The organism is Pseudomonas sp. R45(2017), from assembly GCF_002112305.1.
GTDB classification, from domain to species: domain Bacteria; phylum Pseudomonadota; class Gammaproteobacteria; order Pseudomonadales; family Pseudomonadaceae; genus Aquipseudomonas; species Aquipseudomonas paraglycinae.
This window is the reverse complement of sequence record NZ_NEHH01000007.1, coordinates 112,003-169,673: the sequence shown is the minus strand read 5'-3', so window position 1 is coordinate 169,673 and position 57,671 is coordinate 112,003. Positions and strand designations below refer to the sequence as shown.

Genomic DNA, 57,671 nt, shown 5'->3' with positions numbered 1-57,671 from the left:
CCTACACCTACAACGGTGACCAGACCCAGATCAACCTGGGCATTGGCGACGGCCTGTCGGTGGCCACCAACACCACTGGTTGGGATGCGTTCCAGCAGACCATCAACACCAGCCGCACCCAGACCACAATGACGGCTCCGGCCGTCGATGACGGTCGCGTGGTGCTGACCAACGGTACGGTCGGCACCGCCGCCACCTACAACGCCAAGTTTGCGGCCGGTCAGCCTTACACCGTGGACTTCATCAGCAGCACTCAGCTGAAGATCACCGATGCCCTGGGCAACGACGTGACTTCCGAGGCCAGCCAGAACGGTCTGATCAGCAACAGCAACGGCGCCAACCAGACCGTCAGCTTCCGTGGCGTCGACATGAAGTTGAACATCAACCTCAAGGCTGGCGATACCAACCCGGACGCGGTCATTGCCGGTCATAGCTTCCAGCTGTCGGCTTCGCCGGACTCGTTCACCGCTTCGCGCAGCCCGGGCAACCCGTCGACCGCGGTCATCACCGGTTCCAGCGTGACCAACCAGGCAGCCTACGACGCGGCTTTCCCGTCGGGTGGCGGCGCAGTCCTGAAGTTCACCAGCGCCACCGCGTTCGACCTGTACGCGGCGCCTGTCACTGCCGACAGCAAGCCGATCTCGTCGGGTACCGTGGCCGGCGGCAACGCCACGGCAGCGGGCGTGACCTTCGCCCTCGGTGGTACGCCGGCGGCCGGTGACCAGTTCTCGATCCAGTCCAACAACCACCAGACCCAGAACGTGCTCGACACCCTGGGCCAGATGGTCACGGCGCTGAACACCCCGATCGACGGTGATCCGGTGGCCAAGCAGAAATTCCAGGGTGCCATGGAAGCCGGCCTCGGCAACATCGACAGCGCCGCCAATCAGATCGGCAGCGCGGTGACGTCCATCGGTGCCCGTGGGTTGTCGCTGGATGACCAGAACACCACTAACGAGAGCCTGCAGCTGGCGAACTCCACCACTCAGGGCACGATCCGTGATTCGGATCCGGCCGAAGTGATGACCCGCCTGACCTTGCAGCAGACCATGCTGCAGGCCTCGCAACTGGCGTTCAGCAAAATCTCTCAGTTGGGTCTGTTCAACAAGATCTGAAGCCTGAGCGGGCGCGCAAGCGCCCGCTTGCTCTGACCGCTCTGTATCAATCGTCTTTTTTTGCGGTTTCAAAGGGCTCGCTGTTCCGGGCGGGTTCCCGCCGCTTGCGAGTCCGCCGTGAATTCACTCCCCCTTGTCAGCCTCGTCATCCCTGCCTTCAATCCGCGTTTTTTCGAACGGGCCTTGAACAGTGCCGTGAGCCAGAATTACGGCAATCTCGAAATCATTGTGTGCGATGACAATCGCGGCAACGAGATCCAGGACATCACAGCGTCAGTCAGCGAGCAGACAGGCGTGGCCGTACGCTACGTGCGCAATCCACGGACGCTGGGGCTGGTCGACAACCTCAAGGTCTGTCTTGAGCAGGCACAGGGCGAATTCATCAAGTTCCTGTGCGATGACGATTTGCTCTATTCGGCTTGCATCGAGCAGCAGGTCCATGAAATGCGGCATGCCGAAGTCAGCCTGGTGGTGGCTCAGCGGCTGCTCTGGGATGCCAACGACATCATTCTGCCGGCGCGTATTGAAAACACCCCGTTGTCGCCAGTCAGCGCACTGCTCAAGGGCGACGATGTCCTGGGCATTTTTGAAAAATTCCCGGTCAATGTTCTCGGTGGATTCAGCAGTGCGCTGATGCGCCGCGCCGACGTTGTCGAGCTTTTGCCGGCGTTGACCGAGGAGGGTGCCTGCTTCGTCGCGACGCTGGATTTTGCCCTGTATGTCTGTCTGCTGCGGCGTGGCAACCTGGCGGTTTCCAATAACGTACTCAGCGCCGAACGTCTCTACCCGGAGCGTTTGAGTGCGCAACAACCGATGAAGGATGCGGCAGAAGTCGAGCGCGAATGGATTTCGCAAATGCTCAAGGCGCGCAGTGGTGAGTCGGCGCCTGCACCGGGGTGGGTGCGTTATGTTCCGTTGACCCGTGTCGAAGAGTCGCCACGGGTGTGGCAAGAGCTGCCCCTGAGCCGAACCCTTGGCTCCAAACAGAGCCGTCAGGAGTGGGGCGTAGGCGTCAACAGCTTCAGCTTCGGCGAACTCTACGCACAGTGGCTGGCATGCCGGGTGCTCACCGAGCAGCAGCGCCACTGGTTGCCGGAAACGCTCGCCAGCTGGCCGCAGCAGCCGCGAATCGTGCCGATCATCATTGACCGGCAGGGCAGTCGCGATGGTCTGGAGCGCACACTGGAGGCGCTCGCTGCCCAGGATTACCCGCCAGAGCTGATCCTGGTGCTGTCCGTTCTGTGCAACGAGGCGACCCTCGATGGGCGCGTGTTTCACATGCCGTTGCAGGATGACGGGCTGGAACAGATCAACACACTGCTGCCGCAGCTCGAAGGCGCCGACTGGTTCTATCTATTGCAGCCAGGTGATTGCCTCGTTGCGCCGGCGTTGTTGGTCATGGCCGACCGGATCGCGCACAGCCAGACCCTGACCTGTCTTTACAGCGACGAGGGTAGCCTGCGCACCGGCGAATCGGCGGAGCCTGCGTTCAAGCCGGACTTCAATCTGGATCTCATGCGCAGTTATCCCTACGTCGGGCGCGCCCTGGCGTTCAAGCGCGAGCGCTTTCTGGCGCTCGGCGGCTTTGCACCGGCGTTTGCCGAGCTGGCCCCCCATGATGTGCTGTGGCGGATGGTCGAGAGCGACGGCCTGAACGTTGTGGGACACATTGCTGAAGTGCTGCTGGAGTCCAAATTCGATCTTTCCCAATGGCTCACCGAACCGGGGGTCGTGGCGCAAAGTCCACGAATTCTCGAAGCGCATCTGCAACGGCTGGGGATTGTCCATGAAATCCGTCGTGGTGGCAGCGAGCTGCTGAATCGCGTGGATTATCACCACGCCCGACGCCCGCTGGTGTCGGTGGTCATTGTCACTCAGGACCAGACTACTGCCGTGCAGCGCTGTGTGGAAACGCTGCTGGAAAAGACCGCTTATACCGAGTACGAATTGCTGCTGGTCGACAACGGCAGCGAAAGCGCTGAAGCGCGGGTATGGCTGGACGGCATGGCGCAACTGGGCAGCGACCGGATCCGCGTGCTGAGCTATCCGCAACAGGGCAATGCCGCCGCTGTGCACAACTTTGTGATCAGCCAGGCGCGTGGCGAGTATGTGTTGCTGCTCAACGCCTTTGCGGTGATTACCCAGGCCGACTGGCTCGATGAACTGCTCAACCATGCGCAGCGCCCGGAAGTCGGGGTGGTCGGTGCCAAGCTGTTCAATCCCGACGGCGGGGTGCTGCATGCTGGCCTGATTCTCGGTTTGAACGGGCCGGTCGGGCTGCCGTTCTATGGCCAGCCCATGCAGTCGGACGGGTACATGTTCCGCCTGCAGGCGGTCCATAACCTGAGTGCTGTCGGCGGCGATTGCCTGATGATTCGCAAGTCGGTTTTCGACGCTGCGGGTGGGCTCGACGAGCAGGACCTGAAGCAGTCGCTGAATGTCGTGGATCTGTGCTTGCGGGTTGGCCGCGAAGGCTACCTGGTGGTGATGAGTCCCCATGCCGTGCTGGCGGTGGGCGCGCGCCCAAGCGCTGCGGCGACGGCGGAAGACGAAGCGCTGCTCGCCGAGGAAAGGGACACGTTCTACCAGCGCTGGTTGCCGACCATTGCACGCGACCCGGCCTACAACACCAACCTGACGCTGCAGGGTGTGGGTGCCACCAACTTCAGTCTGGAACCTGGCTTGCGTACTGGGTGGAGTGCCTTTTCCAGGGCGCAGTTGCCGAATGTGCTGGTGGTGCCGATCAACGCCTCTGCCATCGGGCACTACCGCATGAGTCAGCCGATGATCGAGCTGCAGGCGGCCAACCGGGTCGAGGGGCGCATTTGCTACGGCTTGCCGTCGATCATCGATATCGAGCGTCAGTCGCCCGATGTGATCGTGTTGCAAGGGCGCTATTCGGAACACGCCATCGATGAAATCCCTCCGCTGAAAAAGTATTTCAATGCGCGGCGCATCTTCGAGCTCGATGACTATGTCATCGACGTTCCCCATCGCAATGCGCATATCCGCAACATGCCGAGCAAGCAGGACATGGAGCGTATGGTGCGACGCGCCATTGGTCTGTGTGATCGAGTGGTCGTGTCGACCCAGCCATTGGCTAACGTGCTGTCGGACATGCATCACGACATTCGTGTCGTACCAAACATGCTGTCCAAGGACTTGTGGAGTCACTTGCGCAGTCAGCGCCGTACCTCGAAAAAACCGCGGGTCGGTTGGGGTGGCGGCACCAGTCACCACGGCGATCTGGCCGTCATCGCCGATGTGGTGCGCGAGCTGGCCGACGAAGTCGACTGGGTATTCTTCGGCATGTGCCCGGACGATCTGCTTCCGTACATGCATGAATTCCACGGTGTGATCGATCTGGAAATCTATCCGGCGAAACTGGCCAGCCTGAACCTTGACCTGGCCCTGGCGCCGCTGGAATTCCACGTATTCAACGACTGCAAGAGCAACCTGCGGCTGTTGGAATACGGTGCCTGCGGTTATCCGGTGATCTGCACGGACACCGAAGCGTATCGCGGTTATCTGCCGTGCACCCGGATCAAGACCAACAGCACGGACGAGTGGCTGCAGGCGATCCGCATGCACCTGGCCGACCCGGATGCCAGCTACCGAATGGGTGACGAGTTGCGCGAGGTCGTCCTGCGTGACTACGTGCTGCGCGGCGATAACCTGCGGTATTGGGAATATGGCTGGCTGGCGGACTGAGCCGCGCTCGACAACCGAAAAAAGGCGACCTGAAGGTCGCTTTTTTTTTCGGCCGTGAAATGCGTATTTACATTAAATGCCGACGAATTTGTGCGCGGATTAAAGCTTTGGTTTTTCCCTGTCGATATCAACGTATTCCGCGATTTATCAGTGTGCTGTGGCGGGGTGTGATCGCCACGCACGCAGGGACAGATTCATAACAAGGCAAGGAAGAAGCAAATGGCAGTCGTAAATGGAACGAGTGAAGCGGATGTCCTGATTGGCACCCAGGACAATGACGAACTCTATGGAATGGAGTCGGATGATCAGCTGTTGGCCAGCGGGGGATCGGACGTGCTGGACGGCGGTGAAGGGTTTGATACGGCGACCTATTACGGCATGAGTTCGGGAGTCGGTGTCGAGGTTGGTGCTGGCGCCGTTACGGTCACAGGGCCCGATGGCAAGGTCGACACGCTGGTGTCGGTGGAGAAGGTGGTCGGCAGTTTCTACAACGACACCTTTACCGCTTCCGTGGGTGGCGTGACGCTGGACGGCAGTGTGGGTGATGACGTGTACAACGTCACCGCCGAAGGCGTGACCCTGATTGAAGAAAACAACGGTGGCTACGACGAACTGCGCACCAGCCTGAACACCGTCAAGATGGACCCGTTCATCGAGAAGCTCACCTTCACCGGTACCGGCGATTTCAAGGGTTACGGCAATGCCAGTGACAACGAGATCATCGGCGGCGCAGGTAACGACTGGCTGTGGGGTGGCGCCGGCGCTGATCACTTCGTGGGTGGCGAAGGCTTCGATACTGTCAGCTATTCCGACAGCCTCGAGGGTGTGAGAGTCCAGGATTTCGAGAACTACGATGCATTGACCATCGCTGCTGGCGACACCTTCACCGGCATCGAGGCGATTCAGGGATCGAATTTCGATGACGTGGTGTATCTGCTCGATAACGCCATGATCGTGGATGGCGCCGATGGCTACGACACCGTGAGCTACCGCCACTCCTTTGATGGCGTCAGTATCGGCATTGGTCAGCAAGCAGGTGCGGATGTCACGTTGCTGAACGTTGAGAAAGTCATCGGTACTTCGTTCGATGACCGATTCACCGCCAACGTCGCGGGCGTGACGCTGGAAGGCGGAAGAGGCGACGATGTGTACATCATCAACAGCGCCGGTGTGAGCATCGTCGAGACGGACCTCTTTGGTGGTACCGACCACGTGTACACCAGCCTGTCGTCGATGCACATGGATCCGTTCATTGAAAAAATGACGTATACCGGCACCGCAGACTTCACGGGCTACGGTAATGACGGGGACAACGTCATCGTGTCGGGCGCCGGCAATGACGTCCTGTACGGCGGCGCGGGTGCCGATCGCTTCGAAGGCGGAGCCGGTGTCGACACCGTCAGCTACGAAGACAGCACTGAGGGTTTGAGCGTCTCCCTCGGCTGGGGCCCGCAGAGCGGTATCGCCCTCTACGACACGTACATCGACATCGAAAACCTGCGTGGCAGCGATTTCAATGACGTGCTGCAAGGTGATTGGGGCGACAACATTCTGGAAGGCGGAGCTGGCGACGATTTCATTCAGGGTGGCGGGGGTGCGGACATTCTTTATGGCGGCCTGGCATCCGGTCTGGATGGCGAGGCGCCGCAGAACGATACGCTGATTGGTGGCGATGGCGATGACACCTATGTGGTGAATGCCCCCGGCCTGGTATCCATTCAGGATATGGCCAGCAGCTACAACGACACCCTGATCATGAACACCATTGCCAACCTCAGCCAGTTGAGCGTCACGCGTGTCGGCGACGATGCCTACCTGCACGGCGCCAATGACGGCAGCAGCGGTGTGCCGGCCAATGGCGTGAAACTGGTGGACTGGTATGTGGGTGGGTACAACAACATCGAGCATCTGCAGACCGCTGACGGTCAGGTCTACGACCTGCCGGCCACGATCGATGGATTCGCGATGTTTGGCTGATCCGTCTGATTGATTGAAGCTGCTCGATGAAAGGGATGAGTCCGGCAACGGATTCATCCCTTTTTTCATGCCTGCATTTCCTCGCCGACACAGGGTCGGCGGAGCTGGCGCGTTTCCTGCAAGTCCCCCTCAAATCGCCATAAAACGAGCGCTCGCGGTCATTCACCTGCGCCCGGACTGGCAAAGGTTCAGCCGCAAAGGCCTGCAACAGCGAGGCCAAGCCCTGTGACGTAGAAGAGGGGAGACGATGAAGGCAGTTATTTTGGCGGGTGGCCTCGGCACGCGCATCAGTGAAGAGTCGCACCTCAAGCCCAAGCCAATGATCGAGATCGGCGGCAAGCCAATTCTCTGGCACATCATGAAGCAGTATTCCGCCCACGGAATCCACGACTTCGTGATCTGCCTCGGCTACAAGGGCTACGCGATCAAGGACTTCTTCGCCAACTACTTCCTGCACACCTCCGACGTCACGTTCGACATGCGCAACAACCGCATGGACGTGCACCAGAACTACAGCGAGCCGTGGAGCGTCACCCTGATCGACACCGGCGAGGAAACCATGACCGGTGGCCGTCTGCTGCGGGCCGGCCGTTACCTCAAGGATGAAGAGGCGTTCTGCTTCACCTACGGCGACGGCGTCTCCGACATCAACATTGCGCAGCTGGTCGACTACCACAAGGGCCACGGCCGTCTGGCGACCGTCACCGCCGTGCAGCCGCCGGGCCGCTACGGCGCCCTCGAACGGCATGGCGATCAGGTCCTCGGCTTCACCGAAAAACCGCGCGGCGACGGCGGCTGGATCAATGGCGGCTTCTTCGTGCTGTCGCCAAAAGTGCTGTCGTATATCGCTGGCGACGAAACTACCTGGGAAGCGGAGCCATTGGCTCGCCTGGCCCAGGACGAACAACTGAAAGCCTTCGAGCACGAAGGCTTCTGGCATCCGATGGACACCCTGCGCGACAAGAACCACCTCGAAGCGCTGTGGCAGAGCGGGGAGGCCCCATGGAAACAATGGGCCTGAGTCCTGAGTTCTGGCGCGGCAAGCGGGTTCTGGTCACCGGCCACACCGGTTTCAAGGGCAGCTGGCTGACCCTGTGGCTGCAAAGCCTCGGCGCGCAAGTCAGCGGTTTTTCCCTCGACCCGTCGACCGAGCCGAGCCTGTTTGAACTGGCGCGCGTGAGCGAAGGCATCAACGATCAGCGCGGCGACCTGCGTGATCTGGGCGCCTTGCTCGAGATCATCGCCGACACCGAGCCGGAGATCGTCCTGCATCTGGCGGCCCAGCCGCTGGTGCGTGAGGGTTATCGTGATCCGCTCGGCACTTATTCGAGCAACGTCATGGGCACCCTCAACCTGCTCGAAGCGATTCGCCAGGTCGGTTGCGTGCGGGCCTGCGTGCTGGTGACCACCGACAAGGTCTACGCCAACAAGGAATGGCTGTGGCCGTACCGCGAGGACGAAGCTCTCGGTGGCCATGATCCTTACAGCAGCAGCAAGGCCTGCTGCGAGTTGCTGGCGCAGTCTTACGCGGCATCGTTCTTCCCGGCCGACAAGTACGCCGAGCACGGTCTGGCCCTGGCCACCGCGCGCGCCGGCAACGTGTTGGGCGGCGGTGATTTCGCCCCTGAACGGCTGATACCCGATGTACTGAAAGCCTGGTCGGCCGACGAGCCGGTGACCCTGCGTTACCCGCAAGCCGTGCGCCCGTGGCAGCACGCGCTGGAGCCGCTGGCCGGCTACCTGCAATTGGCCGCCGGCCTCTATGAAGACGGCCCGGAATATGCTGGCGCGTGGAACTTCGGCCCGGGTGAGGCGGACATGTGCAGCGTCGGCGAAGTGGTCGAACTGCTCGCCAACCGCTGGCCTCAGGCCCGTGGCCTGCGCCTCGAAAAGAGTGACCTGCACGAAGCCGGTCTGCTGCGCCTGGACAGCAGCCGCGCCCGTCAGGTGCTGGGCTGGCAACCGCGCTGGACGTTGCAGCAATGCCTGACCCAGACCCTCGACTGGCATCTGGCGTGGCAGAACGGCGACGACATGCGCACCGTGACCCTCGGCCAACTGAATCTTTACCGGGGCGCGCTGTGAGCGAGTTTTCCTTGAAACCGTTGCCGCTGGCCGGGTTGTTCAGCGTCCAGCACAAACGCTTCGAAGATCAGCGCGGTCACTTCGCCCGACTGTTCTGCGAAGGCAGTCTGAAGGCGTTCGGCAGTGAATTTCACATTCGTCAGATCAACCATTCCTGCACACGCGAGAAGGGCAGCGTGCGCGGTCTGCATTACCAGAACGCCAATGCGCCGGAAGCCAAACTGATCACCTGCCTGCGCGGTGAAGTGTGGGACGTGGCGGTGGACCTGCGCCCGGACTCGGAAACCTTCCTGCACTGGCACGCCGAGCACCTGAAGGCCGGTGACGGACGCAGCCTGCTGATTCCGGCCGGTTTCGCTCACGGTTTCCAGACCCTCACCGAAGACGCCGAACTGCTTTATCTGCACAGCGCCGATTACGCGCCGGAGCACGAGGGCGGCCTGTCGGTGAACGATCCACGGCTGGCGATTGCCTGGCCGTTGCCTGTCAATAATTTGTCAGCGCGTGATTCCAGCCATCCCGCGCTCGATCAACATTTTGCTGGAGTGCGTCTATGAACTGCCGTGGGTGCGCCGCACCGCTGAGCCTGCCGCTGATCGACCTCGGCACCTCGCCACCGTCCAACGCCTATGTGCATGCCGATCGGCTGGAGCAGGCCGAACAATGGGTGCCGCTGAAGGTCGCCGTGTGCCAGCAATGCTGGCTGGTCCAGACCGAGGATTACACCTCCGCCGACAGCCTGTTCGATGCCGAGTACGCCTACTTCAGTTCGTTCTCCAGCACCTGGCTGGCCCACGCCGAGCGTTATGTGGCCGAGATGGTCGAGCGTTTCGGCCTGACCGCCGACAGCCGCGTGGTGGAAGTCGCGGCCAACGACGGCTACCTGCTGCAATACGTGGCCGGTCGCGGCATCCAGTGCCTGGGCGTGGAGCCGACCCGCAGCACCGCGCAGGCAGCACGGGAAAAAGGCCTGGAGATTCGTGAACTGTTCTTCGGTCGCGACACCGCCGCACAGCTGAAAAGCGAAGGCTGGGCCGCCGACCTGATGGCCGCCAACAACGTGCTCGCTCACGTGCCGGACATCAATGATTTCCTCGGCGGTTTCGCCACGCTGCTCAAGCCGACCGGCGTCGCCACCTTCGAATTCCCGCAACTGCTGACGCTGATGGCCGGCGCGCAGTTCGACACGCTCTATCACGAACACTATTCCTACCTGTCCCTGACTGCCGTGCAGACGCTGTGTGAACGCAATGGCCTGGAAGTGTTCGACGTCAGCCAGCTGACCACCCATGGCGGATCGCTGCGGGTGTTCGTCCAGCGCAAGGACGGCGAACGCCGCGCCGTGCAGCCGGCCGTGCAACAGCAGTTGCAGGCCGAACTCGACGCCGGGGTGAAAACCACCGGGTACTACGCGACGCTGGTGCCGGCTGCCGAACGTATCAAGCATGATCTGCTGCGTTTTCTGTTGCAGGCCAAGGCCGACGGCAAGCGTGTGGTCGGCTACGGCGCCGCTGCCAAGGGCAACACCTTGCTCAACTACGCCGGGGTCAAACCGGATCTGTTGGCCTGGGTCGCCGATGCAAATCCGCACAAGCAGGGCAAGTACCTGCCGGGCAGCCGCATCCCGATTGTCGCGCCGGCGCAGATCGATATCGAGAAGCCGGATTACGTGCTGGTGCTGCCGTGGAACCTGCTGCACGAAGTCAGTCAGCAACTGGCCCAGGTGCGTCAGTGGGACGGTCGCTTCGTGATCGCCGTGCCTGAGTTGAGCGTGCTGTGAAGGTTCTGGTCACCGGAGCCACGGGCTTCGTCGGTCGTCATCTGGTCGCAGCGTTGCTGGCCCGTGGCTGCACGGTGCGGGCGGTTGCGCGCGACGCGCAGAAAACCGCGGACATGCCCTGGATCAATGACGTCGAGTTCGTGAGCGCGGATATTCACGCGACGGATCTGGATGTCGCGGCGCTGACCGAGGGCGTCGATGCACTCGTGCACCTGGCCTGGCCGGGGTTGCCGAACTATCGGGCGCTGTTTCATTTCGAGCACAACCTGATGGCCGACTATCGCTTCATCAAAGGCGCGGTAGAGGCGGGCGCGAAGCAGGTGCTGGTGACCGGCACCTGCTTCGAATACGGCATGCAGAGCGGCCCGTTGAGCGAACAGAACGACGCGCAGCCGGCCAATCCTTACGGTCTGGCCAAACACACGCTGCACCTGTTTTTGCAACGTCTGCAGCAGGAGCATCCGTTCACCCTGCAATGGGCACGGCTGTTCTACCTGCACGGCGCCGGACAGAACCCCAACAGTCTGTTGGCGGCGCTGGACCGGGCAATCGATGCCGGCGATGCGACGTTCAACATGTCGGCCGGTGAACAGCTGCGCGATTTTCTGGCAATTGAAACCGCTGCCGCTCATCTCGCCGCGATCCTGCACCAACGCGATTTCGACGGCACGATCAACTGCGCCAGCGGCCAGCCGGTTTCGGTGCGGGCGCTGGTCGAGCAACGCGTGAGTGAACGCGGCGCAACCATCGGCCTGAACCTCGGCCATTACCCGTATCCGACCCACGAACCGCTGGCGTTCTGGGCGGTGACCGAGCGCTTGCAACAGTTATTGGGAGAGCCGCAATGAGGCACGAGTTGTATCGGGTCACCGACCTGCCGGTGCTGCAGAACCGCACCTTTGCCGATCCCGAATCGGCGAAGGCATCGGCCCGCGCCGACATGTTGCTGGTGCAGGATGAGCGCAGCGGTCTGATCTTCAATGCGGCGTTCGACGCCGACAAGCTCAGCTACGACGCCGACTACCAGAACGAGCAGGCGCATTCCGGCCAGTTCCAGAAGCACTTGAGCGATGTCGAAGGCATCATTGCCCGGCACTTCAAGGGTCAGGAACTGATCGAAGTCGGCTGCGGAAAAGGCTATTTCCTCGAGTTGCTCAAAGGTTTGGGCTACCGCATCACCGGCATCGACCCGGCCTACGAAGGCGAGAACGCCGACGTGATCAAGGCCCCGTTCACCCGAGGCCTGGGCCTGGAGGCGGACGCCATCGTGCTGCGTCATGTGCTGGAGCACATTCAAGATCCGCTGGGTTTTCTGGCGGTGATCGCCGAAGCCAATCAGGGCGGCGGGCAGATCTACATCGAAGTGCCGTGCTTCGACTGGATCCTCGAACACCGCGCCTGGTTCGACCTGTTCTACGAGCACGTCAATTACTTCCGCCTCGATGATCTGCGCCGGATGTTCGGCACTGTGCACGAGGCCGGTCACCTGTTTGGTGGCCAATACCTGTACATCGTCGCTGACCTCGCCACGTTGCGCCTGACCCCGGAACAACCGGTGCCACGCCTGGCCTTGCCGGACGATTTCACCGCCAGCCTCGAGCGCGCGGTGCAGATCATCCAGGGCGCGCCCGAGCAGGGTTCGGCGATCTGGGGCGCCTCGTCCAAAGGCGTGATCTATTCGCTGTTCCTGCAACGCGCCGGCGTGGCGGTGGATCGCGTGGTCGATATCAACCCGGCCAAGCAGGGGCGTTACCTGCCCCTGAGCGGCGCCCGGGTGTCCTCGCCGCAAGAGGCGATGGACGCCTTGCCCGAGGGCGCCAACCTGTTTGTGATGAATTCCAATTACCTCGAAGAGATCAAGCGGATGACCGGTGGACGTTACGTCTATCACGCCGTCGACAGCGCTTCGTTCCAGTGACCCTTGAGATTTTGAAAATGACCGACAACAGCATCAACAAAGCTTTCGAAGCCGAATGCCGCGAGCAGATCGCCCAGCAGGGTGACGACCAGAAACTGACGGGCCTGGCCCGCGATTTCTTCAACGAATCGGCCAAACACAAGTACAGCTACCACTTCTCGTGGATGGGCCGTCCGATCATCCAGCTGCCGCAAGACATGATGGCCATGCAGGAAATCATCTGGCAGGTGAAGCCGGATCTGGTCATCGAGTGCGGCATCGCCCACGGCGGTTCGATCATCTACTACGCCTCCCTGCTGGAACTGCAAGGTCACGGTGAAGTGCTGGGCATCGATCTGGACATCCGTCCGCACAATCGCGAAGCCATCGAAAGCCATCCGATGAGCAAGCGCATCAAGATGATCGAAGGTTCGAGCATCGACCCGGCCATCGCTGCCCAGGTGCGCGCGGCTGCCGAAGGCAAGAAAGTCATTCTGGTGCTCGATTCCAACCACACCCACGACCACGTGCTCGAAGAGCTGCGCCTCTACGCGCCACTGGTTTCGGTCGACAGCTACTGCGTGGTGATGGACACCGTGGTTGAAGACATGCCGGCCGATTTCTTCCCGGATCGTCCATGGGGCCCGGGCGACAACCCGAAGACCGCCGTGTGGAAATACCTGGAAGAGAACAAGGATTTCGAGATCGATGTGCAGCTGCAGAACAAGCTGCTGATCACTGTGGCGCCGGACGGCTATCTGCGTCGCGTTCGTTAATTCGCAACATCACCAAAGCGTTGTCTCGGCGAGTCGCCGGTTGTGGAGAGAAGTTATGCAAGGCAAGTTCGGTTCTGAATTGACGCTACCGCTCAACGAGCTGTTGACCGTGGTGCTGATTACGCACAATCGTCCGGCGTTCCTGCGTCGGGCGGTGAAGTATTACAGCAGCTTGCCCTGCAAAATCATGGTGCTGGACTCCACGATCGAGCGGCCCGAGGGGGATTTTTCCGCCGTTGATTATCACCACGTGCCGCAGTTTGCCTACTGGGGCATGCAGGCCAAGCTGGCTTACGGTGTCGAGCGACTGACCACGCCGTACATGGTGCTGGCAGCCGATGACGACTTCATCCTGCACGATTCGCTGGCCGAGTCCGTGAGCTTCCTGCACGCGAACCAGGACTATGGCATGTGCCACGGCTATTGCCTGATGTACCTGACGCTGACCAACGGCGTGAACTACTACCGTCGGGACAAGAAGGTTCAGGAAGACTACGCGTCGGAGCGGGCTCAGGATCGGGTTATCGATTACATGAGTCAGTACATCCCGCCGTTCTATGCGGTGACGCGTACCGACCTGATGAAAACCTGGCACTCGGCATTGCCGGCCGGCACCAATTTTCAATGGCAGGAAATCGGCCACGTGTATTTCCTGCTGGCCAGTGCCAAGGCACGGATTCTGCCGATTCCCTATGTGGTCCGCGAGATCAACTACGGCGTCTCCGAGCACAACACCGATGTGTTCCATTCGCTGACCTACGTCGATAGCAAATCGGTCGCCGAGCGAGAGGCCTTTGCCGAGTTCCTCACCTCGTTGCCTTGCGCTATCGAAGGCCTGGACGCCATGCAGGCCAAAGCGTTTGCGCTGGAAAGTTTCGACGCGATGGCCGAGAGCCTGCGCAGCGGTCGTGCACTGACCGCGGAACTGATTTTCGAATCGGTCTGGAGTCAGGAAAAGAAGGTGCCGGATCGTCGTTTCGGGCCGCTGCAGTACGTCGAAATGCCTTTCTACAACCAGGCGTTTTTCGACCGTCTGGAACAGTTCGAATTCATGCTTCACGCCATGCCGGCCGGTCGCATTCAGCTGGAAGGGCTGGAGGGCGTATGGACGCGTCAGGCGCACTTGCTGCAGGCGCGCAATAACGACACGGCAGAAAGCGTGACTGACCGGTTGTGGCAGGCGCACGACCTCAATGCGTTCAACCAGACGGTCGTCAAACGCCTGTCGACGCAACTGCAGGCGTCGGATGAGGACGAAGCGGCGCATGCCCTGAACGACTGGATCGCTCGCCTCGAGGCGTTTGCGGACGATGACCAGCAGGCCATGTTCGACAAAACGAAGTCCGGTCGCCTGCTCAAGTGGCTGGCTGCCCGCGAGCCGTCCGCCGAACAATCGCAGGCGATTGCCCGTCACCTGGCGGTCAACGGCGGCGGCCCGCAGTTCGGTATTTTCCTGCTGGACCTGGATAACGACATCGACAAGTTGCAGGTCTCGCTCGACAGCCTGCTTGAGGGCCACTGCAAAGCGTTCAGGATTGTCGTGTTCACCACCGGTGAAGCGCCGAGCGCGACCACCGCGCAGAACACCCTGCACTTTGTCCGCGTGACCCAGAGCAACTTTGTCGACAAGCTCAATCAGAGTGCCCAGCAGTCGCCTTGCGACTGGCTGCTGCTGGCACAGGCCGGCGATCAGTTCACCGCCAGCGGCTTGTTGCGCGCCAGCCTGGAACTGATGGACGCGGCCCCGATACGTGCAGTCGCCACCGACGAGATCCAGCGCCAGGAGAGCGGCGCGCTGGTTGACGTGTTCCGCCCGGGTATCAATCTTGATCTGCTGCAAAGCGTGCCGTCGCTGATGGCGCGTCACTGGCTGGTCCGTCGCGACGTCCTGCTGGATGCGGGTGGCTATCAGGCCGACTTCAACAAGGCGCTGGAACTGGACTTGCTGCTGCGCATCATCGAGCAGGGTGGTCTGGACGGTTTGGCACACCTTGACGAACCCTTGCTGATCACTCAGGCAGTGGCCCCGGAAGAGAATGCCCACGAGCGTCAGGCCTTGCTGCGCCATCTGGGTAATCGTGGCTACAAGGCCAAGGTCAACTCGACCCTGCCGGGTACCTGGCAGATTGATTATCGTCATGCCGAGCAGCCGCTGGTGTCGATCATTGTGCCGGTCATCGATGATGTGCGTGCGTTGCAGCGCTGCCTGGAAAGCGTGGTGCTCAAGACCCGCTACAGCCGCTTTGAGGTCCTGGTGGCGGCCAATCCGAATACGTCCGCCGAGGTCAACGATTGGCTGGGCTCCCTGCAGCACGCCAAGGTGCGCGTGCTGCGTGCCGATCAGCCGTTGTGTGACTCAGCGCTGTGCAACGCCGCCAGCGAGCAGGCGCAAGGCGATTATCTGGTGCTGTTGGCGGCGGACAGTGAGGTGGTCAACCCGAACTGGATCGACTTGCTGCTCAACCACGCACTGCGGCCGGAAGTGGGCATCGTCGGTGGCAAACTGGTGAGCCGCGACGGCAAGGTTGCTCAGGCCGGCTTGATCCTCGGTCTCAACGATGGCGTCGGTTCGCCGTTCATCGGCGAGAAGCACAGCGCCGAGGGTTACATGCAGCGCCTGGCCGTCGAGCAGAATTACTCGGCCGTGTCCAAGGTCTGCCTGATGATCGGCAAAGAGCTGTTCAATGCGCTGGGCGGTCTCGATGAAGTGACGTTCGCTGACGGCTTCAGCGATGTCGACCTGTGCCTGAAGGCGGGTCAGGCCGGCTATCTCAATGTGTGGACGCCACTGGTGCAGGTGCTGCACACCGGCGAGCTGCCGCAGGCACCGCAAGCCCTGGCGGCCTTGCGTGAAAAATGGAGCACGGCCTTTGCCCAGGATCCGGCCTACAACGCCAACCTGGCGCTGAACGGCAAAGGCTTTACCCTGGGCGAAAATACCTCGATCAATTGGGCACAGTTGCTCGCTTGAGCCTGCCGGGCAGGGAACAGGAATCAGAACATGTTCAACGGTAAGTCGATTTTCATCTCCGGCGGCACCGGCTCGTTCGGGCGCAAGTTCATCGCGCGCCTGCTCGAGCAATACCAGCCCAAGCGCGTGGTGGTGTTCTCCCGGGATGAGCTCAAGCAATACGAAATGCAGCAGACGTTCAACGCGCCGTGCATGCGTTACTTCCTCGGTGACGTGCGCGACGCCGATCGTCTGCGCCAGGCCATGCGTGGCATCGATTACGTGGTGCATGCCGCGGCGTTGAAGCAGGTGCCGGCGGCGGAATACAACCCGACCGAATGCATCCGCACCAACGTCAACGGCGCGGAAAACATCATCGCCGCTGCCATCGACAACGGCGTGAAGAAAGTCGTCGCGCTGTCCACCGACAAGGCCGCGAGCCCGATCAACCTGTACGGTGCCACCAAGTTGCTGTCGGACAAGTTGTTCGTCGCGGCCAACAATATCGCCGGTGAACAGCAGACGCGTTTCGCCGTGGTGCGCTACGGCAACGTGGCGGGTTCGCGCGGGTCAGTGGTGCCGTTCTTCAGCAAGCTCATCGCCGACGGCGCGACAGAGCTGCCGATCACCGATGAGCGCATGACCCGGTTCTGGATCACCCTCGATCACGGTGTGCAATTTGTGCTCGACAGCTTTGCGCGGATGCACGGCGGTGAAGTGTTCGTGCCGAAGATTCCGTCGATTCGCGTGGTCGATCTGGCGCGTGGCATGGCCGAGCATCTGCCGTACAAGAACGTCGGCATTCGTCCGGGCGAGAAGCTGCACGAGTTGATGGTGCCGCTGGACGATGCGCGGATGACCCTGGAGTTCGCCGATCACTACACCATCCAGCCGTCGATTCGCTTCACCAGCGTCGATGTGGATTTTGCCGAGGACAAACTCGGTGAGCGTGGCGTACCGGTTGGCGAAGACTTCGAGTACCGCTCCGACACCAACCCGCACTTCCTCTCGGTAGGACAGATCGCCGACCTGCACGCGAAGCTGTCGGTATGATCCCCTACGGTCGGCAAAGCCTCGACCAGGCGGACATCGACGCGGTCGTCGAGGTGTTGCAGTCCGACTGGTTGACCCAGGGCCCGACTATCGAGCGCTTCGAGCAGGCGATGGCCGAGCGTTGTCAGGCCGACTTCGCCGTGGCGGTGTGCAACGCCACGGCGGCGCTGCACATTGCCTGTCTCGCGGCGGGGCTCGGCGCGGGCGACCGCTTGTGGACCACGCCGAACACCTTTCTCGCGTCGGCCAATTGCGGCCGTTACTGCGGCGCCGACGTTGATTTCGTGGACATCGATCCGCTGACCTGGAACCTCGATGCCGAAGTCCTGGCGAGCAAACTCGATGCTGCCGAACGGGACGGCACGCTGCCCAAAGTGCTGGTGGCGGTGGCGTTCTCCGGGCAGAGCTGCGACATGCGGCGGATTGCCGAACTGGCCGAGCGCTACAACTTCACGGTGATCGAAGACGCTTCCCACGCGGTCGGCGCAAGCTATGCCGGGCGTCCGGTGGGCTGCGGTGAATTTGCCGCGATGACCGTGTTCAGCTTCCACCCGGTGAAGATCATCACCAGCGGCGAAGGCGGCATGGTGCTGACCAATCGCCCGGAAATGGCCGAGCGCCTGCAACGCCTGCGCAGCCACGGCATGACCCGCGATCCGCAGCAGATGACCGAGCCCAGCCACGGCCCGTGGTACTACCAGCAGGTCGAGCTGGGGTTCAATTACCGGATCACCGATCTGCAAGCCGCGCTGGGCCTGTCGCAATTGAGCAAGCTGGACGAATTCATTGCCCGTCGACGGGAGCTGGCCGCGCGTTACGACCGCTTGCTGGCGTACTTGCCGGTGACTGTGCCGAGCCTCCAGCCGGAGGCCGAATCGGCCTGGCATCTTTATGTGGTGCGTTTGCAGACCGAGCGCATCAGCCTCAGTCACCGTCAGGTGTTCGAAGGCTTGCGTGCCGCCGGCATCGGCGTGAACCTGCACTACATTCCGGTGCATCTGCAGCCGTACTATCGTGACCTGGGTTTTGCCGAAGGTGACTTCCCCGAAGCCGAGCGTTATTACGCCGAAGCGATCAGCCTGCCGCTGTTTCCGTTGCTGAGCGATCAGCAGCAGGACTATGTGGTCGAGCAATTGCGTCGGTTGACTGAATGATTGCCGCTGCGGCGGTGGATGGAAACGGTAATGCGTGATCTGAGCGAGCAGGAACAATTCTGGCAAGGCGAATTCGGCAACCAGTACGTCGATCGCAACGTCGGCCAGCCACTGATGGCGGCCAATCTGGCGTTGTTCGCCAAGGCGCTGACCCGGGCCGGACGGATCGACAGTTTGCTGGAACTGGGCACCAACGCCGGCAACAACTTGCAGGCGCTGCGTCAGCTGCTGCCGCGTTGCGAGCTGTTCGGGGTCGAAATCAATGCCAGTGCCTGTGCCCAGGCGCGTGCGCTGGAAATTGCGAATATCTGGCACGGTTCGCTGTTCGATTTTCCCCGTGAACGCCAATACGACCTGACCCTGAGCAAAGGCGTGCTGATCCATCTGGCGCCGGAGCTGTTGGCGACGGCGTATGCGCAGTTGTATGCGTTGAGTTCGCGCTACATCCTGATCGCCGAGTACTACAATCCGTCGCCGGTGGAAGTGTCCTATCGCGGCAACAGTGGAAAACTGTTCAAACGCGATTTTGCCGGGGAAATGCTTGACCGTTATCCTGATCTGCAACTGCTGGATTACGGCTTCGGGTATCGCCGCGACCCGCAATTCCCGGTCGACGACATCACTTGGTTCCTGCTGGAAAAACGTCCTTGAACAACGTCGCAATCATCCCGGCCCGTGGGGGCAGCAAGCGCATCCCGCGCAAGAATCTCAAGCCGTTCGACGGTGTGCCGATGATTGTCCGTTCGATACGCACGGCCCTCGATTCAGGGTTGTTCGAGCAGGTGATGGTCAGCACCGACGACGCAGAGATCGCAGACGTGGCGCGGGCCAACGGTGCTCACGTGCCGTTCATGCGTCCGGCGGAACTGGCCGATGATTTCACCGGCACTGCGGCAGTGATCGTGCATGCCTTGCAGCAACTGCCGGCCTTCGAATACGCCTGCTGTGTGTATGCCACGGCGCCGCTGTTGCAGGCGCGGTTTCTGCGTCAGGGCCTGGAGTTGCTGGCGCAGCATCCGGACAAGTCCTTTGCTTTTTCAGTCACTGATTTCGGCTTTCCGGTGCAGCGCGCCCTGACCCTGGACGGGCAGGGCGCACTGACGGCGTTGTACCCCGAGTTTCGCAATACCCGTTCGCAGGATCTGCCGGCTGCCTTTCAGGATGCCGGCCAGTTCTATTGGGGCCGCAGCGAGGCGTGGCTGGCTGGCGAAGTGCTGTATTCGCCGGCCAGTCTGCCGGTGATCCTGCCCCGGCATCTGGTGCAGGACATCGATACCGCCGAAGACTGGAAGCGTGCCGAGTACCTCTACGCCGCCCTCAAGGCTGGCGGAGAGTTGCAATGAGAGTGCTGATCCGCGCCGACGCCTCGCCGACCATTGGCAGCGGCCACATCGCCCGGTGCCTGACGCTGGCGCGAGTGCTGCGCACCCAAGGCAGTCATGTCGCGTTTGCCTGCCGTCGTTTGCCGGGGCATCGGCTTGATGCGTTGCGGAGCGAAGGCTTCGAGACCTTCGCGTTGCCGGAGCGCTACGCCGGTGAAGACCCGGAGCAGGCCATCGAATCGATGCTGCCGTGGCAGGCGGATATCGATGCACTGGCGACGCAACTGGAAGGGCAGCCTGAGTTTGACTGGGTCATCGCCGATCACTACGGCCTCGACCATCACTGGCAGACCGCAGCTCGTCGCTTCGCACCACGGATCGCCGCCGTCGACGATCTGGCGACCCGGCGCTACAGCGTGGATCTGCTGCTCAATCAGAACCTCTCGGGGCTCAGCGAAAACTATCAGCCGCTGCTGCCGACCGGTTGTCGAACGCTGCTCGGTCCACGCTTCGCCATGCTGCGCGAAGAATTCAGTGGCCCAGCCATCGAGATCAAACCGGTGGCGCGCCGGGTGCTGGTGAATTTCGGCGGCTTCGATGCGGCGCGCCAGACCCATCACGCGATGCTGGCGCTGACGGATTTTTCGGCGCTTGAAGTGGATTTCGTCGCCGGTGCCGACAACCCGGCCTGGGCAGAGATGCAGGCGTTGGCCGAAACGCGGCCGCACTGGCGGCTGCACAGTTTTGTCAGCGATTTTCATCGGCGCATGACCGAGGCCGACCTGTTTATCGGTGCCGGCGGCGGCACCAGTTGGGAACGCGCGGCCCTGGGCCTGCCGACGATTTGCATTGCGGTGTCGAACAACCAGCAGGCCAACGGCGAGGTGATGGCGGCGGCCGGCGCGCATGTGTTCATGGGCGCGCGGGAGCAGGTCGGCGTCGAGCAACTGCGCGATGCGATTGGCTTTGTCGTGGGCAATTTTTATCTGCGCCAGAGCCTGTCCGAGCGTTCGCGGCATCTGGTCGACGGGCGCGGCGCGTTGCGGGTCGCAGCGGCACTGGCCGGTGCGGTGCTCAAGTTGCGTCTGGCGACGCCGGATGACGCGCAGTTGCTGTTCGAGGGGCGCAATGCAGAGGCGGTGCGCCGCTGGTCACTGGACAGCGGGGCGATTGACTGGACGCAACATGTGAACTGGCTGGGCGCGAGCCTGCGCAATCCTCAGCGGTTGCTGCTGGTGGCCGAGGCGGATGACGGCCCGGTCGGTGTCCTGCGCTACGATCTGCGCGGCTTTGAGGCAGAGGTCTCGCTGTATCTGTTCGAAGGGCGTCTGGGGCTCGGCTGGGGCAGGGCGCTGCTGGCGCAGGGGGAGACTTTTGTGGCTGCGCACTGGCCGCAGATGACCGCCATCACCGCCCAGGTATTGCCGGCCAATCAGCCCTCGATGAATGTTTTTCGTGACGCCGGGTTTACCCAGAGTGCCTGCGCGTTCACCAAGGTTTTGAAGGAATTCCGTCAATGAGCAGTTTCAATATTGGCAACCGCCGGATCGGTGCCGATGCGCCGCCGTTCATCATCGCGGAAATGAGCGGCAACCATAACCAGTCGCTGGACGTAGCCCTGCAGATTGTCGAAGCGGCGGCAAAGGCCGGTGCCCATGCCTTGAAGCTGCAAACCTACACCGCCGAAACCATGACTCTGGATCTGGCGCAAGGCGAGTTCTTCATCAAGGATCCGAACAGTCTGTGGGCCGGTACTTCGCTCTACGACCTGTATGAAAAGGCCCACACACCCTGGGAATGGCATGCGCCGATCTTCGCCCGGGCCAAAGAGCTGGGCATGCTCGCGTTTTCGACGCCGTTCGATGACAGCGCCGTGGACTTTCTCGAAAGCCTCGATGTGCCGGCCTACAAGATCGCCAGTTTCGAGAACACCGACCTGCCGCTGATCCGTCGTGTCGCGGCGACCGGCAAACCGCTGATCATTTCCACCGGCATGGCCAGCATCGCCGAACTCGACGAAACCGTGCGCGCCGCCCGTGAGGCGGGATGCAAGGATCTGGTGCTGCTCAAGTGCACCAGCACCTACCCGGCGACCCCGACCAACAGCAACGTGCGCACGATCCCGCATCTGCGTGAGTTGTTCGGTTGTGAGGTTGGGCTGTCAGACCATTCGATGGGTGTTGGCGTATCGGTGGCGGCGGTGGCGCTGGGTGCGACCGTGGTGGAAAAACACTTCACCCTCGACCGTGCGGCCGGTGGCGTGGACGCCAGTTTCTCGCTGGAACCGGCGGAACTGGCCAGTCTGGTGGTCGAGACCGAGCGCGCCTGGCAGGCCATGGGGCAGGTGCATTACGGGGTGACCGAGGCTGAGCAAAAGTCGCTGGTTTACCGCCGGTCGCTGTATGTCACGGCCGATATGGCGGCCGGTGAACTCTTCACTGTGGCTAATGTGCGCGCCATTCGTCCCGGTCTCGGCTTGCCGCCCAAGCACGCCGAAGCCGTCCTCGGGCGCCGTGCGCGCCAGCCGATCAAACGCGGTACGCCGCTGGACTGGTCATTGGTCGAATGACCCGATCTGTCACCGATTCGGCAAAATAGCGTGACCTGCGAGTCATAACGCGCATCTTCACTGTATTGTAATGACCGGGGAGATGGCGCCTGGCCCGTTTTCGGTTCCAGTGATAGCCCTTTGCGCTCCCCGTGGCTGCCCGTTGTGGCGGCCGTTTTCTGTTTGTCGGCGCCCCTCGAATCCTTGCGAGCGGTGGTATTGGGCTGTTTATTATTGGGAAGCCGTAATGATTGGCATAAAAAGCATTGCGAGCTACGTTCCTGTAGCCGGCGTGGACAATTACGCACAAGGTGCAAAATTCGAGAAGGATGAAGAATTCATCCTCGGCAAGATCGGTTCGGCCTTCCTCCCACGCAAAGACGCGGAACAGGAAACCTCCGATCTGTGCGTTGAAGCGGCCAATGCGCTGTTTGCCAACAACCCTGAACTGAAACGTGAATCCATCGATGCGCTGATCGTCGTCACCCAGAACGGTGACGAGGAAGGCCTGCCGCACACCGCGGCCATCGTCCAGGACAAACTCGGCCTGCCGACCAATGTCGCGGCGTTCGATATTTCCCTGGGCTGCTCCGGTTACGTCTACGGCATCTATGCGATCAAAGGCTTCATGGAAGCCGCCGGCCTGAAGAACGGCCTGCTGATCACAGCCGACCCGTATTCGAAGATCGTTGACCCGGAAGATCGCAACACCACCATGCTGTTCGGCGATGCTGCTACCGCCACCTGGATGGGTGAAGATCCGGTCTGGGCGCTGGGCAAGGCCAAGTTCGGCACCGACGGTTCCGGCGCACCGCACCTGAAAGTCACCGATGGTGTGTTTTTCATGAACGGCCGCCAAGTGTTCAACTTCGCGCTGCTCAAGGTGCCGGCGCACCTGCATGAACTGCTCGACGATTCCGGCCTGAAGGCCGATGACATCGATGCCTTCTGCATCCACCAGGGCAGTGCGGCGATTGTCGACGCCGTGGCGCGGCGCTTCGAAGGCGAGCCGGAGAAGTTCATCAAGGACATGGTCGAGACCGGCAACACCGTGTCGTCCAGTGTGCCGCTTCTGCTGGAAAAACACGTGATGGATTCCGACTGGAACCGCATCGCGATCAGTGGTTTCGGTGTCGGTCTGTCGTGGGGTTCGGCGATTATTTATCGTCCTTGAATCCGCTAAGAACGACGGATACAAAAATAGCGTTCAAGGGTTAACCTTGAACGCTATTTTTTTGCCTGAAGGGAGCGCGAGGCGCCATGAGTGAGTTTTTCCAGGCCAATGCTGAAGTCGTCGAGCGACGCTGGCCGGCGCTGTTCGCACGATTGCTGAACGAAGACAGTTCGGCGATTGAGGCCGAACTGACGCAAGGGCTGGGCTCGACGCTGAGCATTGGCGGCATTCAGCTCACCAGCCGGCATGATCGTGTCCGCGAGGCGCAGATTCAGGCCGCCAGCCTACCGGCGGACAAGCCGCAACTGCATGTCTACGGCACCGGCCTCGGGGATTTGCCCGCGGTGCTGCTGGAGCGCGCCGGGCTTGAGCGCTTGTATGTGCACATCCTCAATGGCGCGCTGTTTGCCCTGGTGCTGCAACTGCTCGATCAGCGTGAGTGGCTGCAGGAGCCGCGAGTTGAATTGCTCTACGCCGGCGACCTGCCCGACATCTGCACGCCATTCTTTGCATTGCCTGCCGAAATGCTGCTGGCCGATGACTTCAACGCGAAGATTCGTGATCGACTGGTCAGCGAAGTGCACTTGAGCTTCAACAACCGTGAGTTCGATCCGCAGTCACCGTTCATTCAACAGCGTCTGCAGGACTGCTTGCCGGTATTGCTTGCCGACGATGATGTGGCGACGCTGTTCGGCACCTGCACCGGTCGGGAGATCTATGTGATCGGCACCGGGCCGACGCTGGAACAGCATTTCGAACGTCTGGCCGCGATCCGCGAGCGGGCCGAGCGTCCGTTGTTCATTTGCGTCGATACCGCCTACCGGCCGCTGCGCGAGCACGGGATCGTGCCCGACTATGTGGTGAGCATCGATCAGCGCATCAGCTTCCGGCATTTGCCTTTCGAGGACTCCGACGGCATCCCGCTGGTGTACCTGCCCATGAGTGATCCCGAGGTGCTGAGGGCCTGGAAGGGCAAGCGTTACGGCGGCTACTCGGCCAGTCCGGTCTATGCGGCATTGCGTGAACAGCACCCGAGGGCGCTGCTGCATGTGGGTGGCAGTGTGATTCACCCGGCCGTGGACCTGGCGGTGAAGATGGGCGCTGCACGCATCACGCTGTTCGGTGCCGATTTTGCTTTCCCGATGAACAAGACCCATGCCGGCTGGAATGACGGTGACCTGGGGCCGTCGGTGAATCAGGCGCGGCACTGGGTGCGTGACGGGTATGGCCAGCGCGTCAGTACCCAGCTCAATTTTCGCGGTTATCTGTGCGTGCTGGAGCGATACATCGCCAGTCAGCCGCAGGTGGCATTTTTCAACAGCAGCCGGGCGGGTGCGCAGATTGCCGGAACAGCGTTCAATCAGGAGTTTGTGCAATGACTGCACTGCAAAGCTGGGTAGACGAATGCCATCAGTGCGCCGGGTTGTTCCGCCTGGGACGTGATGTCGAGGCGGCGTTGACCATGGTCGATGTGTTCGAGGGCGCGCAGCAGTCATTGCTGTCGGCCGGCACGCAGACGCAGCAAGTCTGGGCGCAATTGCTCGCACAAATGCTCGAGTGCCAGGAGCGTCAGGACTGGCTGGGACTTGCCGATTTCATGGAGTACGAGTTGATTCAATTGCTGGAAGAATCGTCCGCCTGAAGAGGAGCGAAGGCGCTGGCCCGCCGGTTTGCGCCACGGACGGTTTTATGACGTCATTTTTTCGAAGGTGAAGTGCTGCTAAGTCTTTGTTTTCTAGGGGGTGGCAGGGTGATGGCAAATTTTTTCAAAAAAGCCCTCAAGCAACCTGCAAACCCGACGATAACTATTACGAAGGTTCTCTAGGCCATACCCGGCGGTTGCCAGGGCCGGAAGCCGCAGTACCCAACCAACGAGGAATTCGTCATGGCTTTAACAGTAAACACCAACACCACGTCGTTGAACGTTCAGAAAAACCTGAACCGCGCTTCCGACGCTCTGTCGACTTCGATGCAGCGCCTGTCTTCCGGCCTGAAAATCAACAGCGCTAAAGACGACGCCGCTGGCCTGCAGATCTCCAACCGTATGTCTTCCCAGATCCGCGGTAACACCCAGGCAATCCAGAACGCCAACGACGGTATCTCCGTTGCCCAGACCGCTGAAGGCGCTCTGCAAGCTACTACCGACATTCTGCAGCGTATGCGTGAACTGGCTGTTAAAGCACGTAACGGTACCAACGGCACTGCTGACCAGACCGCTACCAACGCTGAATTCGCTCAGATGTCCGACGAGATCACCCGTATCTCGGCTTCGACCAACCTGAACGGCAAAAACCTGCTGGACGGTTCGGCTGGTACTGTAACCCTGCAAGTGGGTGCAAACACCGGTTCGGCTAACCACATCGACCTGGTACTGAGCTCCAAGTTCGACGCCGTCAGCCTGTCGGTTGGTAGCGGTACTCTGTCCCTGACCGGTGCTACCGTAACTGGCGCTTCGCAGAACATCGACAACGCGATCACTGCAATCGACGCCGCTATCGCTGCAATCGGTGCAACTCGTGCCAGCCTGGGTGCTTCGCAAAACCGTCTGACCAGCACCATTCAGAACTTGCAGAACATCACCGAGAACACCACTGCTGCACAAGGTCGCGTACAAGATACCGACTTCGCCGCAGAGACTGCTAACCTGACCAAGCAGCAAACCCTGCAACAGGCTTCGACCTCTGTTCTGGCTCAAGCCAACCAACTGCCTTCCGCTGTACTGAAGCTGCTTCAGTAATTTCGGAATGAGTTTTAGCGGGGGAGTGCGCTTGCGTGCTCTCTCGCTTTTTACGTTATGAGGTGATGAGCATGGACATGAGCGTCAAGCTTAACGTGTCTTATCCGGCTCCCAAGCCAGCCAGTACCGTTACCGACAAGCCGTCGGAAACCAAGCCTCAGACCGTTGATGCTGTTCCTGCCTCGAAAAAGAGCCAGGAAGCAGATGAAACCAAGCTGAAGCTGGCGGTGCAGGAGATCGAGAAGTTCGTTCAGTCGATCAAGCGCAATCTGGAATTTTCGATCGACGAGCATTCCGGCAAGGTCATCGTCAAGGTGATCGCAAGCGAGACGGGCGAGGTCGTACGACAGATCCCCTCCGCAGAAGCCCTGAAGCTGGCAGACAGCCTCGCCAACGCAAGTCACGTGTTGTTCGACGCCAAAGTCTGATAGCTGGCATGAATAGTGTTTGAAGTTCTTTAGGCGCAGGTATTGGTCAAAAGACTGGCAACAACCCAAGGGAGATGCACATGGCAAGTCCAATTTTACCGGGTTCGGGCCTGGGTTCCGGCCTGGACATCGGTGCGATCGTTACTGCGCTGGTCAACGCTGACAAATCGCCGAAGCAGACGCAGATCGATAACCAGACCAAAACCAACACGCTGAAAATTTCCGGTGTGGGTGCTCTGAAGAGCGCGCTGACCACCTTTCAGGCGGCATTGGCCACTCTGGGCAGCAAGACCAATCCCGCATTCGCCGGCTACACGGCGACATCGAGCGTGCCTGGAACGCTGACTGTAACTTCCGATAACACTGCGGTTTCGGGCTCTTACAGCGTTGTCGTGAAAGAACTGGCTACCGGTTCGAAGGTCGCCTCTGCAGCCTTTGCCGGCGGTGCATCCAGTGCCATTCCGAGTGGTACCCTGAAAATCAGTCAGAATGGCACTGATTACAATGTCACCATCCCGGCCAATGCGACCTTGCAGAGCACGCGTGATGCGATCAACAAGGCTCAGGGCAGTAATGGTATTTCCGCCAACATCGTGACCGACGCCACTGGCGCCTCTCGTCTGGTGATTGGTTCGAACAAGACCGGTGCGGGTTCCGATCTCTCTGTCAGCGGTATCGCCGGCCTGGAAATCGATGGCACCAAGGTCATGTCGGCTACGCCGGCGGCAGGTGATTCCGGTTCCGTGGGCGCGCTCGCCAAGGATGCGTCCCTGACCATCGATGGCCTGGCAGTCACCAGCAAGAGCAACACGGTTACCGGTGCGATCAGTGGCATGACCCTGAATCTGGTCGCTGCCAGCGCGACGCCGTCCACGGTTACCGTTGATACCAATACCAAAGGGCTGCAGACGTCGCTTCAGCAGTTCGTCGATGCCTACAATTCGCTCAAGACCACCGTTGACAGCCTGTCCAAAGCCACGCCGGATGAAGACGGCAAGCTGACCGTGCAGGCGGCGTTCACTGGCGATTCCTTGCCGCGTTCGTTGATTGCGAGCATTCGCGCCGAGTTTACCGGCGCGGGCGCGGGTGGCTCGATGGCCTATCTGTCGGAAGTGGGCATCATGACCGACTCCATTACCGGTAACCTGAAGCTCGACACCACTGCCTTCAACAAGGCCATGGCGGCTCCGGGGGCAACGGGTCAGGTACAGCAGTTGTTCAGTGGTACCAATGACACCAACGGTCTGCTGGCGCGCATGAGCAAGGCGGTTGACCCGTATCTCAAGACATCGGCCGACGGCAAGACTCAAGGTCTGCTGGATCAGCGACTGACGATCCTGAATGCCAATAGCCGGACGATTACCGATCAGCAAAAAGCCCTGGATGTCCGTGTGGCCAACCTGACCAAGACGTTGACTGCCAAGTACAACGCCATGGACTTGCTGGTAGGGCAGATGAAGGCGACGGCGAGCAACATTACGTCGTTCTTCAGCTCGCTGAACGCTCAGCAATCCGCGAAGTAACATGCAAAAACGACAAAAACCCGGCTACGCTTTCGAGCGTGCGCCGGGTTTTTGTCTTATGGTCTAAAGTTTTTCGACTCGCTGGCGATACACTGTTCATACGAGTCATTGTGGCAAATGAGGTAGAACATGAATCCGATGTTAGCCCTTCGGCAATACCAGAAAGTAGGTGCGCACGCTCAGACCTCTGAAGCGAGCCCTCATCGCCTGGTGCAAATGCTGATGGAAGGCGGTCTGGACCGTATCGCCCAGGCCAAAGGTGCGATCGAGCGCAAGGACATTCCTGCCAAGTGCACGTCGATCAGCAAGGCCATCGGCATCGTCAGCGGGCTGCGTGAAGGACTGGATCTGGAAAATTCCGCGGATACGCTGGCTGATCTGGACGGTCTTTACATCTACATGATGAAGCGTCTCGCCGAGGCGAACATCAGTAGCGATCCGCGTATTCTTGATGAGGTTGCCGGCTTGCTGAGCACCGTCAAAGAAGGCTGGGATGCGATCGCGCCTGCGCCCGCTCCGCAGTTCTGAGGAGATCACCATGAGTCTTGTATTGCAGCGAATCGAAGAAACCCGGGCAGCGTTGGTCGGAGCACTGGCCGAGCGCAACTGGGAGGCCATCGGTCAACTGGATCTCGATTGCCGTTCCTGCATGGAAGATGTCTTGAGTGAGGCTTCGGTGGACGAGGTCGCATTGCGCGACAACCTCGAGGAGTTGCTGCATGTCTACAAGCAGCTGCTTGAAGTCGCCATGGGTGAGCGTCAGGCGATAGTCGACGAGATGTCGCAGATCACCCAAGCGCAGAACGCGGCAAAGGTTTACCATCTGTTTGGTTAATTAACCCCCAGTTAATCCAGACATGTGCGCCATAAATTTGACTGTGCACGGTTTTTTGACTTAACTAGTGGCTGTTTTCAGATTTCAGGCGTCTACAGGCACAAGGTGTCCTGCAAGCGTCTCGCTTGCCCCTCATTTTGGGCATTGAGTTGACTAGGGAAGTTGCTATTGCATGTGGCGTGAAACCAAAATTCTGCTGATCGATGACGATAGCGTCCGCCGCCGCGACCTGGCGGTGATCTTAAATTTTCTTGGCGAAGAAAATTTACCCTGCGGAAGCCATGACTGGCAGCAGGCAGTCGGCTCTTTGTCGTCTAGTCGTGAGGTCATTTGCGTACTGATCGGGACGGTCAATGCTCCTGGTGCGCTTTTGGGCTTGCTAAAGACACTCTCAACCTGGGATGAGTTCCTTCCGGTTTTGCTGATGGGCGATAATTCTTCGGTGGACCTGCCCGAAGACCAACGCCGCCGGGTACTTTCAACCCTCGAAATGCCGCCGAGCTACAGCAAGCTGCTGGACTCCCTGCACCGTGCCCAGGTCTATCGCGAGATGTACGACCAGGCCCGAGAGCGCGGCCGCCATCGCGAACCCAACCTGTTCCGCAGCCTCGTCGGCACCAGCCGCGCGATCCAGCACGTGCGTCAGATGATGCAGCAAGTGGCCGACACCGACGCCAGCGTGTTGATCCTCGGCGAGTCCGGGACCGGCAAGGAAGTGGTTGCGCGCAACCTGCATTACCATTCCAAGCGTCGTGACGCGCCATTCGTACCGGTCAACTGCGGGGCGATCCCGGCCGAGTTGCTGGAAAGCGAACTGTTCGGCCACGAGAAGGGCGCCTTCACCGGCGCGATCACCAGCCGTGCCGGCCGCTTCGAGCTGGCCAACGGCGGTACGCTGTTCCTCGACGAAATCGGCGACATGCCGCTGCCGATGCAGGTCAAGCTGCTGCGCGTGCTGCAGGAACGTACCTTCGAGCGCGTGGGCAGCAACAAGACTCAAAGCGTCGACGTGCGCATCATCGCCGCGACCCACAAGAATCTCGAAAGCATGATCGAGATCGGCACCTTCCGCGAAGACCTCTACTATCGCCTGAACGTGTTCCCGATCGAGATGGCGCCGCTGCGTGAGCGCGTCGAAGACATTCCGTTGCTGATGAACGAGCTGATCTCGCGCATGGAGCACGAGAAGCGCGGTTCGATCCGCTTCAACTCCGCCGCCATCATGTCCCTTTGCCGCCACGGCTGGCCGGGCAACGTCCGCGAGCTGGCCAACCTGGTGGAGCGCATGGCGATCATGCATCCGTACGGGGTGATCGGCGTGGTCGAGTTGCCGAAGAAATTCCGCTACGTCGACGACGAAGACGAGCAAATGGTCGACAGCCTGCGCAGCGACCTGGAAGAGCGCGTGGCGATCAACGGCCACACGCCGGACTTCACCGCCAACGCCATGCTGCCGCCGGAAGGTCTCGACCTGAAGGACTACCTCGGTGGTCTGGAGCAGGGCTTGATCCAGCAGGCGCTGGACGACGCCAATGGCATCGTTGCCCGCGCCGCCGAACGCCTGCGCATTCGCCGCACCACGCTGGTGGAGAAGATGCGCAAGTACGGCATGAGCCGTCGTGAAGGTGATGAACAGGCGGATGATTGACGCCTGTTTTTCAACTGCTTCATTTATAAGCGGTTTTTTTTAGGCACGGGTATTGCTACGTCCCTCGCAACGTTCCGTTTAACTGACGGTCAGCCAAGCGAGAGAGCACAATGCCCCAAGCCTCCCAGATGTCTTCTGTTCCCGAGTCCTCGGGGCAACTGCCGTCCGTAGAGCAGGCGAGCCGCCAGGGGCTTGAGCAGGCATTCGCCCTGTTCAACCAGATGTCGAGCCAGTTGACCGACTCCTACAGCATGCTCGAAGCCCGGGTCACCGAGCTCAAGGGCGAGTTGGCCGTAGTCAGCGCCCAGCGCATGCAGGAACTGGCGGAAAAAGAACGCCTGGCCAACCGTCTGCAAAACCTCCTCGATCTGTTGCCCGGCGGCGTCATCGTCATCGACGGTCACGGCATCGTGTGCGAGGCCAATCCGGCCGCCATCGATCTGCTGGGCCTGCCTCTGGAAGGCGAGCTGTGGCGCCATGTCATCGCCCGTTGCTTCGCGCCTCGTGAAGATGACGGCCACGAAATTTCCTTGAAGAACGGTCGACGCCTGTCGATTGCCACCCGCTCGCTGGATGCCGAGCCGGGGCAGTTGGTACTGCTCAACGACCTGACTGAAACCCGTCACTTGCAGGATCAGCTTGCGCGCCACGAGCGACTGTCTTCCCTGGGTCGGATGGTCGCTTCGCTGGCTCATCAAATTCGTACGCCGTTGTCCGCCGCCTTGCTGTACGCCAGTCATTTGACCGAGCAGGAACTGCCGGTCGCCACCCAGCAGCGCTTCGCCGGTCGCCTCAAAGAGCGTCTGCACGAGCTCGAGCATCAGGTGCGCGACATGCTGGTGTTCGCTCGCGGAGAATTGCCGCTGACTGATCGCATCACGCCCAATACCTTGATGCAATCGTTGCAGGCCGCGGCGCTGACCCATGTGCAGGATCTGCCGATCCGCTGGCAATGCGACAGCCATGCCGGCGAGTTGCTGTGCAATCGCGACACGCTGGTCGGGGCGCTGCTCAATCTGATTGAAAACGCGATTCAGGCGAGTGCCGGTGAGGTGCGTCTGAAGGTGCATTGCTATACCCGCGACAACACTCTGCGTTTGTGTGTCAGTGACAGCGGCAGCGGTATCGATGCGACAGTGCTGGCGCGGCTGGGCGAGCCGTTTTTCACCACCAAAGTCACCGGGACCGGCCTGGGCCTGACCGTGGTCAAGGCCGTGGCGCGTGCGCATAAGGGAGAATTGCGGCTGCGTTCGCGGGTCGGGCGCGGTACGTGCGCGCAGGTCATCCTGCCGTTGTTTTCTGCTGTACAGGGAGCTGAGTGAAGGTCATGGGCATCAAGGTTCTGCTGGTCGAGGATGACCGCTCGTTGCGCGAAGCGCTGGCCGATACGCTGTTGCTGGCCGGTCACGACTATCACGCGGTGGGTTCGGCCGAAGAGGCGCTGAACGCCGTCGAGCGCGAAGCGTTCAGTCTGGTGGTCAGCGACGTCAACATGCCGGGCATGGATGGTCATCAATTGCTCGGCCTGCTGCGCGCGCGACAACCGCAATTGCCGGTGCTACTGATGACCGCCCATGGCGCGGTCGAGCGCGCGGTCGATGCGATGCGTCAAGGCGCGGCGGATTATCTGGTCAAGCCGTTCGAGCCCAAGGCTCTGCTGGATCTGGTGGCGCGTCACGCCTTGGGCAGCCTTGGCGTGAGTGATACCGAAGGCCCGGTCGCGGTCGAGCCCGCCAGCGCTCAATTGCTGGATCTGGCAGCGCGGGTCGCGCGCAGTGATTCCACCGTGCTGATTTCCGGCGAGTCCGGCACCGGCAAGGAAGTGCTGGCGCGCTACATCCACCAGCAATCCCATCGCGCCAGTCAGCCGTTCATTGCGATCAACTGTGCGGCGATCCCCGACAACATGCTCGAAGCCACCCTGTTCGGTCACGAAAAAGGCTCGTTCACCGGCGCCATCGCGGCCCAGGCCGGCAAGTTCGAACAGGCGGACGGCGGCACCATTCTGCTCGACGAAATTTCCGAAATGCCTCTGGGCCTGCAAGCCAAGCTGCTGCGGGTGTTGCAGGAGCGGGAAGTGGAGCGGGTCGGCGCCCGCAAGCCGATCACTCTGGATATCCGCGTGGTAGCGACCACCAACCGTGATCTGGCCGGCGAAGTCGCGGCGGGGCGATTCCGTGAAGACCTCTATTATCGTCTGTCGGTATTTCCGCTGGCCTGGCGTCCGTTGCGCGAGCGCACCGCCGATATCCTGCCGCTGGCCGAGCGTCTGTTGGCCAAACACGTCAATAAAATGAAGCACGCGATGGCGAAGTTCTCGCCCGAGGCGCAAGCGTGCCTGATCGGTTATCAGTGGCCGGGCAACGTGCGCGAGCTGGATAATGCGGTCCAGCGGGCCTTGATTCTGCAGCAGGGCGGGTTGATCCAGCCGCAGGATTTCTGTCTCTCCGGGCCTGCGCTGTTCGCCCCGTTGCCGTCGGTTGTGCCGGTTGCGCCGGTCATTCGTGAAGTCGAAATCGAGGCGGATTCGGCCGGTGCGCTGGGCGATGACCTGCGTCGCCGCGAGTTCCAGATGATCATCGACACCCTGCGTACCGAACGCGGTCGACGCAAGGAAGCCGCCGAAAAACTCGGCATCAGCCCGCGCACCCTGCGTTACAAACTGGCGCAAATGCGCGATGCGGGCATGGATGTCGAAGGCTACCTGTTCGCCACCTGACGGGTGGCGCAAACGTTTGAAACGGCTTTTCTGAAAGCGGTGCCCATGAGCTGGCACCGTTGTTGCTAACACCTGAGTACCCGCCGAGTGAGTGTCAAAAAATTGCGGGCCGCCCAAGAGAGTAGACCATGAGCCAAGGTATTGAATTTAATCGGTTGATGATGGACATGAAGGCCATGCAAATGGACGCCATGTCGAAGCCGAAATCGATTGCCGCTGCCCCTGAAGTGGCAGGCAGCAGCTTTTCCGACATGCTCGGTCAGGCCATCAACAAAGTCAGTGATACCCAGCAGGCGTCGACTCAGTTGGCCAACGCATTTGAAATCGGCAAGAGCGGCGTCGATCTGACGGACGTGATGATTGCCTCGCAAAAAGCCAGCGTGTCGTTCCAGGCTCTGACCCAGGTGCGCAACAAGCTGGTTCAGGCTTATCAAGACATCATGCAGATGCCGGTTTAAGGACGAGATTGAGTCATGGCAGAAGCAGTCGCCGATAACGTTCCGGCCAAGGCCACCCCGATAGACGGCAAACCGCCGCTGTTCGGCCTGTCCTTCCTGGAAAACCTCTCCGAGATGACCGTGCTGCGTCAGGTGGGCCTGTTGGTCGGCCTGGCCGCGAGCGTGGCGATTGGCTTTGCCGTGGTGCTGTGGTCGCAGCAACCGGACTACCGGCCTCTGTACGGCAGCCTTGCCGGCATGGACGCCAAGCAGGTCATGGACACCCTGGCCTCCGCCGACATTCCCTACACCGTCGAACCGAATTCCGGCGCCTTGCTGGTCAAGGCCGATGACCTGTCCCGTGCGCGGCTCAAGCTCGCGGCCGCTGGTGTCACTCCCAGCGACGGCAACATCGGTTTTGAAATCCTCGACAAGGAACAGGGTCTGGGCACCAGCCAGTTCATGGAAGCGACCCGTTATCGTCGCGGCCTCGAAGGCGAACTGGCCCGCACCATTTCCAGCCTGAACAACGTCAAGGGCGCGCGCGTTCACCTGGCGATCCCGAAAAGCTCGGTGTTCGTGCGTGACGAGCGCAAGCCAAGCGCTTCGGTACTGGTCGAGCTGTATTCCGGTCGTTCGCTGGAGCCAGGCCAGGTCGTTGCCATTATCAACCTGGTGGCAACCTCCGTTCCCGAGCTGAGCAAATCGCAGATCACCGTCGTCGACCAGAAGGGCAACCTGCTGTCGGATCAGGCGGAAAATTCCGAAATGACCATGGCCGGCAAGCAGTTCGACTACAGCCGCCGCATGGAAAGCATGCTCACCCAGCGCGTGCACAACATTCTGCAACCGGTACTGGGCAACGATCGCTACAAGGCTGAAGTTTCGGCCGACGTCGATTTCAGTGCCGTCGAGTCGACTGCCGAGCAGTTCAACCCGGATCAACCGGCTCTGCGCAGCGAGCAGTCGGTCAACGAACAACGCACCGCCAGCAATGGCCCGCAAGGTGTGCCGGGTGCCCTGAGCAACCAGCCGCCGTCGCCGGCCTCGGCACCGCAGACCACCGGTGGCGCAGCCGCGCCGGCGAGCATGGTGCAGCCAGGTCAGCCACTGGTTGATGCCAACGGTCAGCAGATCATGGACCCGGCCACCGGCCAGCCGATGCTCGCGCCGTACCCGGCGGACAAGCGTCAACAATCCACCAAGAACTTCGAACTCGACCGTTCCATCAGCCACACCAAACAGCAGCAGGGTCGCCTGAATCGCCTGTCGGTGTCGGTAGTGGTGGACGATCAGGTCAAGATCAACCCGGCCAACGGCGAAACGACTCGCGCGCCGTGGAGCGCCGACGAATTGGCGCGCTTCACTCGTCTGGTACAGGACGCTGTCGGCTTCGACGCCAGCCGTGGCGACAGCGTCAGCGTGATCAACATGCCGTTCTCCGCCGAGCGCGGCGAAGTGATCGCCGACATTCCGTTCTACTCCCAGCCATGGTTCTGGGACATCGTCAAACAAGTGCTGGGCGTGTTGTTCATCCTGGTGCTGGTGTTCGGCGTGCTGCGTCCGGTGCTCAACAACATCACCGGTGGCGGCAAAAGCAAGGAGCTGGCCGGTCTGGGCGGCGACATGGAACTCGGTGGCATGGGCGGTCTGGATGGTGAACTGTCCAACGATCGCGTCAGCCTCGGCGGCCCGACCAGCATCCTGCTGCCGAGCCCGAGCGAGGGTTATGACGCTCAGTTGAACGCAATCAAGAGTCTGGTGGCAGAAGACCCGGGTCGTGTGGCCCAGGTCGTGAAAGAGTGGATTAACGCAGATGAGTGATAACCGAGCCGCCGTCGCCAAACTGTCCCGGGTCGATAAAGCCGCGATTCTGCTGCTGTCCCTGGGTTCGACCGATGCCGCACAAGTGCTGCGCCACATGGGCCCCAAAGAGGTCCAGCGAGTCGGCGTGGCCATGGCCCAGATGGGCAACGTCCACCGTGAGCAGGTCGAGCAGGTCATGAGCGAGTTCGTCGACATCGTCGGCGATCAGACCAGCCTGGGCGTCGGCTCCGACGACTACGTGCGCAAAATGCTCACCCAGGCCCTGGGTGAAGACAAGGCCAACGGCCTGATCGACCGCATTCTGCTGGGTGGCAACACCAGTGGCCTCGACAGCCTGAAATGGATGGAGCCGCGCGCCGTTGCCGACGTGATCCGTTACGAGCACCCGCAGATCCAGGCGATCGTGGTCGCGTACCTCGATCCGGATCAGGCCGGTGAAGTGCTGGGCAACTTCGACCACAAGGTGCGTCTGGACATCATCCTGCGCGTCTCGTCGTTGAACACCGTGCAGCCGGCCGCGCTGAAAGAATTGAACCAGATCCTCGAGAAGCAGTTCTCCGGCAACTCGAACGCCTCGCGCACCACCCTGGGTGGCATCAAGCGGGCGGCGGACATCATGAACTTCCTCGACAGCTCGATCGAAGGCCAGCTCATGGACTCGATCCGCGAAGTCGACGAAGACCTGTCCGGTCAGATCGAAGACCTCATGTTCGTGTTCAACAACCTGGCCGATGTCGACGACCGCGGGATCCAGGCGCTGTTGCGCGAAGTGTCTTCCGATGTGCTGGTGCTGGCCCTCAAGGGTTCGGACGAAGGCGTCAAGGAGAAGATCTTCAAGAACATGTCCAAGCGTGCCGCCGAACTGCTGCGCGACGACCTCGAGGCCAAGGGCCCGGTGCGCGTCAGCGACGTGGAGACCGCGCAGAAGGAAATCCTCACCATCGCCCGCCGTATGGCCGAAGCCGGAGAAATCGTGCTCGGTGGCAAGGGCGGCGAGGAAATGATCTAAGCCCATGGACAAGCATGACGACGATGTGACGGACCTGATCCGTGCCCGGGACGTCCGTGGTTTCGAATCTTGGGCGTTGCCCAGCTTCGACCCGCCGAAACCTGAGCCCGAGCCGGAACCGGAGCCTGAACCGCCGGAAATGGAAGAGGTGCCGCTGGAGGAAGTCCAGCCACTGACTCTGGAAGAGCTCGAAAGCATCCGTCAGGAGGCCTACAACGAAGGCTTCGCCATCGGCGAAAAGGAAGGCTTTCACAGCGCCACCCTCAAGGTGCGCCAGGAAGCCGAAGTGGTCCTGACGGCCAAGGTCAACAGCCTTGAGCAGCTGATGGGCCACCTGTTCGAGCCCATCGCCGAGCAAGACACCCAGATCGAAAAGTCACTGGTCGACCTCGTGCAGCACATCGCCAAGCAGGTGATTCAGCGCGAACTGGCCATCGACTCGACGCAGATCGAACACGTCATGCGCGACGCCCTCAAGCTGTTGCCGCTGGGCGTGGGCAATGTGCGGCTGTACGTCAATCCACAGGATTTCGAACAGGTCAAAGCCCTGCGCGAACGTCATGAAGAAACCTGGCGCATCGTCGAAGACGAATCCCTGCTGCCGGGCGGTTGCCGGGTCGAGACCGACCACAGCCGGATCGATGCCAGCATCGAAACCCGCGTCAGCCAGGTCATGGCCAAGCTGTTCGACCAGTTGCACGAACAGGCCCTGCACCCGGCCGAGCCGGACCTGAGTCTGGACCTGCCGGAAACACCCAAACCGGCACCGGTCGCAGAAGAGCCGCTCGCGGACGCCCCCGATGCGCCTTGAACGCACCAGCTTCGCCAAGCGCCTGAGCACTTACGCCGAGGCCACCGAAATCGCCGGTGCGCCGATCCTCGAAGGGCGGCTGCTGCGCATGGTCGGCCTGACGCTGGAAGCCGAAGGCCTGCGCGCCGCCATGGGCACCCGCTGCATGGTGATCAACGACGACACCTATCACCCGTCCCAGGTTGAAGCCGAAGTCATGGGCTTCTCCGGCAGCAAGGTGTTCCTGATGCCGGTCGGCAGTGTGGCCGGCATTGCCCCGGGCGCCCGCGTGGTGCCGCTGGCCGACACGGGTCGCCTGCCGATGGGCATGAGCATGCTCGGTCGCGTGCTGGACGGCGCCGGACGTGCGCTGGACGGCAAGGGCGGCATGAAGGCCGAAGACTGGGTGCCGATGGACGGCCCGACAATCAACCCGCTCAATCGTGATCCAATCAGCGAACCGCTGGACGTCGGCATCCGTTGCATCAACGGTTTGTTGACGGTCGGTCGCGGTCAACGTCTGGGCCTGTTCGCCGGTACCGGTGTCGGTAAGTCGGTGTTGCTGGGCATGATGACCCGCTTCACCGAGGCCGACATCATCGTCGTCGGCCTGATCGGTGAGCGGGGTCGAGAAGTTAAGGAGTTCATCGAGCACATCCTCGGTGAAGAAGGCCTCAAGCGTTCCGTTGTAGTGGCGTCGCCTGCGGACGATGCGCCGCTGATGCGTCTGCGCGCGGCGATGTACTGCACGCGGATCGCCGAGTATTTCCGCGACAAGGGCAAGAATGTCCTGTTGCTGATGGATTCGCTGACCCGTTTCGCCCAGGCCCAGCGGGAAATCGCCCTGGCCATCGGCGAGCCGCCGGCGACCAAAGGTTATCCGCCGTCGGTATTCGCCAAACTGCCGAAACTGGTGGAGCGCGCCGGTAATGCGGAGAAGGGCGGGGGTTCGATCACCGCGTTCTACACCGTATTGTCCGAAGGCGATGACCAGCAGGACCCGATCGCCGACTCGGCGCGGGGTGTGCTCGACGGCCACATCGTGCTGTCGCGACGCCTGGCCGAAGAGGGTCATTACCCGGCCATCGATATCGAAGCCTCGATCAGCCGGGTGATGCCCGCGGTGGTGTCGCCGGAGCACATGCAGCGCGCGCAATACTTCAAGCAGTTGTGGTCGCGCTACCAACAGAGCCGCGACCTGATCAGCGTCGGCGCCTATGTCGCGGGCGGTGACCGCGAGACTGACCTTGCCATCAATCTGCAGCCGCAACTGGTCAGATACCTGCGTCAGGGTCTCAACGACAACATCAGCCTGGGTGAAAGCGAGGCGTACCTCAGCACGATTTTCGCCCCGGCGGCCGGCGGGTAACCGGTCATGGCCCTGAGTCGAGCCGCGCGTCTGGCGCCAGTGGTGGACATGGCCGAGAAGGCCGAGAAAACCGCCGTGCAACGCCTGGGTTACTTTCAGGGGCAGGTGAAGGTGGCCGAGAGCAAGCTCGCCGACTTGCATGCCTTTCGTCTGGATTACTCCGAGCAGTGGATCGTACGCGGCAGCACGGGCGTGTCCGGGCAGTGGCTGCTGGGTTTTCAGGGCTTTCTGGCGCAGCTCGACACCGCCGTCGATCAGCAGCGTCAAAGCCTGCAATGGCACCAGAACAATCTGGACAAGGCCCGCGATGCCTGGCAGCAGGCATTCGCCCGGGTCGAAGGTCTGCGCAAGCTTGTACAACGTTATCTGGATGAAGCGCAGCGCGCCGAAGACAAGCGCGAACAGAAGCTGCTGGACGAGTTGTCCCAGCGTTTGCCGCGCCACGAGGCGTTTTGACGGGCAGATCTCGCACAGATCCCGACGCCATCGCGCCTTGCCCATGGCCCCTTCAGGTGCTAAACCTTGTACAGGTTCGTCAAATGACAAGGAAGCCAGTACATGTCAGTCGTTACAGAAGTGTCTGCGGACAAGAAAAAACTGACGATTTCGGTCAAGGGGCGATTCGATTTCGCCAAGCATCAGGAATTTCGCCAATCCTACGAAAAAGAGCAGCCCGAATCGGTGATTGTCGACCTCAAAGAGGCGACCTATCTCGACAGTTCGGCGCTCGGCATGCTGCTTCTGCTGCGTGATCATGTCGGCGGTGACGACTCGGAAATCCGCGTGGTCAACAGCAGTTCCGACGTGAAGAAAATCCTCGCCATCTCCAACTTCGACAAACTGTTCGACATCAGTTGACGGCCATGCAGCCGCAAGAGCCGCTGACGATCCTGATTGCCGAAGACAGCGCCGCTGACCGGCTGTTGTTGTCGACCATCGTCCGTCGTCAGGGGCATGAAGTGCTGACGGCCACCCACGGTGCGGAGGCGGTCGAGGCATTTATCCGACAAAAGCCGCATCTGGTGCTGATGGACGCCATGATGCCGGTGATGGACGGGTTCGAAGCCGCACGCCAGATCAAGAACCTGGCGGGTGAGAATCTGGTGCCGATCATCTTCCTCACGTCGCTGACGGAAAGTGAAGCGCTGGCCCGCTGCCTTGAGGCTGGCGGTGACGACTTTCTGGCGAAGCCCTACAACCAGGTGATTCTCGCCGCCAAAATCAAGGCGATGGATCGCTTGCGGCGTTTGCAGGCCACGGTTCTTCAGCAACGCGACCTGATCGCCAAGCATCACGACTATCTGCTCAACGAGCAGCGGGTCGCCAAGGCTGTATTCGACAAGGTCGCGCATTCCGGTTGCCTGAGCGCGCCAAACATCCGTTACCTGCAATCACCCTATGCGCTGTTCAATGGCGACCTGCTGTTGGCAGCGTACACCCCGGCCGGCGACATGCATGTGTTGCTCGGTGACTTCACCGGTCACGGCTTGCCGGCGGCGGTCGGCGCCATGCCGCTGGCCGAGGTGTTCTATGGCATGACTGCCAAGGGTTACGGCCTGGCCGAGACCCTTCGGGAAATGAACGCCAAGCTCAAGCGCATCCTGCCGGTGGACATGTTCTGCTGTGCGACGTTGTTGTGCCTGAGCTTTCAGCGGCGCTCGGTGGAAGTCTGGAACGGCGGCATGCCCGACGGTTATCTGCATTGCCTGGCTACCGGGGAGCGCAAGCCGCTGGCGGCTCGGCATCTGCCGCTGGGTGTGCTCAGCCCGCAGACCTTCGATGACCGCACCGAGGTTCACTCGATGGCGGTGGGTGATCGGGTGTTTCTGCTCTCCGACGGGGTCATCGACACCTGCGATGCCAACGATCAGTTGTTTGGTGTCGAGCGCTTGCACCAGGTGTTCGCCGCCAATCGCCAGCCGGATCGGCTGTTCGAGGACATCGAGCAGGCGTTGCAGGACTTTCGCGGTGAGGCCCGGGACGATGTGAGCATGGTCGAGGTCAGCCTGCTGGAGATGGCGCAGGTTAATCCGTCGGCGCCGGTGTATTCCGACAGTGGCCAGTCCTGTCCGCTGGACTGGTCGGTGAGCTTCGAATTTCGCGGCGTCACGCTCAAGCGCTTCAATCCGTTGCCTTACCTGTTGCAGTTGCTGCTTGAGGTGCATGGATTGCGGGCGCAGAGTGGCGCACTTTACAGCGTGCTGGCCGAGCTTTATTCCAACGCGCTGGAGCATGGCGTGCTGGGCCTGGATTCGAGCCTCAAGCGCGATGCATCGGGTTTCGCCCGTTATTATGAGCAGCGCAATGCGCGCCTCGAGGCCTTGCAGGACGGTTACGTGCGCGTGCATTTGCAGGTGCGGCCGGAAGGTGAGGGCGGTTGTCTGGTGGTGCGGGTCGAAGACAGCGGCCAGGGATTCGATGTCTCGCGCGTGATGGAGCGGCCGCTCGACGGTGTCCGTCTGTCGGGGCGCGGAGTCAGTCTGATCCGGCAATTGGCGCGTAATGCCAGCTGGTCCGACGATGGTCGCAGTGCTCGCGTGGAGTTTTTCTGGGAGGCTCTGGCATAATCCGCGCATTCTTGATCAAGGAGTGAACAAGTGGCTGATACACATGTGGACCACGAAGCGCTAAGCGTGCTGCGGGAAGTGATGGAAGACAGCTATCCGGAACTGCTGGATACCTTTCTCGCCGATTCCGAAAATCGCCTGCGGGAGTTGCAGCAGACTGCCGATGCCGACGCATTGTCTTCCGTTGCGCACAGCTTCAAGGGCAGCAGCAGCAACATGGGTGCGACCCGTCTTGCGGTGCTGTGCCAGGAGCTGGAACAGCATGCCAAAGACAAAAGCCCTTCTGAAATCATCAAACTGGTCGCCGACATCCATAGCGAATTCGCCGATGTGCGGCCCGTTTATGTCGCCGAGCGGCAGCGCTCGCTGACCCACTGATCCTGCCGTCGGGCGGTTTTGCCGGAATTCTGACGAAACTGGCCCGGCACTTGCAGTCATCTATCCCAACTGTACCTACGATCCCAGTGCAGCGGAGACCGTGCCATGCCTGCAAGCCCCAACATTCTTCTTCAGACCGCCGCCCAGGCCAAGGCGCAAGCTGCCTCGTCCAAATCATCGGCAGTGGCCGCAGAGCCCGGGGACAAGGCCTCCAGCTTCGCTCAGGTGTTCGCCGATCAAGGCCCGAACAAGCCCTCGGTGAGCGTCGACAATTCGGCAAAGCCTGCCCGTGACAAGGTGGCTGACAACAGCGGCAAGAAAGACCTCGGCAAGGATCAGTCTGCCGCCCCGGAGCCGGCGGTTGCCGATAGCGGCAAAGCCTTGCCCGCCGACAAATCGGCGACGGCGGCAACGGACGACAAGACCGCTACTGATGATGAGACTGCCGATACCGCAACGACTCCTGTTGTCGACACAGCACCGGTGGATCCGGCACTGGTGGCGGCGGTAGAACCTGTCGTTACCGCACCGGTAGCCGCCACCCCTGTCGTCGATACCGCTGCGAAACCGGAAACCGATCAACCTGCCGTGGCGGCATTGCCGGGTATGGTCAAGGATCCGGCGCCGGCCACTGATCCTGCTTTCGACCCCGAGGCGGATCCGCTGGATTCGCTGCCTGCCGTGCGCATGGCCATGGAGCAGAGTGGTCACATTTCCGCTTCCAGTCAGTCCCAGCCCAAGGCCACCCCGGCCCAGACTCAGGCTGACGGCGAATTGACCTCGGCGCAGACCTTCGCTGCCGGCATGGCCAGCATGCTCGATGTGCAGGCTGACAAGGACAGCACCAGTCAGGGCGGTGAGAAGGCGTTCAGCGGCCTGATCGATGACGGCCTGAAAGACCTGAAGACCGCCACAAGCGACACTCGTGTCGATGATTTCGCCAACCGTCTGGCGGCGCTGACCCAGGCTGCCACGCCGAAAACCGCCAACGCGGTGCCGGTGAACCAGCCGATTGCCATGCACCAGAACGGCTGGACCGAAGAAGTGGTCAACCGGGTCATGTACCTGTCGAGCAACAACCTGAAGGCGGCTGACATCCAGTTGCAACCGGCCGAGCTCGGACGTCTGGATATCCGGGTGAACATGGTCCCGGACCAGCAGACCCAGGTGACCTTCATGAGCGCGCATCCGAGCGTGCGTGAAGCCCTCGACGGTCAGATGCACCGCCTGCGGGACATGTTCAATCAGCAAGGCATGGGGCAGGTCGACGTCAACGTGTCCGACCAGAATCGTGGCTGGCAGGGCCAAGGCCAGGAACAGGCGCAGCAGGGGCAGAGTGGTCGCACCAGCGCTGCCGGCGGTCGCCTGGATTCGGCTGAAGAAGAGTTGACCCCGACGGCTGTCGCTGAAGCCGCGGCCACCGCCACTCACGTGATCGGCTCCAGCGCCGTCGACTACTACGCCTGATCAAATCAAAAGCCCCTCACCCTAGCCCTCTCCCGGAGGGAGAGGGAACTGATTGGGGATGCTTGAGATGCTCGCTAACCTGATTGTTTGGGCTGAATCCAAGTCGACTCGGTGCCTCAGGTCGATATATCACAACAAGACAACTCGATCGGCTCCCTCTCCCTCCGGGAGAGGGCTGGGGTGAGGGTTGCTTTTGACTTCAGCGTTGTCTCCGCTACTACCTACACTTCTGGCATAACACTTGCTCTTGCCTTGCCGTGCGACTGTGAAAACCCGATTAGTGACGGATTATTGGCATGGCGAAGAGCGAAGCTGCAGCAGTAAAAGACCCCGCAACCAAAGGCAAACTCAAGATGATCATTGCGATCGTGCTCGGGTTGCTGCTGGCCATCGGCGCATCTGTGGGGGCGACCTGGTTCTTCATGCACAGTGCCCAGAGCAAGCCCGAGGCGGCGGCCGAAGCGGCCCCGGTCGGCAAGCAACCGGCGATTTTCGAGCCGATGGCGCCGGCCTTCGTGGCCAACTACAACCAGAACGGCCGTCAGCGCTACATGCAGGTGAGCATCACCATGCTGGCGCGCAATCAGGCGGATCTGGAAGCGCTCAAAGTGCACATGCCGGTGATCCGCAACAACCTGGTGATGCTCTTCTCCGGTCAGGATTTCGCCACGCTGGCGACCCCGGTCGGTCAAGAGATGTTGCGCCAGAAGGCCACAGCCAGCGTCCAGGAAGTGGCGCAGAAAGAGCTGGGCAAAGTGGTGATCGAACAGTTGCTTTTCACTAATTTCGTACTGCAGTAGGAACACGACATGGCCGTGCAGGATCTGCTGTCCCAGGATGAAATCGACGCGCTGTTGCATGGTGTCGACGATGGTCTGGTACAGACCGATAACGCTGCCGAACCCGGCAGTGTCAAAAGCTACGACCTGACCAGCCAGGATCGCATCGTCCGTGGACGCATGCCGACTCTGGAAATGATCAACGAGCGTTTTGCCCGCTACACCCGCATCAGCATGTTCAACATGCTGCGCCGCTCGGCGGACGTTGCCGTCGGTGGCGTACAGGTGATGAAGTTCGGCGAATACGTGCACTCGCTGTACGTGCCGACCAGCCTCAACCTGGTCAAGATCAAACCCCTGCGCGGCACCGCGCTGTTCATCCTCGACGCCAAACTGGTGTTCAAACTGGTGGACAACTTCTTCGGCGGCGATGGCCGTCACGCCAAGATCGAAGGGCGTGAATTCACCCCGACCGAACTGCGCGTGGTGCGCATGGTGCTGGAGCAGGCGTTCGTCGATTTGAAAGAAGCCTGGCAGGCGATCATGGAAGTCAACTTCGAGTACATCAACTCGGAAGTGAACCCGGCCATGGCCAACATCGTCGGCCCGAGCGAAGCGATCGTGGTCTCCACGTTCCACATCGAACTCGACGGCGGTGGCGGCGATCTGCACGTGACCATGCCGTACTCGATGATCGAACCGGTGCGCGAAATGCTCGACGCCGGTTTCCAGTCGGATCTCGACGACCAGGACGAACGCTGGGTCAATGCCCTGCGCCAGGACGTGCTGGATGTCGACGTGCCGATCGGTGCCACCGTGGCTCGCCGCCAGTTGAAACTGCGCGACATCCTGCACATGCAGCCGGGTGACGTGATTCCGGTCGAGATGCCGGAAGACATGATCATGCGCGCCAACGGCGTGCCGGCCTTCAAGGTCAAGATGGGCTCGCACAAAGGCAATCTTGCGTTGCAGGTTATCGAGCCGATCGAGCGCCGCTGAAGCGGCGCCCTCACTCCCTGATTCTTTTACCGGTTTTTTGCCCGCCGAGGACAAATGATGAACGACGATATGAACACCCAGGACGATCAGGCACTGGCCGATGAATGGGCTGCCGCCCTGGAAGAAACCGGTGAAGCCGGGCAGGCCGACATCGACGCGCTGCTGGCCGCCGATGCAGGTGCTTCGAGCTCCAACCGTCTGCCGATGGAAGAGTTCGGCAGCGTGCCGAAGAACAACGATCCGGTGACCCTCGACGGTCCGAACCTGGACGTGATCCTCGACATTCCGGTGTCGATCTCGATGGAAGTGGGCAGCACCGACATCAACATCCGCAACCTGCTGCAACTCAACCAGGGTTCGGTGATCGAGCTCGATCGTCTGGCCGGCGAGCCGCTGGACGTGCTGGTCAACGGCACCCTGATCGCCCACGGTGAAGTGGTTGTGGTCAACGAAAAGTTCGGCATCCGTCTGACTGACGTGATCAGCCCGAGCGAACGCATCAAGAAGCTGCGCTGAGTGAAAAAGGTTCTGGGGGCTTTGTTCGGTCTGGCGCTGGCCTTGCCGTTCAGCGTGCTGGCGGCCGAGCCGGTGGCGGCAACTGCGGCCACTGCTGCGCCGGCCGTCAACAGCGGCGTGGCCGGACAGCTGACGCAACTGGTGCTGGGTTTGTTGCTGGTGCTGGGGTTGATCTTCTTCCTCGCCTGGCTGTTGCGCCGGGTGCAGCAGGCAGGTCCCGCCGGCAAGGGCCAGGTGATCGAGCTGATCGGTTCCCGCGCGCTCGGGCCGCGTGACCGTCTGATGCTGGTGCAGGTCGGCAACGAGCAGATTCTGCTCGGTCTCAGCCCCGGAACCATCACTGCGTTGCACGTGCTCAAAGAGCCGGTCGAGGTGCCGAGCACCGCCGACAAAGCGACTCCGGAATTTGCCCAGCATCTGTTGAAGATCCTCGGCAAGGATCAGAAGGATAAGAAGTAATGGGTGCGTTGCGCATCGTCTTGACCCTGGCCTTGATGTTGGCCGCGCCGCTGGCATTCGCCGCCGATCCGTTGTCGATCCCGGCGATCACCCTGGGCACCAACGCCGAGGGCGCGCAGGAGTATTCGGTCAGCCTGCAGATCCTGCTGATCATGACGGCGCTGAGCTTCATTCCGGCCGCCGTCATCCTGATGACCAGTTTCACCCGGATCATCATCGTCTTCTCGATCCTGCGTCAGGCCCTGGGCTTGCAGCAGACACCGTCGAACCAGATCCTCACCGGCATGGCGCTGTTTCTGACGCTGTTCATCATGGCGCCAGTGTTCGATCGCGTGAACAACGATGCCTTGCAGCCGTACCTCGCGGAAAAGCTGACGGCCCAGCAGGCGGTGGAAAAGGCTCAGGTGCCGATCAAGGACTTCATGCTCGCCCAGACCCGCTCCAGCGATCTGGAGCTGTTCATGCGCCTGTCCAAGCGTACCGACATCGCGACGCCGGATGCTGCGCCGCTGACCATTCTGGTGCCGGCCTTCGTGACGTCTGAACTGAAGACCGCGTTCCAGATCGGCTTCATGATCTTCATTCCGTTCCTGATCATCGACCTGGTGGTCGCGAGCGTGCTGATGGCGATGGGTATGATGATGTTGTCGCCGCTGATCATTTCCCTGCCGTTCAAAATCATGCTGTTCGTGCTGGTGGATGGCTGGGCGCTGATCATCGGCACCCTGGCCAGCAGTTTCGGAGGTGTATCGCCATGACGCCAGAAGTAGCGGTCGACATCTTTCGTGAAGCCCTGTGGCTGACCACCATGATGGTGGCGATTCTGGTGGTGCCGAGTCTGCTGGTGGGCCTGCTGGTGTCGATGTTCCAGGCTGCCACCCAGATCAACGAACAGACCCTGAGCTTCCTGCCGCGTCTGCTGGTGATGCTGGTCACGCTGATCGTCGCCGGCCCGTGGCTGGTGCAGACGTTCATGGAATACATCACCCAGTTGTACAAAAACATTCCGATGGTCATCGGCTAAGCCATGCAATCGCTGCTTCAGCTGACCGACACCCAGATCAGTACCTGGGTGGCGACGTTCATGCTGCCGCTGTTTCGCGTCGCCTCGATGTTGATGGTAATGCCGGTCTTCGGAACCACGCTGGTGCCCCGGCGGATCCGTCTGTATTTCGCCTTCGCGATCACCGTGGTGATCACGCCCAACCTGCCGCCGATGCCGGCGGTCAGCCCGCTGGACCTCAGCGGCCTGCTGCTGATCGCCGAGCAGATTCTCGTTGGCGCGGTGCTGGGTTTCTCGCTGCAATTGTTCTTTCAAGCTTTCGTGGTGGCCGGGCAGATCGTCGCGATCCAGATGGGCATGGGCTTCGCGTCGATGATCGACCCCACCAACGGTGTGTCGGTGGCGGTGATCGGGCAGTTCTTCACGATGCTGGTGACCTTGCTGTTCCTGTCGATGAACGGGCACCTGGTGGTCTTCGAAGTGCTCACCGAGAGCTTCACCACGCTGCCGGTCGGCGGCGGGTTGATGACCACGCATTACTGGGAACTGGCCGGCAAACTCGGCTGGGTGCTGGGCGCCGCGTTGTTGCTGGTGCTGCCGGCAGTCACCGCGCTGCTGGTGGTCAACATCGCGTTTGGTGTGATGACCCGCGCCGCGCCACAGCTCAACATTTTCTCCATCGGCTTTCCGCTGACCCTGGTGCTCGGCCTGTTCATTGTCTGGGTCGGGTTGGCGGACATTCTCAATCAGTATCAACCGCTGGCTACTGAGGCCCTGCAGTTTTTACGCGAACTGGCAAAGGCGCGCTGAGTCATGGCTGAGAGCGAAAGCGGTCAGGACAAAACAGAAGACCCCACGGAGAAGCGCAAAAAGGACTCCCGGGAAAAGGGTGAGATTGCGCGCTCCAAGGAGCTCAACACCCTGGCGATCATGCTCGCCGGCTCTGCCGCGCTGCTGATTTTTGGCGGGATGCTGGCGCAGGAATTGATGGACCTGATGCGCCAGAACTTCACGCTGTCGCGGGAAGTGATCATGGACGAGCGCTCCATGGCGACGTTTCTGATGAGCTCCGGATTGCAGGCATTGCTGGCGATTCAGCCGATCATGATCACCCTGTTGCTGGCGGCTTTCCTCGGGCCGATCGCGCTGGGCGGCTGGCTGTTCGCCGCCGGTTCGCTGGCCCCCAAGTTCAGCCGGATGAACCCGGCGGCAGGCCTCAAGCGGATGTTCTCGATGAAGGCCGTGGTCGAGCTGCTCAAGGCGCTGGCCAAGTTCCTCATCACGCTGGGTGTGGCGCTGGTGGTGCTCAATTCGGACATCGATGACCTGCTGCGCATCGCCCACGAGCCGCTGGATCGGGCGATCATTCACAGCTTGCAACTGGTGGGCTGGAGCTCTCTGTGGTTAGCCTGCGGTTTGATCATCATCGCGGCCGTCGATGTACCCGTGCAGATCTGGGAGAGCATCAAGAAGCTCAAGATGACCAAGCAGGAAGTGCGCGACGAGCACAAGGACCAGGAAGGTCGGCCGGAGGTCAAACAACGGATTCGCCAGGTCCAGCGCGAGATGTCGCAGCGGCGGATGATGGCGGCGATTCCGGATGCCGACGTGGTCATCACCAACCCGACCCACTACGCCGTGGCGCTCAAGTACGACGCCGAGAAGGGCGGGGCGCCGATGCTGCTGGCCAAGGGCAGCGACTTCCTGGCGCTGAAGATTCGCGAAATTGCCGTGGCCAACAACGTCATGCTCCTCGAATCGCCAGCGCTGGCGCGTTCGATCTATTACTCCACGGAGCTGGAAGAAGAAATCCCCGGCGGCCTGTACCTGGCGGTCGCTCAGGTTTTGGCTTACGTCTACCAGATCCGCCAGCACCGCGCGGGCAAGGGCAAGTTCCCGGAACCGCTCAAGGACGATCTGCCGATCCCGCCGGATTTGCGGCGCGATTCGTGATGGTGATGAAGCAAAAAAAACCGCCATCCGGTTGAATCCGGTGGCGGTTTTTTATGCCCGATGATCTGTGTTGCCCGCGAAGGCGTCAGCAATCACGACATATCACTCAAGCCTTTACACAGGGTTCGGCGACTGCGGTATTTCCAGATTATTCAGCACCCGATTCGCTGTTAGCTCCCCGAGCATGATCAGTTGCCCGATGCCCGTCAGTGTCCTGCGCTGCGCGGCGGGCATGAGGTGGGCGAAGTCATTGGCGATGGTTCTGGCGGAAGCGAGGGTTTCGCAGAGCTCGACCAGCAGCTCTTCGTTTTTGAAGTCCGCGGTGACGGCGTACATTCTGCGGTTCTTGCGCGGTGGTGGCGTGGAGCCGGGCGGGCAGAGATAGTGATCGAGGGCGCGGTCGGCGGCTTCGTGAAGCTTTCTGGAATCGGCGGATTCGTAGGGCGAGGCGGGATCGGTTTCGGGTGGGTTGGGTGTTGGTTTGATCATGGTGAAGCTCCTGAGTTATGGAGCCACTCTCGCCTGTCGCTAAACAAGTGAAGGTGGCAGCTGTACGCAGGTTAGCGAACCGGTCTCAGGCACCCCGGTAGACCCAAAGGTCTCCCGCATACAGCCGCCATAACGTAATTGCGGACGAAGAGTCCCGCAACGAAGCCATGAACGCTGATGCACTGAGATAGTCCGGGTCGCTAAACCCGATCGCTGATTCGTCAGCGACAGATCCACAATAGAACCCGACCCCACAGCGCACAAGCCGGCGGATTCTGGCGTAGCTGTAGGCAACGGCGCAAGGATTCGTAGCCTGTAAGGCGTGTCTGAAGGTGTCTTTTAAACACCTGAGTTTAAAAGGCGCTTTTTGCTGAACTCTTGCGAAGGAAACATCCCGCCCAGCAGAAAAACCACGCCCGAACCCCTCTGTTTCAATCATCGGCAAAAGTTGGAAGGCTTCTTGCAGTAGCCGCCATGCGCCCGCTTCGGGCGTCAAAAGTTTGCTTTAAAGGAACGGGGAAAACCGGTGGATCGCTCTCAGTTATTCAACACTGCTCGCTCGAATGTTGCCGACCTCAGTCGAGGCAATCTGGGTGTGCCGCTGTTGCTGCTGGTCATGCTGGCGATGATGATGTTGCCGGTGCCGCCGTTCCTGCTCGACGTGTTCTTCACCTTCAACATTGCCCTGTCGATCGTCGTGCTGCTGGTCTGCGTATACGCCTTGCGGCCGCTGGATTTCGCGGTGTTCCCGACCATCCTGCTGGTGGCGACGCTGTTGCGGCTGGCGCTGAACGTGGCGTCGACGCGGGTGGTGATGCTCCACGGTCAGGACGGCCACGCCGCCGCCGGTAAGGTGATCCAGGCTTTCGGTGAGGTGGTGATCGGCGGTAACTACGTGGTCGGTATCGTGGTCTTCGCGATCCTGATGATCATCAACTTCGTCGTGGTAACCAAGGGTGCCGGCCGGATCTCCGAAGTGAGCGCGCGTTTCACCCTCGATGCGATGCCCGGCAAGCAAATGGCGATCGACGCCGACCTCAATGCCGGTCTGATCGACCAGGCGCAGGCCAAGGCCCGTCGTCAGGAAGTGGCCCAGGAGGCCGAGTTCTACGGTTCGATGGACGGTGCCAGCAAGTTCGTACGCGGTGACGCCATCGCCGGTCTGCTGATTCTGTTCATCAACCTGATCGGCGGTATGGCCGTCGGTATCTTCCAGCACAACATGACGTTCGCTGACGCGGGCAAGGTTTACGCCTTGCTGACCATCGGTGACGGTTTAGTGGCGCAATTGCCATCACTGTTGTTATCTACAGCTGCAGCGATCATGGTGACCCGTGCTTCCGGTTCGGAAGACATGGGCAAGCAGATCAATCGCCAGATGTTCGCCTCGCCGAAAGCGCTGGCGGTGGCTGCCGGTCTGATGGCGGTCATGGGCCTGGTGCCGGGCATGCCGCACTTCTCGTTCCTGACCATGGCTGCGCTGGCTGCCGGTGGCGCTTACCTGTTCTGGAAGAAGCAGAACGTGGCCAAGGTCATCGCGCTGGAAGAGGTCAAGCGTCAACAGGAACTGCTGCCGTCGCCAGCCCGCGCCATGGAAACCAAGGAGCTGGGCTGGGACGACGTGACCCCGATCGACATGATCGGCCTGGAAGTCGGCTACCGTCTGATTCCGTTGGTGGACCGCAACCAGGGCGGGCAATTGCTGGCGCGGATCAAGGGCGTGCGCAAGAAACTCTCGCAGGATCTGGGCTTCCTGATGCCGACCGTGCACATCCGCGACAACCTCGACCTGGCGCCGAGCGCCTATCGCCTGACCCTGATGGGCGTGATCCTGGCCGAGGCCGAGATCTACCCGGATCGCGAACTGGCGATCAACCCGGGGCAGGTCTACGGCACGCTCAACGGCATTACCGCCAAAGATCCGGCTTTCGGCCTGGAGGCGGTGTGGATCGAGGTCAGCCAGCGTGCCCAGGCGCAATCGCTCGGTTACACCGTGGTCGATGCCAGCACCGTGGTTGCGACCCACTTGAACCAGATTCTGTACAAGCACTCCAGCGAGCTGATCGGCCACGAAGAAGTGCAGCAATTGATGCAATTGCTGGCCAAGAGCTCGCCGAAACTGGCCGAAGAGCTGGTGCCGGGCGTGGTCACGCTGTCGCAACTGCTCAAGGTGTTGCAGGCGTTGCTGGCCGAGCACGTGCCGGTGCGCGATATCCGCAGCATTGCCGAAGCCATCGCCAACAATGCCGCCAAGAGTCAAGATACCGCCGCTTTGGTGGCCGCTGTGCGGGTCGGCGTATCCCGCGCCATCGTCCAAAGCATTGTAGGGACTGAGTCGGAGCTGCCAGTTATCACGCTGGAGCCAAGGTTGGAACAAATATTGCTCAATAGTCTGCAGAAGGCAGGACAAGGCTCGGAAGAGGGCGTTCTGCTGGAGCCGAGCATGGCCGAGAAGCTGCAGCGTTCGCTGATCGAAGCGGCGCAGCGCCAGGAAATGCAAGGTCAGCCGGTGATCCTGTTGGTAGCAGGCCCGGTACGCGCGATGCTCTCGCGCTTTGGTCGCCTGGCAGTTCCCGGACTGCATGTGCTGGCCTACCAGGAAATTCCGGACAACAAGCAAGTGACCATCGTTGCGACAGTAGGGCCCAACGGCTGAGGTAGTGGTTTATGCAAGTTAAGCGTTTTTTCGCCGCCGATATGCGTCAGGCCATGAAGCTGGTTCGTGATGAGCTGGGCGCTGATGCCGCCATCATTGGCAACCGCCGCATTGCCGGCGGCGTCGAGCTGACGGCGGCGCTCGATTACAAACTGTCGGCGCTGGCCCCGCGTGTTCCGAACATGGAACTCGAGGATGAGCTGCGCAAGACCCAGTCGCGCATCGTCACCGCCCAGGCCGAGCTGAGCCTGCGTGGCGAAGCCGACGGCAACACCAATCGCCAGTTGTTCGCCGGGCTGCCGTTGACGGCCGGCCTGCCGCTGACCGCTGCCGAGCCGCTGACCGAACCGACCTACGAAGCTCCGGCCCGTCCTGCACCGGCGCCTGCAGCGGTTTCCGCTGGCGTCGACCCGCGTGCTCTGGACTCGATGCGTTTCGAGCTCAACAGCCTGCGCGAACTGATGGAAGTGCAACTCGGCACCCTGGCCTGGAACCAGCTGCAAGGCAGCCGTCCGGCCCAGGCCAATCTGTACCGTCGTCTGCAACGCATCGGTTTGTCCGGCCCGTTGTCCCGTGATCTGCTGTCGATGATCACCGAGATCGACGAACCGCGTCAGGCCTGGCGCATGCTGCTGGCGCACCTGGCACGAATGATTTCCGTACCGGAAGTCGAGCCGCTGGAAGAGGGTGGGGTGATTGCCATGGTCGGTCCTGCCGGCATGGGCAAGACCACCACGCTGGCCAAACTGGCCGCCCGCTACGTGCTCAAGTACGGCGCGCAGAACATCGCGCTGGTGAGCATGGACAGTTTCCGTATCGGCGCACAGGAGCAGCTCAAGACACTGGGCCGCATCCTCAATGTGTCGGTGACCCACGTCGATCCGGGCCAGTCCCTGGTGCAGGCGCTGGATCCACTGCTGCGCAAACGCGTGGTGCTGATCGATACCGCCGGCCTGCAAGCCAGCGATCCGGCCCTGCGCATGCAGCTGGAAAGTCTGGCCGGTCGTGGCATTCGCTCAAAAAATTATCTGGTCCTGGCAACCACCAGCCAGAAACAGGTTCTAACCGCCGCTTATCACAGTTACAAGCGTTGCGGGCTGGCCGGCTGCATCCTGACTAAACTGGATGAGACGGCCAGCCTTGGCGAAGTGCTGAGCCTGGCGATCAGTCATGAACTGCCGGTCGCCTACCTGACCGACGGCCCACGGATTCCGGATGATCTGCATCTGCCGCGCCGTCATCAACTGGTCAGCCGCGCCGTCAGCGTGCAAATGCAGGAAGAACCCAGCGAAGAAGCCATGGCTGACATGTTCGCTGATATCTACCACAGTCCGACCAAGCAGGTTGGCTGAGGTAATGAACCGTTTTTGTACCTACATCGATGGTCTGCCATGCATTGTTCCGGTTGTGAACGCGCAGCCAGTAATGTGGCCTCCGTCTATGCAAGACAAGGTAAAGAAATAACATGGGCAGCATGCATCCCGTACAGGTGATCGCGGTGACCGGCGGCAAAGGTGGCGTCGGCAAGACTAATGTGTCAGTGAACTTGTCCCTGGCGCTGGCAGAGCTTGGCCGTCGGGTCATGCTGCTGGACGCCGACCTGGGGCTGGCGAACGTCGACGTTCTGCTGGGCCTCACACCCAAACGCACCCTGGCCGACGTGATCGAAGGCCGCTGCGAGCTGCGCGACGTGCTGTTGCAAGGCCCCGGCGGAATCCGCATCGTGCCGGCCGCGTCCGGCACCCAGAGCATGGTTCACCTGAGCCCGGCCCAGCATGCCGGCCTGATTCAGGCGTTCAGCGACATCGGCGACAATCTCGACGTACTGGTGATCGACACCGCTGCGGGTATTGGTGACTCGGTAGTCAGTTTCGTTCGCGCAGCCCAGGAAGTGTTGCTGGTGGTCTGTGACGAGCCGACCTCGATCACCGACGCCTACGCGCTGATCAAACTGCTGAACCGCGATTACGGCATGAATCGTTTCCGCGTCCTGGCCAACATGGCCCAGAGCCCGCAGGAAGGTCGCAATCTGTTCGCCAAGTTGACCAAGGTCACGGATCGCTTCCTCGACGTCGCCCTACAATACGTCGGCGCGGTGCCCTACGACGAAAGCGTGCGCAAGGCGGTGCAGAAGCAGCGTGCGGTCTATGAAGCCTTCCCGCGTTCCAAGTGCGCACTGGCGTTCAAGGCGATCGCACAGAAGGTCGACACCTGGCCGCTGCCCGCCAACCCGCGCGGCCACCTCGAATTTTTCGTCGAGCGCCTCGTGCAGCAAACGGCAGGACCTGTGCTATGACCGCCAGCGGTATGAATTTCTACAAGAAGTCGGCGCGTGACGCGCAGTACGAGCTGATCGAGCGTTACGCGCCACTGGTCAAACGCATCGCCTACCACTTGCTGGCGCGATTGCCGGCCAGTGTGCAGGTCGAAGACCTGATCCAGGCCGGGATGATCGGCCTGCTCGAAGTCTCGACCAAATACGACGCCAGCAAGGGCGCCAGTTTTGAAACGTACGCGGGCATCCGGATCCGTGGTGCGATGCTCGATGAAGTCCGAAAAGGGGATTGGGCACCGCGCTCGGTTCACCGCAATACCCGTATGGTCAGCGACGCGATTCGCTCGATTGAAGCTAAAACCGGCCGTGACGCTAAAGATCACGAAGTTGCGGCCGAACTCCAATTGAGTCTCGACGATTACTACGGGATTTTGAACGACACCCTGGGCAGCCGGCTGTTCAGTTTCGACGACCTGTTGCAGGACGGCGAACACGAAGGGCTGCACGAGGATGGCGCCAGTGCTCATCTGGAGCCGTCGCGCGATCTGGAAGACGAACGTTTCCAGGCCGCGCTGGCGGACGCGATTGCCAATTTGCCGGAGCGTGAGCGACTGGTGTTGGCGCTGTACTACGACGAAGAGCTGAACCTCAAGGAGATCGGTGAAGTCCTTGGCGTCAGTGAATCGCGGGTCAGCCAGTTACACAGCCAGTGCGCGGCCCGCTTGCGGGGGCGTTTGGGGGAGTGGCGAGCGCGCTGAAGGCAGTGTGGGGACACTGCGAACGAGGCTGGTGCGGTGGTGAACGGCACCGGTCTCGATCTGTTGTGCTCCAGACAGTCATCGAGTGTTTTGCCGGATTGATTGAAATGGCGCGTCCAGGTGCTGGGCGCGTTTAAGACTGCTTGGAGGTCGAATTGAACAAAGACATGAAAATCCTCATCGTTGATGACTTCTCAACGATGCGGCGGATCATCAAGAACCTGTTGCGTGATCTGGGGTTCACCAACACCGTTGAAGCCGACGATGGCACCACTGCCATTCCGGTACTCAACAGCGGCAGCATCGACTTTCTGGTGACCGACTGGAACATGCCCGGCATGACCGGTATCGACCTGCTGCGCCACGTGCGTGCCGATGAAAAGCTCAAGCACCTGCCAGTGCTGATGGTGACCGCTGAAGCCAAGCGCGAGCAGATCATCGAAGCGGCCCAGGCCGGCGTTAACGGCTACGTGGTCAAACCTTTCACGGCCCAGGCGTTGAAAGAAAAAATCGAGAAGATTTTCGAACGCATCGGCTGATGAACGCGCGGGGGAGCTATGGAGCATAACGAATCTTCACAGGGCGATTTTGAGTCGACCCTGAAAAAACACGCGGTCGAACTGGTCGAGAGCCTTGAAAAAGGCAAGTTCGGCGACGCTGTGCAACTGATCCATGAGCTCAATCAGACCCGTGACCGTGGCCTGTACCAGGAAGTGGGCAAGCTCACGCGTGAACTGCACAGTGCGATCGTCAATTTCCAGATCGATCCGCACATGCCGCAGGCTGAGGAAGTGTCGCAAATCACCGACGCTACCGAGCGCCTGAGCTACGTGGTCAAACTGACCGAAGCTGCCGCCAACCGCACCATGGATCTGGTGGAAAGCGCGACCCCTGTGGTCAATGGCCTGGCTGACGAAGCCCAGGCCTTGAGCGCCGATTGGGGCCGCTTCATGCGCCGTGAGGTCGGGGCTGAAGAGTTCCGTGAACTGGCGCGCCGGGTCGACGGTTTTCTGGCACGCAGCAGCGCGGACAACCGCGCGGTGTCGAGCAATCTGAACGACATTCTGCTCGCCCAGGATTACCAGGACCTCACAGGCCAGGTGATCAAGCGCGTGACCCAATTGGTCACCGAAGTCGAAAGCAACCTGCTCAAGCTCGTGCTCATGGCCAGCCAGGTGGACCGCTTTGCGGGCATCGAACATGACCGTGCGGCGATGCTTGCTGAAAAAGATCCACAAAAACATCTCTCGCAGGGTGAAGGTCCGCAGATTCATGCCGATAAACGAGAAGACGTTGTGTCCGGTCAGGACGATGTGGACGATTTGCTATCCAGCCTTGGATTTTGAGTTTTTTTGGGTTTTTAGACCTGTAGGAGCACCCCATTAATGAGCTTCGGCGCCGATGAAGAGATCCTTCAGGATTTCCTGGTTGAGGCCGGCGAGATTCTTGAGCAACTGTCCGAACAACTGGTCGAGCTGGAAAGCCGCCCGGATGACGCAGATCTGCTCAACGCAATTTTTCGCGGTTTCCACACTGTAAAAGGGGGCGCCGGCTTCCTTCAGCTCAACGAGCTGGTGGAGTGCTGTCACATCGCCGAAAACGTGTTCGACATCCTGCGCAAGGGTGAACGACGCGTCGATGCAGAACTGATGGACGTGGTGCTCGAAGCGCTGGACGCGGTGAACAGCATGTTCAGCGAAGTCCGCGATCGCAGCCCGATCACCGCCGCCACCCCGGAACTGCTGGCCGCCCTGGCGCGTCTGGCCGAACCGCAATCGGCGGATGAAGCCCCGGCTTCGCCTGTCGCCGAGATGATCGAAGAACTGGTCGTCGAAGGTGATTCGGGTGACATCACCGATAACGAATTTGAACAGTTGCTGGACTCGCTGAACGCCGTCAAGGCCGAAGCCGAAGCCCCGGCGGCTGCCGCTGCACCTGCTTCCACCGAAGCGGCCAGCGATGAAATCACCGACGCCGAGTTCGAGTCGCTGCTCGACCAGTTGCATGGCAAAGGCCAGTTCGCGGCCGACGCCGTGGCACCGGCGGCCGCTGCACCTGCTGCTCCGGCGGCGGGCGACAGCTCGGACATCACCGACGACGAATTCGAGGCCTTGCTCGATCAGTTGCACGGCAAGGGCAACTTTGCCGTTGATGCGCTGGAGTCGGCGATTGCTTCGGTTCCTGCAACGGCTGCTCCGGCAGCGGCTGCGGCCGGTAGCGATCTGATCAGCGATCACGAGTTCGAATCGCTGCTCGACGATCTGCATGGCAAAGGCAAGTTCACTGACGTCGCCACCGGTGCGGTCGTGACTGCCGGCAATGCTTCGGCTGTCGCGGCGCCTGCTGCGAAGGCCCCGGCCGCTGCGGCAAAACCTGCTGCGAAAGCGCCTGAGCCGAAAGCCGAACCGGCCAAACCGGCTGCCGCTGCGGCACCGGCTCCGGCCCGTGCACCGGCGACGCCGCCACCGGAAAAACCGGCGAGCGAAGCCGAGACCACCGTGCGTGTGG

Annotated in this window: 54 protein-coding genes (2 of these 54 only partly in view); 53 read left to right on the top strand and 1 reads right to left on the bottom strand. The window is 61.1% G+C overall.

Annotation, left to right across the window (positions count from 1 at the left end):
- From CAF74_RS17590 to flhB, 46 genes are all read left to right on the top strand, one after another.
- On the top strand, positions 1-1,115 hold the 3' portion of the coding sequence (locus CAF74_RS17590; RefSeq protein ID WP_085747131.1) for a flagellar hook-associated protein 3. The gene continues 457 nt to the left of window position 1, outside the view; only the last 1,115 of its 1,572 coding nucleotides appear in the window; its start codon lies beyond the left edge, outside the window; it ends in the stop codon at positions 1,113-1,115.
- 117 nt (positions 1,116-1,232) lie between these two features.
- Positions 1,233-4,826: a glycosyltransferase gene (locus tag CAF74_RS17585; RefSeq protein WP_085747130.1), complete on the top strand. Its 3,594-nt coding sequence runs from the start codon at positions 1,233-1,235 to the stop codon at positions 4,824-4,826.
- A gap of 219 nt (positions 4,827-5,045) precedes the next feature.
- A complete protein-coding gene (locus CAF74_RS17580) occupies positions 5,046-6,803 on the top strand; it encodes a calcium-binding protein (RefSeq protein ID WP_085747129.1) in 1,758 nt (585 codons plus the stop codon).
- 247 nt (positions 6,804-7,050) lie between these two features.
- Complete coding sequence (gene rfbF / locus CAF74_RS17575; RefSeq protein WP_007958332.1) at positions 7,051-7,824, top strand: glucose-1-phosphate cytidylyltransferase; 774 nt, start codon at positions 7,051-7,053, stop codon at positions 7,822-7,824.
- Positions 7,806-8,888 (top strand): CDP-glucose 4,6-dehydratase, encoded by a 1,083-nt coding sequence (gene rfbG / locus CAF74_RS17570; protein ID WP_085747128.1) that lies wholly within the window; start codon positions 7,806-7,808, stop codon positions 8,886-8,888. The genes rfbF and rfbG overlap by 19 nt, the downstream gene beginning before the upstream one ends.
- The gene (gene rfbC / locus CAF74_RS17565; RefSeq protein ID WP_007958330.1) at positions 8,885-9,445 is read left to right on the top strand and encodes a dTDP-4-dehydrorhamnose 3,5-epimerase; all 561 of its coding nucleotides are present in this window, start codon (positions 8,885-8,887) and stop codon (positions 9,443-9,445) included. Before rfbG ends, rfbC begins: the two co-directional genes overlap by 4 nt.
- A complete protein-coding gene (locus tag CAF74_RS17560) occupies positions 9,442-10,668 on the top strand; it encodes a class I SAM-dependent methyltransferase (RefSeq protein WP_085747127.1) in 1,227 nt (408 codons plus the stop codon). Before rfbC ends, CAF74_RS17560 begins: the two co-directional genes overlap by 4 nt.
- Entirely contained in the window at positions 10,665-11,516 is an 852-nt protein-coding gene (locus CAF74_RS17555; RefSeq protein ID WP_085747126.1) for an NAD(P)-dependent oxidoreductase, read from the top strand. The genes CAF74_RS17560 and CAF74_RS17555 overlap by 4 nt, the downstream gene beginning before the upstream one ends.
- Positions 11,513-12,586 carry a class I SAM-dependent methyltransferase gene (locus CAF74_RS17550; RefSeq protein WP_085747125.1) on the top strand — a complete coding sequence of 358 codons (1,074 nt, stop codon included), beginning with the start codon at positions 11,513-11,515 and terminating at the stop codon, positions 12,584-12,586. The genes CAF74_RS17555 and CAF74_RS17550 overlap by 4 nt, the downstream gene beginning before the upstream one ends.
- 17 nt (positions 12,587-12,603) lie before the next feature.
- Positions 12,604-13,341, top strand: coding sequence for a cephalosporin hydroxylase family protein (locus CAF74_RS17545; RefSeq protein WP_007958324.1), 738 nt, complete (start codon positions 12,604-12,606; stop codon positions 13,339-13,341).
- Between the two features lie 55 nt (positions 13,342-13,396).
- Positions 13,397-16,312 (top strand): TIGR00180 family glycosyltransferase, encoded by a 2,916-nt coding sequence (locus tag CAF74_RS17540; RefSeq protein ID WP_085747124.1) that lies wholly within the window; start codon positions 13,397-13,399, stop codon positions 16,310-16,312.
- Positions 16,313-16,342: 30 nt separating this feature from the next.
- On the top strand, positions 16,343-17,344 hold the full coding sequence (gene pseB / locus CAF74_RS17535; protein ID WP_085747123.1) for a UDP-N-acetylglucosamine 4,6-dehydratase (inverting): 1,002 nt from the start codon (positions 16,343-16,345) through the stop codon (positions 17,342-17,344).
- A complete protein-coding gene (pseC, locus tag CAF74_RS17530) occupies positions 17,341-18,498 on the top strand; it encodes a UDP-4-amino-4,6-dideoxy-N-acetyl-beta-L-altrosamine transaminase (protein ID WP_085747122.1) in 1,158 nt (385 codons plus the stop codon). Before pseB ends, pseC begins: the two co-directional genes overlap by 4 nt.
- A 30-nt stretch (positions 18,499-18,528) precedes the next feature.
- Positions 18,529-19,149: a pseudaminic acid biosynthesis-associated methylase gene (locus CAF74_RS17525; RefSeq protein WP_085747121.1), complete on the top strand. Its 621-nt coding sequence runs from the start codon at positions 18,529-18,531 to the stop codon at positions 19,147-19,149.
- Positions 19,146-19,841, top strand: coding sequence for a pseudaminic acid cytidylyltransferase (pseF, locus tag CAF74_RS17520; protein WP_085747120.1), 696 nt, complete (start codon positions 19,146-19,148; stop codon positions 19,839-19,841). The genes CAF74_RS17525 and pseF overlap by 4 nt, the downstream gene beginning before the upstream one ends.
- Entirely contained in the window at positions 19,838-21,340 is a 1,503-nt protein-coding gene (pseG, locus tag CAF74_RS17515) for a UDP-2,4-diacetamido-2,4,6-trideoxy-beta-L-altropyranose hydrolase (RefSeq protein WP_085747119.1), read from the top strand. The genes pseF and pseG overlap by 4 nt, the downstream gene beginning before the upstream one ends.
- Positions 21,337-22,389 carry a pseudaminic acid synthase gene (pseI, locus tag CAF74_RS17510; RefSeq protein WP_085747118.1) on the top strand — a complete coding sequence of 351 codons (1,053 nt, stop codon included), beginning with the start codon at positions 21,337-21,339 and terminating at the stop codon, positions 22,387-22,389. The genes pseG and pseI overlap by 4 nt, the downstream gene beginning before the upstream one ends.
- A gap of 226 nt (positions 22,390-22,615) precedes the next feature.
- A complete protein-coding gene (locus tag CAF74_RS17505; protein ID WP_085611535.1) occupies positions 22,616-23,542 on the top strand; it encodes a ketoacyl-ACP synthase III in 927 nt (308 codons plus the stop codon).
- Between the two features lie 86 nt (positions 23,543-23,628).
- Positions 23,629-24,921 carry a motility associated factor glycosyltransferase family protein gene (locus CAF74_RS17500; RefSeq protein WP_085747117.1) on the top strand — a complete coding sequence of 431 codons (1,293 nt, stop codon included), beginning with the start codon at positions 23,629-23,631 and terminating at the stop codon, positions 24,919-24,921.
- Positions 24,918-25,184 carry a hypothetical protein gene (locus tag CAF74_RS17495; RefSeq protein ID WP_085747116.1) on the top strand — a complete coding sequence of 89 codons (267 nt, stop codon included), beginning with the start codon at positions 24,918-24,920 and terminating at the stop codon, positions 25,182-25,184. The genes CAF74_RS17500 and CAF74_RS17495 overlap by 4 nt, the downstream gene beginning before the upstream one ends.
- A 243-nt stretch (positions 25,185-25,427) precedes the next feature.
- Entirely contained in the window at positions 25,428-26,279 is an 852-nt protein-coding gene (locus CAF74_RS17490) for a flagellin domain-containing protein (RefSeq protein WP_007920059.1), read from the top strand.
- Between the two features lie 71 nt (positions 26,280-26,350).
- Positions 26,351-26,707: a flagellar protein FlaG gene (locus tag CAF74_RS17485; RefSeq protein WP_085747115.1), complete on the top strand. Its 357-nt coding sequence runs from the start codon at positions 26,351-26,353 to the stop codon at positions 26,705-26,707.
- 80 nt (positions 26,708-26,787) lie between these two features.
- Entirely contained in the window at positions 26,788-28,230 is a 1,443-nt protein-coding gene (gene fliD / locus CAF74_RS17480; RefSeq protein ID WP_085747114.1) for a flagellar filament capping protein FliD, read from the top strand.
- Positions 28,231-28,359: 129 nt separating this feature from the next.
- A complete protein-coding gene (fliS, locus tag CAF74_RS17475) occupies positions 28,360-28,758 on the top strand; it encodes a flagellar export chaperone FliS (protein WP_007958302.1) in 399 nt (132 codons plus the stop codon).
- A gap of 10 nt (positions 28,759-28,768) precedes the next feature.
- Positions 28,769-29,065, top strand: coding sequence for a hypothetical protein (locus CAF74_RS17470; RefSeq protein ID WP_007958300.1), 297 nt, complete (start codon positions 28,769-28,771; stop codon positions 29,063-29,065).
- A 172-nt stretch (positions 29,066-29,237) separates the two neighbouring features.
- The gene (locus tag CAF74_RS17465; protein ID WP_003222863.1) at positions 29,238-30,713 is read left to right on the top strand and encodes a sigma-54 dependent transcriptional regulator; all 1,476 of its coding nucleotides are present in this window, start codon (positions 29,238-29,240) and stop codon (positions 30,711-30,713) included.
- Between the two features lie 110 nt (positions 30,714-30,823).
- Entirely contained in the window at positions 30,824-32,035 is a 1,212-nt protein-coding gene (locus tag CAF74_RS17460; protein ID WP_085747113.1) for a PAS domain-containing sensor histidine kinase, read from the top strand.
- Positions 32,036-32,040: 5 nt separating this feature from the next.
- Positions 32,041-33,432 (top strand): sigma-54 dependent transcriptional regulator, encoded by a 1,392-nt coding sequence (locus CAF74_RS17455; protein ID WP_085747112.1) that lies wholly within the window; start codon positions 32,041-32,043, stop codon positions 33,430-33,432.
- A 128-nt stretch (positions 33,433-33,560) separates the two neighbouring features.
- The gene (gene fliE, locus CAF74_RS17450; RefSeq protein ID WP_007958292.1) at positions 33,561-33,890 is read left to right on the top strand and encodes a flagellar hook-basal body complex protein FliE; all 330 of its coding nucleotides are present in this window, start codon (positions 33,561-33,563) and stop codon (positions 33,888-33,890) included.
- 15 nt (positions 33,891-33,905) lie between these two features.
- A complete protein-coding gene (fliF, locus tag CAF74_RS17445; RefSeq protein WP_007958290.1) occupies positions 33,906-35,693 on the top strand; it encodes a flagellar basal-body MS-ring/collar protein FliF in 1,788 nt (595 codons plus the stop codon).
- Positions 35,686-36,705 carry a flagellar motor switch protein FliG gene (fliG, locus tag CAF74_RS17440; RefSeq protein ID WP_007958288.1) on the top strand — a complete coding sequence of 340 codons (1,020 nt, stop codon included), beginning with the start codon at positions 35,686-35,688 and terminating at the stop codon, positions 36,703-36,705. Before fliF ends, fliG begins: the two co-directional genes overlap by 8 nt.
- A 4-nt stretch (positions 36,706-36,709) precedes the next feature.
- Positions 36,710-37,516 carry a flagellar assembly protein FliH gene (gene fliH / locus CAF74_RS17435; protein ID WP_085747111.1) on the top strand — a complete coding sequence of 269 codons (807 nt, stop codon included), beginning with the start codon at positions 36,710-36,712 and terminating at the stop codon, positions 37,514-37,516.
- Positions 37,506-38,864: a flagellar protein export ATPase FliI gene (gene fliI / locus CAF74_RS17430; RefSeq protein ID WP_085747110.1), complete on the top strand. Its 1,359-nt coding sequence runs from the start codon at positions 37,506-37,508 to the stop codon at positions 38,862-38,864. The genes fliH and fliI overlap by 11 nt, the downstream gene beginning before the upstream one ends.
- 6 nt (positions 38,865-38,870) lie before the next feature.
- Positions 38,871-39,320, top strand: a complete 450-nt coding sequence (fliJ, locus tag CAF74_RS17425; RefSeq protein WP_007951935.1) for a flagellar export protein FliJ — start codon at positions 38,871-38,873, stop codon at positions 39,318-39,320.
- 102 nt (positions 39,321-39,422) lie between these two features.
- Positions 39,423-39,722, top strand: a complete 300-nt coding sequence (locus tag CAF74_RS17420; protein ID WP_011333053.1) for an STAS domain-containing protein — start codon at positions 39,423-39,425, stop codon at positions 39,720-39,722.
- Between the two features lie 5 nt (positions 39,723-39,727).
- Entirely contained in the window at positions 39,728-41,431 is a 1,704-nt protein-coding gene (locus tag CAF74_RS17415; RefSeq protein ID WP_085747109.1) for a fused response regulator/phosphatase, read from the top strand.
- Between the two features lie 30 nt (positions 41,432-41,461).
- Complete coding sequence (locus tag CAF74_RS17410) at positions 41,462-41,809, top strand: Hpt domain-containing protein (RefSeq protein WP_085747108.1); 348 nt, start codon at positions 41,462-41,464, stop codon at positions 41,807-41,809.
- Between the two features lie 105 nt (positions 41,810-41,914).
- Positions 41,915-43,276 carry a flagellar hook-length control protein FliK gene (locus CAF74_RS17405; RefSeq protein ID WP_085747107.1) on the top strand — a complete coding sequence of 454 codons (1,362 nt, stop codon included), beginning with the start codon at positions 41,915-41,917 and terminating at the stop codon, positions 43,274-43,276.
- Between the two features lie 296 nt (positions 43,277-43,572).
- On the top strand, positions 43,573-44,076 hold the full coding sequence (gene fliL / locus CAF74_RS17400; RefSeq protein WP_007951946.1) for a flagellar basal body-associated protein FliL: 504 nt from the start codon (positions 43,573-43,575) through the stop codon (positions 44,074-44,076).
- A gap of 9 nt (positions 44,077-44,085) precedes the next feature.
- Positions 44,086-45,054: a flagellar motor switch protein FliM gene (fliM, locus tag CAF74_RS17395; protein WP_003222890.1), complete on the top strand. Its 969-nt coding sequence runs from the start codon at positions 44,086-44,088 to the stop codon at positions 45,052-45,054.
- Between the two features lie 57 nt (positions 45,055-45,111).
- Entirely contained in the window at positions 45,112-45,570 is a 459-nt protein-coding gene (fliN, locus tag CAF74_RS17390) for a flagellar motor switch protein FliN (RefSeq protein ID WP_007951948.1), read from the top strand.
- Positions 45,571-46,029, top strand: coding sequence for a flagellar biosynthetic protein FliO (fliO, locus tag CAF74_RS17385; RefSeq protein ID WP_085747106.1), 459 nt, complete (start codon positions 45,571-45,573; stop codon positions 46,027-46,029).
- Entirely contained in the window at positions 46,029-46,787 is a 759-nt protein-coding gene (gene fliP / locus CAF74_RS17380; RefSeq protein WP_039765605.1) for a flagellar type III secretion system pore protein FliP, read from the top strand. The genes fliO and fliP overlap by 1 nt, the downstream gene beginning before the upstream one ends.
- Positions 46,784-47,053 (top strand): flagellar biosynthesis protein FliQ, encoded by a 270-nt coding sequence (gene fliQ / locus CAF74_RS17375; RefSeq protein WP_007951951.1) that lies wholly within the window; start codon positions 46,784-46,786, stop codon positions 47,051-47,053. Before fliP ends, fliQ begins: the two co-directional genes overlap by 4 nt.
- A gap of 3 nt (positions 47,054-47,056) precedes the next feature.
- Positions 47,057-47,842, top strand: coding sequence for a flagellar biosynthetic protein FliR (gene fliR, locus CAF74_RS17370; protein WP_085611525.1), 786 nt, complete (start codon positions 47,057-47,059; stop codon positions 47,840-47,842).
- A gap of 3 nt (positions 47,843-47,845) precedes the next feature.
- The gene (gene flhB / locus CAF74_RS17365) at positions 47,846-48,985 is read left to right on the top strand and encodes a flagellar biosynthesis protein FlhB (protein WP_085747105.1); all 1,140 of its coding nucleotides are present in this window, start codon (positions 47,846-47,848) and stop codon (positions 48,983-48,985) included.
- A gap of 114 nt (positions 48,986-49,099) precedes the next feature.
- Here flhB and CAF74_RS17360 read toward each other — a convergent pair whose 3' ends face one another.
- A complete protein-coding gene (locus CAF74_RS17360) occupies positions 49,100-49,474 on the bottom strand; it encodes a DUF6124 family protein (RefSeq protein WP_085747104.1) in 375 nt (124 codons plus the stop codon).
- Between the two features lie 526 nt (positions 49,475-50,000).
- Here CAF74_RS17360 and flhA point away from each other — a divergent pair.
- The 7 genes from flhA to CAF74_RS17325 form a co-directional block, all read left to right on the top strand.
- A complete protein-coding gene (gene flhA, locus CAF74_RS17355; protein ID WP_085747103.1) occupies positions 50,001-52,130 on the top strand; it encodes a flagellar biosynthesis protein FlhA in 2,130 nt (709 codons plus the stop codon).
- Between the two features lie 11 nt (positions 52,131-52,141).
- Positions 52,142-53,482, top strand: coding sequence for a flagellar biosynthesis protein FlhF (gene flhF, locus CAF74_RS17350; RefSeq protein ID WP_085747102.1), 1,341 nt, complete (start codon positions 52,142-52,144; stop codon positions 53,480-53,482).
- A gap of 113 nt (positions 53,483-53,595) precedes the next feature.
- Positions 53,596-54,426 (top strand): flagellar synthesis regulator FleN, encoded by an 831-nt coding sequence (gene fleN, locus CAF74_RS17345; protein ID WP_003222917.1) that lies wholly within the window; start codon positions 53,596-53,598, stop codon positions 54,424-54,426.
- Positions 54,423-55,163: an RNA polymerase sigma factor FliA gene (fliA, locus tag CAF74_RS17340; RefSeq protein WP_011333070.1), complete on the top strand. Its 741-nt coding sequence runs from the start codon at positions 54,423-54,425 to the stop codon at positions 55,161-55,163. Before fleN ends, fliA begins: the two co-directional genes overlap by 4 nt.
- 167 nt (positions 55,164-55,330) lie before the next feature.
- Positions 55,331-55,702: a chemotaxis response regulator CheY gene (locus CAF74_RS17335; RefSeq protein ID WP_003183998.1), complete on the top strand. Its 372-nt coding sequence runs from the start codon at positions 55,331-55,333 to the stop codon at positions 55,700-55,702.
- An 18-nt stretch (positions 55,703-55,720) separates the two neighbouring features.
- The gene (locus tag CAF74_RS17330; RefSeq protein WP_085747101.1) at positions 55,721-56,509 is read left to right on the top strand and encodes a protein phosphatase CheZ; all 789 of its coding nucleotides are present in this window, start codon (positions 55,721-55,723) and stop codon (positions 56,507-56,509) included.
- Between the two features lie 39 nt (positions 56,510-56,548).
- Positions 56,549-57,671: the beginning of a chemotaxis protein CheA gene (locus CAF74_RS17325; RefSeq protein WP_085605806.1), read on the top strand. It continues 1,148 nt past the right edge of the window; 1,123 of the gene's 2,271 nt are visible here — the first part of the coding sequence; it begins with the start codon at positions 56,549-56,551; the stop codon falls past the right edge of the window.

What these genes read in the sequence shown, in the direction of transcription:
- CAF74_RS17580 (WP_085747129.1), top strand. Translation starts at nt 5,046, where the DNA reads ATGGCAGTCGTAAATGGAACGAGTGAAGCGGATGTCCTGATTGGCACC.
- rfbF (WP_007958332.1), top strand. Translation starts at nt 7,051, where the DNA reads ATGAAGGCAGTTATTTTGGCGGGTGGCCTCGGCACGCGCATCAGTGAA.
- rfbG (WP_085747128.1), top strand. Translation starts at nt 7,806, where the DNA reads ATGGAAACAATGGGCCTGAGTCCTGAGTTCTGGCGCGGCAAGCGGGTT.
- CAF74_RS17560 (WP_085747127.1), top strand. Translation starts at nt 9,442, where the DNA reads ATGAACTGCCGTGGGTGCGCCGCACCGCTGAGCCTGCCGCTGATCGAC.
- CAF74_RS17550 (WP_085747125.1), top strand. Translation starts at nt 11,513, where the DNA reads ATGAGGCACGAGTTGTATCGGGTCACCGACCTGCCGGTGCTGCAGAAC.
- CAF74_RS17545 (WP_007958324.1), top strand. Translation starts at nt 12,604, where the DNA reads ATGACCGACAACAGCATCAACAAAGCTTTCGAAGCCGAATGCCGCGAG.
- CAF74_RS17540 (WP_085747124.1), top strand. Translation starts at nt 13,397, where the DNA reads ATGCAAGGCAAGTTCGGTTCTGAATTGACGCTACCGCTCAACGAGCTG.
- pseB (WP_085747123.1), top strand. Translation starts at nt 16,343, where the DNA reads ATGTTCAACGGTAAGTCGATTTTCATCTCCGGCGGCACCGGCTCGTTC.
- pseC (WP_085747122.1), top strand. Translation starts at nt 17,341, where the DNA reads ATGATCCCCTACGGTCGGCAAAGCCTCGACCAGGCGGACATCGACGCG.
- CAF74_RS17525 (WP_085747121.1), top strand. Translation starts at nt 18,529, where the DNA reads ATGCGTGATCTGAGCGAGCAGGAACAATTCTGGCAAGGCGAATTCGGC.
- pseG (WP_085747119.1), top strand. Translation starts at nt 19,838, where the DNA reads ATGAGAGTGCTGATCCGCGCCGACGCCTCGCCGACCATTGGCAGCGGC.
- pseI (WP_085747118.1), top strand. Translation starts at nt 21,337, where the DNA reads ATGAGCAGTTTCAATATTGGCAACCGCCGGATCGGTGCCGATGCGCCG.
- CAF74_RS17505 (WP_085611535.1), top strand. Translation starts at nt 22,616, where the DNA reads ATGATTGGCATAAAAAGCATTGCGAGCTACGTTCCTGTAGCCGGCGTG.
- CAF74_RS17500 (WP_085747117.1), top strand. Translation starts at nt 23,629, where the DNA reads ATGAGTGAGTTTTTCCAGGCCAATGCTGAAGTCGTCGAGCGACGCTGG.
- CAF74_RS17495 (WP_085747116.1), top strand. Translation starts at nt 24,918, where the DNA reads ATGACTGCACTGCAAAGCTGGGTAGACGAATGCCATCAGTGCGCCGGG.
- CAF74_RS17490 (WP_007920059.1), top strand. Translation starts at nt 25,428, where the DNA reads ATGGCTTTAACAGTAAACACCAACACCACGTCGTTGAACGTTCAGAAA.
- CAF74_RS17485 (WP_085747115.1), top strand. Translation starts at nt 26,351, where the DNA reads ATGGACATGAGCGTCAAGCTTAACGTGTCTTATCCGGCTCCCAAGCCA.
- fliD (WP_085747114.1), top strand. Translation starts at nt 26,788, where the DNA reads ATGGCAAGTCCAATTTTACCGGGTTCGGGCCTGGGTTCCGGCCTGGAC.
- fliS (WP_007958302.1), top strand. Translation starts at nt 28,360, where the DNA reads ATGAATCCGATGTTAGCCCTTCGGCAATACCAGAAAGTAGGTGCGCAC.
- CAF74_RS17470 (WP_007958300.1), top strand. Translation starts at nt 28,769, where the DNA reads ATGAGTCTTGTATTGCAGCGAATCGAAGAAACCCGGGCAGCGTTGGTC.
- CAF74_RS17465 (WP_003222863.1), top strand. Translation starts at nt 29,238, where the DNA reads ATGTGGCGTGAAACCAAAATTCTGCTGATCGATGACGATAGCGTCCGC.
- CAF74_RS17460 (WP_085747113.1), top strand. Translation starts at nt 30,824, where the DNA reads ATGCCCCAAGCCTCCCAGATGTCTTCTGTTCCCGAGTCCTCGGGGCAA.
- CAF74_RS17455 (WP_085747112.1), top strand. Translation starts at nt 32,041, where the DNA reads ATGGGCATCAAGGTTCTGCTGGTCGAGGATGACCGCTCGTTGCGCGAA.
- fliE (WP_007958292.1), top strand. Translation starts at nt 33,561, where the DNA reads ATGAGCCAAGGTATTGAATTTAATCGGTTGATGATGGACATGAAGGCC.
- fliF (WP_007958290.1), top strand. Translation starts at nt 33,906, where the DNA reads ATGGCAGAAGCAGTCGCCGATAACGTTCCGGCCAAGGCCACCCCGATA.
- fliG (WP_007958288.1), top strand. Translation starts at nt 35,686, where the DNA reads ATGAGTGATAACCGAGCCGCCGTCGCCAAACTGTCCCGGGTCGATAAA.
- fliH (WP_085747111.1), top strand. Translation starts at nt 36,710, where the DNA reads ATGGACAAGCATGACGACGATGTGACGGACCTGATCCGTGCCCGGGAC.
- fliI (WP_085747110.1), top strand. Translation starts at nt 37,506, where the DNA reads ATGCGCCTTGAACGCACCAGCTTCGCCAAGCGCCTGAGCACTTACGCC.
- fliJ (WP_007951935.1), top strand. Translation starts at nt 38,871, where the DNA reads ATGGCCCTGAGTCGAGCCGCGCGTCTGGCGCCAGTGGTGGACATGGCC.
- CAF74_RS17420 (WP_011333053.1), top strand. Translation starts at nt 39,423, where the DNA reads ATGTCAGTCGTTACAGAAGTGTCTGCGGACAAGAAAAAACTGACGATT.
- CAF74_RS17415 (WP_085747109.1), top strand. Translation starts at nt 39,728, where the DNA reads ATGCAGCCGCAAGAGCCGCTGACGATCCTGATTGCCGAAGACAGCGCC.
- CAF74_RS17405 (WP_085747107.1), top strand. Translation starts at nt 41,915, where the DNA reads ATGCCTGCAAGCCCCAACATTCTTCTTCAGACCGCCGCCCAGGCCAAG.
- fliL (WP_007951946.1), top strand. Translation starts at nt 43,573, where the DNA reads ATGGCGAAGAGCGAAGCTGCAGCAGTAAAAGACCCCGCAACCAAAGGC.
- fliM (WP_003222890.1), top strand. Translation starts at nt 44,086, where the DNA reads ATGGCCGTGCAGGATCTGCTGTCCCAGGATGAAATCGACGCGCTGTTG.
- fliN (WP_007951948.1), top strand. Translation starts at nt 45,112, where the DNA reads ATGAACGACGATATGAACACCCAGGACGATCAGGCACTGGCCGATGAA.
- fliP (WP_039765605.1), top strand. Translation starts at nt 46,029, where the DNA reads ATGGGTGCGTTGCGCATCGTCTTGACCCTGGCCTTGATGTTGGCCGCG.
- fliQ (WP_007951951.1), top strand. Translation starts at nt 46,784, where the DNA reads ATGACGCCAGAAGTAGCGGTCGACATCTTTCGTGAAGCCCTGTGGCTG.
- fliR (WP_085611525.1), top strand. Translation starts at nt 47,057, where the DNA reads ATGCAATCGCTGCTTCAGCTGACCGACACCCAGATCAGTACCTGGGTG.
- flhB (WP_085747105.1), top strand. Translation starts at nt 47,846, where the DNA reads ATGGCTGAGAGCGAAAGCGGTCAGGACAAAACAGAAGACCCCACGGAG.
- CAF74_RS17360 (WP_085747104.1), bottom strand. Translation starts at nt 49,474, where the DNA reads ATGATCAAACCAACACCCAACCCACCCGAAACCGATCCCGCCTCGCCC.
- flhF (WP_085747102.1), top strand. Translation starts at nt 52,142, where the DNA reads ATGCAAGTTAAGCGTTTTTTCGCCGCCGATATGCGTCAGGCCATGAAG.
- fleN (WP_003222917.1), top strand. Translation starts at nt 53,596, where the DNA reads ATGGGCAGCATGCATCCCGTACAGGTGATCGCGGTGACCGGCGGCAAA.
- fliA (WP_011333070.1), top strand. Translation starts at nt 54,423, where the DNA reads ATGACCGCCAGCGGTATGAATTTCTACAAGAAGTCGGCGCGTGACGCG.
- CAF74_RS17335 (WP_003183998.1), top strand. Translation starts at nt 55,331, where the DNA reads ATGAAAATCCTCATCGTTGATGACTTCTCAACGATGCGGCGGATCATC.
- CAF74_RS17330 (WP_085747101.1), top strand. Translation starts at nt 55,721, where the DNA reads ATGGAGCATAACGAATCTTCACAGGGCGATTTTGAGTCGACCCTGAAA.